This window comes from Azospirillum argentinense, assembly GCF_000632475.1.
GTDB classification, from domain to species: Bacteria; Pseudomonadota; Alphaproteobacteria; order Azospirillales; family Azospirillaceae; genus Azospirillum; species Azospirillum baldaniorum.
Window position 1 is genome coordinate 418,201 of sequence record NZ_CP007794.1, and the last position, 55,407, is coordinate 473,607.

The 55,407-nt window shown below is 65.6% G+C and carries 56 protein-coding genes, 1 tRNA gene and 2 pseudogenes (2 of these 59 cut by a window edge); 46 read left to right on the forward strand and 13 right to left on the reverse strand.

Going from position 1 to position 55,407, the window contains the following annotated elements; genetic code table 11:
• Nucleotides 1-279 carry the 5' portion of a hybrid sensor histidine kinase/response regulator gene (locus ABAZ39_RS16070; protein WP_081863224.1) on the reverse strand. The gene continues 3,177 nt to the left of window position 1, outside the view, so 279 of the gene's 3,456 nt are visible here — the first part of the coding sequence; the start codon lies at nt 277-279; its stop codon lies off the left edge, out of view.
• 415 nt (nt 280-694) lie between these two features.
• On the opposite strand from ABAZ39_RS16070, the gene urtA (ABAZ39_RS16075) reads away from it, so the two are divergent.
• The 23 genes and pseudogenes from urtA (ABAZ39_RS16075) to leuD all read left to right on the forward strand — a co-directional run bounded on the left by urtA (ABAZ39_RS16075) (nt 695) and on the right by leuD (nt 25,872).
• Nucleotides 695-1,969 (forward strand): urea ABC transporter substrate-binding protein, encoded by a 1,275-nt coding sequence (gene urtA / locus ABAZ39_RS16075; RefSeq protein WP_040133974.1) that lies wholly within the window; start codon nt 695-697, stop codon nt 1,967-1,969.
• A gap of 170 nt (nt 1,970-2,139) precedes the next feature.
• Nucleotides 2,140-3,066: an urea ABC transporter permease subunit UrtB gene (gene urtB, locus ABAZ39_RS16080; protein ID WP_040133975.1), complete on the forward strand. Its 927-nt coding sequence runs from the start codon at nt 2,140-2,142 to the stop codon at nt 3,064-3,066.
• 13 nt (nt 3,067-3,079) lie between these two features.
• Nucleotides 3,080-4,234, forward strand: a complete 1,155-nt coding sequence (gene urtC / locus ABAZ39_RS16085) for an urea ABC transporter permease subunit UrtC (RefSeq protein WP_040133976.1) — start codon at nt 3,080-3,082, stop codon at nt 4,232-4,234.
• 15 nt (nt 4,235-4,249) lie between these two features.
• Nucleotides 4,250-4,996, forward strand: a complete 747-nt coding sequence (urtD, locus tag ABAZ39_RS16090; RefSeq protein ID WP_040133977.1) for an urea ABC transporter ATP-binding protein UrtD — start codon at nt 4,250-4,252, stop codon at nt 4,994-4,996.
• Between the two features lie 33 nt (nt 4,997-5,029).
• Nucleotides 5,030-5,719, forward strand: coding sequence for an urea ABC transporter ATP-binding subunit UrtE (urtE, locus tag ABAZ39_RS16095; protein WP_040133978.1), 690 nt, complete (start codon nt 5,030-5,032; stop codon nt 5,717-5,719).
• A gap of 600 nt (nt 5,720-6,319) precedes the next feature.
• Nucleotides 6,320-6,862 (forward strand): annotated as a pseudogene (locus tag ABAZ39_RS36955) (methyl-accepting chemotaxis protein); the annotation flags it as partial.
• A gap of 162 nt (nt 6,863-7,024) precedes the next feature.
• Nucleotides 7,025-8,230, forward strand: a complete 1,206-nt coding sequence (gene urtA, locus ABAZ39_RS36960; protein ID WP_247881724.1) for an urea ABC transporter substrate-binding protein — start codon at nt 7,025-7,027, stop codon at nt 8,228-8,230.
• A gap of 55 nt (nt 8,231-8,285) precedes the next feature.
• A complete protein-coding gene (gene fmdA / locus ABAZ39_RS16105) occupies nt 8,286-9,518 on the forward strand; it encodes a formamidase (protein ID WP_040133979.1) in 1,233 nt (410 codons plus the stop codon).
• Between the two features lie 21 nt (nt 9,519-9,539).
• Nucleotides 9,540-9,890 carry an FmdB family zinc ribbon protein gene (locus ABAZ39_RS16110; RefSeq protein ID WP_040133980.1) on the forward strand — a complete coding sequence of 117 codons (351 nt, stop codon included), beginning with the start codon at nt 9,540-9,542 and terminating at the stop codon, nt 9,888-9,890.
• A 208-nt stretch (nt 9,891-10,098) separates the two neighbouring features.
• Entirely contained in the window at nt 10,099-10,953 is an 855-nt protein-coding gene (locus ABAZ39_RS16115; RefSeq protein WP_040133981.1) for a GntR family transcriptional regulator, read from the forward strand.
• Nucleotides 10,954-10,958: 5 nt separating this feature from the next.
• Nucleotides 10,959-12,197 (forward strand): ABC transporter substrate-binding protein, encoded by a 1,239-nt coding sequence (locus tag ABAZ39_RS16120; protein WP_051658178.1) that lies wholly within the window; start codon nt 10,959-10,961, stop codon nt 12,195-12,197.
• Nucleotides 12,198-12,304: 107 nt separating this feature from the next.
• Entirely contained in the window at nt 12,305-13,177 is an 873-nt protein-coding gene (locus ABAZ39_RS16125; RefSeq protein WP_014197324.1) for a branched-chain amino acid ABC transporter permease, read from the forward strand.
• On the forward strand, nt 13,174-14,172 hold the full coding sequence (locus tag ABAZ39_RS16130; protein ID WP_040133982.1) for a branched-chain amino acid ABC transporter permease: 999 nt from the start codon (nt 13,174-13,176) through the stop codon (nt 14,170-14,172). The genes ABAZ39_RS16125 and ABAZ39_RS16130 overlap by 4 nt, the downstream gene beginning before the upstream one ends.
• Nucleotides 14,159-14,905, forward strand: coding sequence for an ABC transporter ATP-binding protein (locus ABAZ39_RS16135; RefSeq protein ID WP_040133983.1), 747 nt, complete (start codon nt 14,159-14,161; stop codon nt 14,903-14,905). Before ABAZ39_RS16130 ends, ABAZ39_RS16135 begins: the two co-directional genes overlap by 14 nt.
• A complete protein-coding gene (locus tag ABAZ39_RS16140) occupies nt 14,898-15,611 on the forward strand; it encodes an ABC transporter ATP-binding protein (RefSeq protein WP_040133984.1) in 714 nt (237 codons plus the stop codon). The genes ABAZ39_RS16135 and ABAZ39_RS16140 overlap by 8 nt, the downstream gene beginning before the upstream one ends.
• A 25-nt stretch (nt 15,612-15,636) precedes the next feature.
• On the forward strand, nt 15,637-17,064 hold the full coding sequence (locus ABAZ39_RS16145) for an MmgE/PrpD family protein (protein ID WP_040133985.1): 1,428 nt from the start codon (nt 15,637-15,639) through the stop codon (nt 17,062-17,064).
• Between the two features lies 1 nt (nt 17,065).
• Complete coding sequence (locus ABAZ39_RS16150) at nt 17,066-17,968, forward strand: isocitrate lyase/PEP mutase family protein (RefSeq protein WP_040133986.1); 903 nt, start codon at nt 17,066-17,068, stop codon at nt 17,966-17,968.
• On the forward strand, nt 17,965-19,710 hold the full coding sequence (locus ABAZ39_RS16155; protein ID WP_040133987.1) for a hydantoinase B/oxoprolinase family protein: 1,746 nt from the start codon (nt 17,965-17,967) through the stop codon (nt 19,708-19,710). Before ABAZ39_RS16150 ends, ABAZ39_RS16155 begins: the two co-directional genes overlap by 4 nt.
• Before the next feature lie 19 nt (nt 19,711-19,729).
• Nucleotides 19,730-21,808 (forward strand): hydantoinase/oxoprolinase family protein, encoded by a 2,079-nt coding sequence (locus tag ABAZ39_RS16160; RefSeq protein ID WP_040133988.1) that lies wholly within the window; start codon nt 19,730-19,732, stop codon nt 21,806-21,808.
• Nucleotides 21,805-22,431, forward strand: a complete 627-nt coding sequence (locus tag ABAZ39_RS16165; protein WP_040133989.1) for a cysteine hydrolase family protein — start codon at nt 21,805-21,807, stop codon at nt 22,429-22,431. The genes ABAZ39_RS16160 and ABAZ39_RS16165 overlap by 4 nt, the downstream gene beginning before the upstream one ends.
• On the forward strand, nt 22,428-23,855 hold the full coding sequence (locus tag ABAZ39_RS16170) for an FAD-dependent oxidoreductase (protein ID WP_040133990.1): 1,428 nt from the start codon (nt 22,428-22,430) through the stop codon (nt 23,853-23,855). The genes ABAZ39_RS16165 and ABAZ39_RS16170 overlap by 4 nt, the downstream gene beginning before the upstream one ends.
• Nucleotides 23,852-25,273 (forward strand): 3-isopropylmalate dehydratase large subunit, encoded by a 1,422-nt coding sequence (leuC, locus tag ABAZ39_RS16175; RefSeq protein ID WP_040133991.1) that lies wholly within the window; start codon nt 23,852-23,854, stop codon nt 25,271-25,273. The genes ABAZ39_RS16170 and leuC overlap by 4 nt, the downstream gene beginning before the upstream one ends.
• Nucleotides 25,274-25,275: 2 nt before the next feature.
• Nucleotides 25,276-25,872 carry a 3-isopropylmalate dehydratase small subunit gene (gene leuD / locus ABAZ39_RS16180; RefSeq protein WP_040133992.1) on the forward strand — a complete coding sequence of 199 codons (597 nt, stop codon included), beginning with the start codon at nt 25,276-25,278 and terminating at the stop codon, nt 25,870-25,872.
• 15 nt (nt 25,873-25,887) lie between these two features.
• On the opposite strand, the gene ABAZ39_RS16185 is transcribed toward leuD, so the two are convergent.
• Nucleotides 25,888-26,784, reverse strand: a complete 897-nt coding sequence (locus ABAZ39_RS16185) for a diguanylate cyclase (RefSeq protein ID WP_040133993.1) — start codon at nt 26,782-26,784, stop codon at nt 25,888-25,890.
• Nucleotides 26,785-26,894: 110 nt separating this feature from the next.
• Here ABAZ39_RS16185 and ABAZ39_RS16190 point away from each other — a divergent pair.
• From ABAZ39_RS16190 to ABAZ39_RS16220, 9 genes and pseudogenes are all read left to right on the forward strand, one after another.
• A pseudogene (locus ABAZ39_RS16190) lies at nt 26,895-27,053 on the forward strand (IS630 family transposase); the annotation flags it as partial.
• Between the two features lie 153 nt (nt 27,054-27,206).
• The gene (locus tag ABAZ39_RS16195; RefSeq protein ID WP_144243573.1) at nt 27,207-27,602 is read left to right on the forward strand and encodes a hypothetical protein; all 396 of its coding nucleotides are present in this window, start codon (nt 27,207-27,209) and stop codon (nt 27,600-27,602) included.
• A 21-nt stretch (nt 27,603-27,623) separates the two neighbouring features.
• Entirely contained in the window at nt 27,624-28,208 is a 585-nt protein-coding gene (locus ABAZ39_RS16200; protein ID WP_144243574.1) for a hypothetical protein, read from the forward strand.
• A gap of 712 nt (nt 28,209-28,920) precedes the next feature.
• Nucleotides 28,921-29,112, forward strand: coding sequence for a helix-turn-helix domain-containing protein (locus ABAZ39_RS34300; protein WP_081863098.1), 192 nt, complete (start codon nt 28,921-28,923; stop codon nt 29,110-29,112).
• Between the two features lie 13 nt (nt 29,113-29,125).
• Nucleotides 29,126-29,359: a hypothetical protein gene (locus ABAZ39_RS35655; RefSeq protein WP_144243575.1), complete on the forward strand. Its 234-nt coding sequence runs from the start codon at nt 29,126-29,128 to the stop codon at nt 29,357-29,359.
• Nucleotides 29,352-30,797: a DnaB-like helicase C-terminal domain-containing protein gene (locus ABAZ39_RS16205; protein WP_063922691.1), complete on the forward strand. Its 1,446-nt coding sequence runs from the start codon at nt 29,352-29,354 to the stop codon at nt 30,795-30,797. The genes ABAZ39_RS35655 and ABAZ39_RS16205 overlap by 8 nt, the downstream gene beginning before the upstream one ends.
• Nucleotides 30,798-30,809: 12 nt before the next feature.
• Nucleotides 30,810-31,829 (forward strand): hypothetical protein, encoded by a 1,020-nt coding sequence (locus ABAZ39_RS35660; protein WP_144243576.1) that lies wholly within the window; start codon nt 30,810-30,812, stop codon nt 31,827-31,829.
• Nucleotides 31,826-32,986, forward strand: coding sequence for a hypothetical protein (locus ABAZ39_RS16215; RefSeq protein WP_040133997.1), 1,161 nt, complete (start codon nt 31,826-31,828; stop codon nt 32,984-32,986). Before ABAZ39_RS35660 ends, ABAZ39_RS16215 begins: the two co-directional genes overlap by 4 nt.
• Before the next feature lie 149 nt (nt 32,987-33,135).
• Nucleotides 33,136-33,360 carry a hypothetical protein gene (locus ABAZ39_RS16220; RefSeq protein WP_040133998.1) on the forward strand — a complete coding sequence of 75 codons (225 nt, stop codon included), beginning with the start codon at nt 33,136-33,138 and terminating at the stop codon, nt 33,358-33,360.
• A gap of 93 nt (nt 33,361-33,453) precedes the next feature.
• Here ABAZ39_RS16220 and ABAZ39_RS36175 read toward each other — a convergent pair whose 3' ends face one another.
• Nucleotides 33,454-33,609: a hypothetical protein gene (locus ABAZ39_RS36175; RefSeq protein WP_160174834.1), complete on the reverse strand. Its 156-nt coding sequence runs from the start codon at nt 33,607-33,609 to the stop codon at nt 33,454-33,456.
• A 138-nt stretch (nt 33,610-33,747) separates the two neighbouring features.
• Here ABAZ39_RS36175 and ABAZ39_RS16225 point away from each other — a divergent pair, with 138 nt between their 5' ends.
• The 10 genes from ABAZ39_RS16225 (at nt 33,748) to ABAZ39_RS16255 (ending at nt 40,709) form a co-directional block, all read left to right on the forward strand.
• Nucleotides 33,748-34,038, forward strand: a complete 291-nt coding sequence (locus tag ABAZ39_RS16225; RefSeq protein ID WP_144243577.1) for a hypothetical protein — start codon at nt 33,748-33,750, stop codon at nt 34,036-34,038.
• 24 nt (nt 34,039-34,062) lie between these two features.
• Nucleotides 34,063-34,344, forward strand: coding sequence for a hypothetical protein (locus ABAZ39_RS16230; RefSeq protein WP_040134000.1), 282 nt, complete (start codon nt 34,063-34,065; stop codon nt 34,342-34,344).
• Nucleotides 34,345-34,426: 82 nt separating this feature from the next.
• Entirely contained in the window at nt 34,427-36,394 is a 1,968-nt protein-coding gene (locus tag ABAZ39_RS16235) for a hypothetical protein (RefSeq protein WP_040134001.1), read from the forward strand.
• Complete coding sequence (locus ABAZ39_RS16240) at nt 36,384-37,004, forward strand: hypothetical protein (protein ID WP_040134002.1); 621 nt, start codon at nt 36,384-36,386, stop codon at nt 37,002-37,004. Before ABAZ39_RS16235 ends, ABAZ39_RS16240 begins: the two co-directional genes overlap by 11 nt.
• A 98-nt stretch (nt 37,005-37,102) precedes the next feature.
• The gene (locus ABAZ39_RS16245; protein WP_040134003.1) at nt 37,103-37,603 is read left to right on the forward strand and encodes a hypothetical protein; all 501 of its coding nucleotides are present in this window, start codon (nt 37,103-37,105) and stop codon (nt 37,601-37,603) included.
• Complete coding sequence (locus tag ABAZ39_RS36180; RefSeq protein ID WP_160174835.1) at nt 37,587-37,763, forward strand: hypothetical protein; 177 nt, start codon at nt 37,587-37,589, stop codon at nt 37,761-37,763. The genes ABAZ39_RS16245 and ABAZ39_RS36180 overlap by 17 nt, the downstream gene beginning before the upstream one ends.
• Before the next feature lie 73 nt (nt 37,764-37,836).
• On the forward strand, nt 37,837-38,310 hold the full coding sequence (locus tag ABAZ39_RS16250) for a lysozyme (protein WP_051658181.1): 474 nt from the start codon (nt 37,837-37,839) through the stop codon (nt 38,308-38,310).
• 248 nt (nt 38,311-38,558) lie between these two features.
• A complete protein-coding gene (locus ABAZ39_RS35665; protein ID WP_144243578.1) occupies nt 38,559-39,185 on the forward strand; it encodes a hypothetical protein in 627 nt (208 codons plus the stop codon).
• A 501-nt stretch (nt 39,186-39,686) separates the two neighbouring features.
• Nucleotides 39,687-39,821 (forward strand): hypothetical protein, encoded by a 135-nt coding sequence (locus ABAZ39_RS37405; RefSeq protein WP_257722225.1) that lies wholly within the window; start codon nt 39,687-39,689, stop codon nt 39,819-39,821.
• Nucleotides 39,822-40,001: 180 nt separating this feature from the next.
• Nucleotides 40,002-40,709, forward strand: coding sequence for a hypothetical protein (locus ABAZ39_RS16255; RefSeq protein WP_040134004.1), 708 nt, complete (start codon nt 40,002-40,004; stop codon nt 40,707-40,709).
• A 43-nt stretch (nt 40,710-40,752) separates the two neighbouring features.
• Here ABAZ39_RS16255 and ABAZ39_RS34305 read toward each other — a convergent pair whose 3' ends face one another.
• The 3 genes from ABAZ39_RS34305 to ABAZ39_RS16265 all read right to left on the reverse strand — a co-directional run bounded on the left by ABAZ39_RS34305 (nt 40,753) and on the right by ABAZ39_RS16265 (nt 43,520).
• On the reverse strand, nt 40,753-41,289 hold the full coding sequence (locus tag ABAZ39_RS34305; RefSeq protein WP_372684166.1) for a DpnI domain-containing protein: 537 nt from the start codon (nt 41,287-41,289) through the stop codon (nt 40,753-40,755).
• A 153-nt stretch (nt 41,290-41,442) separates the two neighbouring features.
• Nucleotides 41,443-41,946 carry a hypothetical protein gene (locus ABAZ39_RS16260; protein WP_040134005.1) on the reverse strand — a complete coding sequence of 168 codons (504 nt, stop codon included), beginning with the start codon at nt 41,944-41,946 and terminating at the stop codon, nt 41,443-41,445.
• Complete coding sequence (locus ABAZ39_RS16265) at nt 41,946-43,520, reverse strand: hypothetical protein (RefSeq protein ID WP_040134006.1); 1,575 nt, start codon at nt 43,518-43,520, stop codon at nt 41,946-41,948. The genes ABAZ39_RS16260 and ABAZ39_RS16265 overlap by 1 nt, the downstream gene beginning before the upstream one ends.
• A gap of 319 nt (nt 43,521-43,839) precedes the next feature.
• On the opposite strand from ABAZ39_RS16265, the gene ABAZ39_RS16270 reads away from it, so the two are divergent.
• Nucleotides 43,840-44,004 carry an XRE family transcriptional regulator gene (locus tag ABAZ39_RS16270; protein ID WP_372684167.1) on the forward strand — a complete coding sequence of 55 codons (165 nt, stop codon included), beginning with the start codon at nt 43,840-43,842 and terminating at the stop codon, nt 44,002-44,004.
• Nucleotides 44,005-44,342: 338 nt separating this feature from the next.
• On the opposite strand, the gene ABAZ39_RS35670 is transcribed toward ABAZ39_RS16270, so the two are convergent.
• The 7 genes from ABAZ39_RS35670 to erpA all read right to left on the reverse strand — a co-directional run bounded on the left by ABAZ39_RS35670 (nt 44,343) and on the right by erpA (nt 51,882).
• Nucleotides 44,343-45,359, reverse strand: a complete 1,017-nt coding sequence (locus tag ABAZ39_RS35670) for a hypothetical protein (RefSeq protein WP_144243579.1) — start codon at nt 45,357-45,359, stop codon at nt 44,343-44,345.
• The gene (locus ABAZ39_RS34310; protein WP_081863100.1) at nt 45,349-46,836 is read right to left on the reverse strand and encodes an AAA family ATPase; all 1,488 of its coding nucleotides are present in this window, start codon (nt 46,834-46,836) and stop codon (nt 45,349-45,351) included. The genes ABAZ39_RS35670 and ABAZ39_RS34310 overlap by 11 nt, the downstream gene beginning before the upstream one ends.
• Nucleotides 46,837-48,292: 1,456 nt before the next feature.
• Nucleotides 48,293-49,510: a tyrosine-type recombinase/integrase gene (locus ABAZ39_RS16275; RefSeq protein ID WP_051658182.1), complete on the reverse strand. Its 1,218-nt coding sequence runs from the start codon at nt 49,508-49,510 to the stop codon at nt 48,293-48,295.
• A gap of 231 nt (nt 49,511-49,741) precedes the next feature.
• A tRNA-Ser gene (locus ABAZ39_RS16280) sits at nt 49,742-49,831 on the reverse strand.
• A 205-nt stretch (nt 49,832-50,036) separates the two neighbouring features.
• A complete protein-coding gene (locus ABAZ39_RS16285; RefSeq protein ID WP_040134008.1) occupies nt 50,037-50,609 on the reverse strand; it encodes a hypothetical protein in 573 nt (190 codons plus the stop codon).
• A 73-nt stretch (nt 50,610-50,682) separates the two neighbouring features.
• Entirely contained in the window at nt 50,683-51,468 is a 786-nt protein-coding gene (locus ABAZ39_RS16290; protein ID WP_040134009.1) for an exodeoxyribonuclease III, read from the reverse strand.
• Nucleotides 51,469-51,513: 45 nt separating this feature from the next.
• Nucleotides 51,514-51,882: an iron-sulfur cluster insertion protein ErpA gene (erpA, locus tag ABAZ39_RS16295; RefSeq protein ID WP_040134010.1), complete on the reverse strand. Its 369-nt coding sequence runs from the start codon at nt 51,880-51,882 to the stop codon at nt 51,514-51,516.
• Nucleotides 51,883-52,100: 218 nt separating this feature from the next.
• Here erpA and ABAZ39_RS16300 point away from each other — a divergent pair, with 218 nt between their 5' ends.
• The 3 genes from ABAZ39_RS16300 to ABAZ39_RS36965 all read left to right on the forward strand — a co-directional run.
• Nucleotides 52,101-53,300 (forward strand): deoxyguanosinetriphosphate triphosphohydrolase, encoded by a 1,200-nt coding sequence (locus ABAZ39_RS16300; protein WP_040134011.1) that lies wholly within the window; start codon nt 52,101-52,103, stop codon nt 53,298-53,300.
• A gap of 61 nt (nt 53,301-53,361) precedes the next feature.
• Nucleotides 53,362-55,122, forward strand: coding sequence for an arginine--tRNA ligase (gene argS, locus ABAZ39_RS16305; RefSeq protein WP_040134012.1), 1,761 nt, complete (start codon nt 53,362-53,364; stop codon nt 55,120-55,122).
• On the forward strand, nt 55,119-55,407 hold the 5' portion of the coding sequence (locus ABAZ39_RS36965) for a hypothetical protein (RefSeq protein WP_051658183.1). It continues 170 nt past the right edge of the window; only the first 289 of its 459 coding nucleotides appear in the window; its start codon is at nt 55,119-55,121; its stop codon lies beyond the right edge, outside the window. Before argS ends, ABAZ39_RS36965 begins: the two co-directional genes overlap by 4 nt.

Consider the following 55,407-nt stretch of genomic DNA (forward strand, 5'->3'; position numbering starts at 1 on the left):
GTAGTAGCTGATCGGCAGGGCGCTGGCGAAGATCAGGACGGCGGCGGCCAGGATGGCGAGGGCCGCGTTGGTGAAGCCGTAGCTCAGCGTGATCGCTCCGCCGATGGCCTCCAGAGCCAGGAAGGAGATCGAGCCGAGGGCCGTGTTGGCGACCCGCAACGGCGACCACCGCCGCGCCTTCCGCGCGGTGAAGCGCAGCGCGTAATCCTCCAGCGTCTGGTTGGCGACCCACCGGTTGTAGGTCCGCCGGATCGCGACCACCCTCTGGCGCCCCGCCATCGGCCCCATTCACCCTCCTGAGGATATGTTCGTATTACTGATTATTTATCGGCTCTGTTTCTGGGCATTTTCGACAATAAAGCCTGCATCCCCGTCAGTCTGTCAGGAACAGATCGGCCAGACAACAGAGTTGAATCACGTCGTTTCTTGCGAGTAGAGGCAACTGTTCCACTCGCTTTCGGGTGGTTGCGGGTGCTCGGGCGCTTTCAGTCTCCCGCGATTTTATAACGATTTGCCGACCGACGCCCCTATACGCAAATCCACGTATTGCTGCGATGCACTGTTCGGCCAACCATCGGGCTGTCCTAACGCGGAACGTTCCGCCCACCCCCCAAAAAAACTCCGCCTGTTCGACGGCCGCACCCGGTTGCGCGCCGTCGTTGCAAGGCGACAACGGCGAACATCAGGAGGTTTCATGTCCTCGGATAAGATCGATGCGGGCAAGCCCGTTGGCGGGCTGCCGTCGCCGCTCCGCCGCAAGCTCCTCCTCGGCATGGCGGCGCTGCCGGCGGTCGGGCTGCTGCCGCGCGGCGCGCTGGCCCAGGCCCTGCCGACCGACGCCGTCAACACGACGAAGCTGGCGGTCACCGACAGCACGGTGAAGGTCGGCATCCTGCATTCCACCACCGGCACCATGGCGATCTCGGAGACCGGTTCGGTGCAGGCCGAAAAACTGGCCATCGCCCAGATCAACGAGATGGGCGGCGTGCTGGGCCGCAAGATCGAGGTGATCCAGGAGGACGGCGCCAGCGACTGGCCGACCTTCGCCGAGAAGGCGCGCAAGCTGCTGGTCGAGGACAAGGTGGCGGCGGTGTTCGGCTGCTGGACCTCGGCCTCGCGCAAGGCGGTGCTGCCGGTGTTCGAGCAGTACAACGGCATGCTCTACTACCCGACCTTCTACGAAGGGCTGGAGCAGTCGAAGAACGTCATCTACACCGGGCAGGAGGCGACGCAGCAGATCCTCGCCGGGCTGGACTGGGTGACCAAGGAGAAGGGCGCCAAGAGCTTCTTCCTGATCGGCTCCGACTACATCTGGCCGCGCACCTCCAACAAGATCGCCCGCAAGCACATCGAGATGAAGGGCCAGAAGGTGGTGGGCGAGGAGTATTTCCCGCTCGGCCACACCCAGTTCAACTCGGTCATCAACAAGATCAAGCTGACCAAGCCGGACGTCATCTACGCCTCGGTGGTCGGCGGCTCGAACGTCGCCTTCTACAAGCAGATGAAGGCGGCGGGCATCGACCTGAACAAGCAGGTGCTGATGACCATCTCTGTGACCGAGGACGAGATGCTCGGCATCGGCGGCGAGAACATCGCCGGCGCCTACGCCTGCATGAAGTACTTCCAGTCGCTGCAAAATCCAAACAACGAGAAGTTCGTCGCCGCCTTCAAGAAGATGTGGGGCGCCAACAGCGTCATCGGCGACGTGACCCAGGCCGGCTACCTCGGCCCCTGGCTGTGGAAGCTGACGGTGGAGAAGGCCCAGAGCTTCGACATCGACAAGATCGCCGTCGCGTCGGAGGGCATCGAGTTCAGCGGCGCGCCGGAAGGCTATGTCCGCGTCCACGGGAACCATCACCTGTGGAGCAAGACCCGCGTCGGCCGCGCCCGTCCGGACGGCCAGTTCGACGTCGTCTACGAGACGGCGGACCTCATCGAGCCGAACCCGTTCCCGAAGGGCTACCAGTAAGGGGCGGGGCGTCGGCTTCGGTTGCCCCCTCCCTAACCCTCCCCCGCTGCCGCGGGAGAGGGGACGGCTGCCACTTCGCAGTTGGCCCCCTCTCCCTCGAAGAGGGGGAGGGTCGGGGAGGGGGCAACCGCCTCCGCACTCCGCCGCATCACCGCACGGGAGTTCCCATCATGTTCGAGGGCTACAGCCTGGCCGAGCTCGGGTCGATCTTTGCCATGCAGGGATTCGCGGGGCTCATTCTCTTTTCCGTTTTCGTGCTGATGGCGCTGGGCCTCGCCATCATCTTCGGGCAGATGGGCGTCATCAACATGGCGCACGGGGAGTTCATGATCCTCGGCGCCTACATGACCTATCTCTGCTCCAACTTCATCTCCAGCACCGTGCCGGCGCTGTTCCCGGCCTATTTCTTCATCGCCATGATCCTGGCCTTCTTCGCCAGCGGGGCGCTGGGGATGCTGGTGGAGTGGGGGATGATCCGCTTCCTCTACCGCCGACCGCTCGACACGCTGCTGGCGACCTGGGGGCTGAGCCTGATCCTTCAGCAGGTCTTCCGCTCGGTCTTCGGCGCGCGCGAGGTCGGCGTGGTCCTGCCGGACTGGCTGATGGGCTCGGTCGCCGTCACCGACACCATCGAGGTGCCGATCAACGGCCTGTTCGTCATGGCCCTGACCATGGCCATCACCGTCGTCATCTACGCGGTGATGTTCCGCTCGCGCTGGGGCCAGGGCGTGCGGGCGGTGATGCAGAACCGGGTGATGGCCGGCGCCGTCGGCATCAACACCGAGAAGGTCGACCGCTACACCTTCGGGCTCGGCTGCGGCATCGCCGGGGTGGCGGGCAGCGCCTTCACCATGGTCGGCTCGACCGGCCCGACCTCGGGCCAGCTCTACATCGTCGACACCTTCCTGGTGGTGGTGTTCGGCGGCGCCCAGAGCCTGATCGGCACCATCGCGTCGGCCTTCACCATCAGCCAGGCCCAGTCGACGATGGAGTTCTTCCTCAGCGGCTCGACCGCCAAGGTGCTGACGCTGCTGACCGTCGTCGTGATCCTGATGCTGCGCCCGCAGGGCCTGTTCGTCCTCAAAGTCCGCCGCTGAGGAGTCCTTCACCATGACGCGCAACCCTCAAAACGGCCTTCTCGGGCGCATCGACGGCGACGTCGCCGGCATCCTGCTGCTGGCCGCCCTGCTGGTGATCGTCCTGCCGCTGGGGCTCGACATCTTCCGGCTGAACATGGTCGGCAAGTACCTGACCTACGCCTTTGTGGCGCTTGGCCTCGTGCTGTGCTGGGGCAGCGCCGGCATCCTGTCGCTGGGGCAGGGCATCTTCTTCGGCATCGGCGGCTACTGCATGGCGATGTTCCTGAAGCTGGAGGCCTCCAGCCCCGAGGCGACGAAGATCCAGTCCACTCCCGGCATCCCCGATTTCATGGACTGGAACCAGCTGACGGCGCTGCCCTGGTTCTGGGAGCCGTTCCACAGCCTGACCTTCTCCATCGTCGCGGTGGTGGCGGTTCCGGCGTTGCTCGCCTTCATCGTCGGGCTGGCGATGTTCAAGCGGCGGGTCGGCGGCGTCTATTTCGCCATCATCACCCAGGCCTTTGCCGCCATCCTGACCATCCTGATCGTCGGCCAGCAGGGCTACACCGGCGGCATCAACGGCATCACCGACCTGCGCACGCTGAAGGGCTGGGACATCCGCACCGACGAGGCGAAGCTGGTTCTCTACTTCGTCAACGCGGCGCTGCTGATCGGCTGCATCCTGCTCTGCCTCTACGTCCGCCGCTCCAAGCTCGGGCGCATCCTGGTGGCGCTGCGCGACAAGGAGGACCGGGTCCGCTTCTCCGGCTACGACGTCGCCAACTTCAAGATCTTCGTCTTCTGCTTCGCCGCGGCGCTGTCGGCGGTGGGCGGCGCGATGTTCACGCTGCAGGTCGGCTTCATGTCGCCGTCCTTCGTCGGCATCGTGCCGTCGATCGAGATGGTCATCTACTGCGCGGTCGGCGGCCGGCTGTCGCTGCTGGGCGCGGTCTACGGCACGCTGCTGGTCAACTGGGCCAAGACGATGCTGTCGGAGAGCTTCCCGGAGCTGTGGCTGTTCGCCATGGGCGCCCTGTTCATCGGCGTCGTGATGGTGTTCCCCAACGGGCTGGCCGGTCTCTACCAGCAGTACATCGCCCCGCGGCTGCGCCGCCCGACCGTTGGCCGCGCCAAGATCCCAGCCGCCGCGGCGCCGATCATCCCGCCCCACACCGCCGCCGACTGAGGAGGGACGGAGACCATGGCCAACAACACCGATTACCTGCTGGCGGTCGAAGGGCTGACCGTGTCCTTCGATGGGTTCAAGGCGGTCAACGACCTGTCCTTCTACGTCGACAGCAACGAGATCCACGTCATCATCGGCCCCAACGGCGCGGGCAAGACCACGGTGCTCGACCTCATCTGCGGGCGGACCAAGGCGTCCGGCGGCTCCATCAAGTTCCGCAATAAGGAGCTGACGGCGATGAAGGAGCACCAGATCGTCAAGGCCGGCGTCGGGCGCAAGTTCCAGAACCCGTCGATCTACGACGACCTGACGGTGTTCGAGAATCTGGAAATCTCCTACCCCCGCGGGCGCAGCGTGTTCGGCGCGCTCGCCTTCAAACGGGACGCCGCGGTGCGCGAGCGGGTGGCCGAGATCGCCGAGATGATCTTCCTCTCCGACCATCTCGACCAGCGCGCCGAGTATCTCAGCCACGGCCAGAAGCAATGGCTGGAGATCGGCATGCTGCTGATCCAGGACCCCGAGCTGCTGATGCTCGACGAGCCGGTCGCCGGCATGAGCGTGAACGAGCGCAAGAAGACCGCCGAGCTGCTGAACCGCATCATCCAGAACCGCTCGGTGCTGGTGATCGAGCACGACATGAAGTTCGTCGAGGACATCGCCCACCGCGTCACCGTCCTGCACCAGGGCAAGATCCTGTCGGAGGGCAGCATGGAGCGGGTGAAGAACGATCCCAAGGTCGTCGAAGTCTATCTGGGCCATTGAGTCTATCCAGGCCATTCAGCGGGGGATCAAGAGATGCTGTCCGTCAATCAACTCCGCGTGTCCTACGGCGAGAGCGAGGTCCTGCACGGTCTGGACTTCACCGTGGCGCCCAACGAGATCGTCGCCATCATGGGCCGCAACGGCATGGGCAAGACGACGCTGATGAAGTCGCTGATGGGGATCGTGCCGACGCGCTCCGGCGCCATCCGCATCGGCGGCGACGAGATCACCGGGCTGAAGAGCTACGAGCGGGTGGCGAAGGGCGTGGCCTATGTCCCGCAGGGCCGCATGATCTTCCCGACCATGACGGTTCAGGAGAACATCGAGACGGGGCTCAGCGTCCATGGCGGGCGCAGCGTGCCGGGCGACCTCTACGAGCTGTTCCCGGTGCTGTTGGAGATGAAGGGCCGGCGCGGCGGCAACCTGTCGGGCGGGCAGCAGCAGCAGTTGGCCATCGCCCGCGCGCTCGCCACCAAGCCGAAGGTGCTGCTGCTGGACGAGCCGACGGAGGGCATCCAGCCGTCGATCATCCGCGAGATGGCCCGCACCCTGCGCCGCATCCGCGACGAGAAGGGCCTCAGCATCATCGTGTCGGAGCAGGTGCTGAGCTTCGCGCTCGACATCGCCGACCGCGTGCTGGTGATCGAGAACGGCGAGATCGTCCATGAGGACAGCCGCGATCAGGTCGACGAGGCGAAGGTCGCGCGGCTGCTGTCGGTTTAGGGCGCGGCCGGGGATTGCCCCCTCCCTAACCCTCCCCCGCTTCGCAGGGGAGGGGACTTGGTTCTCCCTCCCCTTGCGTGAGCGGGGGAGGGTCGGGGTGGGGGCACCCACTGCCCGCACCCTACCTCCCACCACAGAAGGATGCGCCATGACATCCGCCAAGTCCGCGTCCACTGCCTGCGCCGTGGTCGCCCTGTTGACCGCCGTGGCGACGCCGCTGGCTGGGTCGCCCGCCGTGCCAACCGCCGGCCTCGTCTTCTCCGGCTCGGCGAGCGGGCCGCCGCGCTGGCCGGTGATGCGGCGGGCGCGGGAAACGACCCGCAACGCGACCTCGCCGCCGCCCTCGACCGCATCGCCGCCGCCGCCGAGGCCCGCGCCGCCCACGAGGCGCAGCGCGAGGCCGAGCGCAAGGCGACGGAGGAGCGCGCGGCCCGGCTGGAGGCGCTGACCCGCGACTTCGAAGGCAAGGTCGGCCGGCTGGTGCAAACCGTCTCCTCGGCGGCCGGCGAGATGACCGACACCGCCACCGCGATGAGCGGCACCGCCGAGCGCAGCAACCGGCTGTCCGCGGCGATGTCGGAGTCCTCGGCCCAGGCGTCGATGAACGTGCAGACCGTGGCGACGGCGACCGAGGAGCTGTCGGCCTCGATCCAGGAGATCGGCCGGCAGGTCGCCTCGTCGGCGGCCATCGCCGGCAAGGCGGTGGCCGACACCCGCCGCACCGACGCCGTGGTGCAGAGCCTCGCCGACAGCGCCGCGCGCATCGGGCAGGTGATCGGGCTGATCCAGGGCATCGCCGGGCAGACCAACCTGCTGGCGCTGAACGCGACCATCGAGGCGGCGCGGGCGGGGGAGGCCGGCAAAGGCTTTGCCGTCGTCGCCAGCGAGGTCAAGACGCTGGCCAACCAGACGGCCAAGGCGACCGAGGACATCGCCACCCAGGTCGGCGCCATCCAGTCGGCGACGGCGGAGGCGGTGGAGGCCATCCGCGCCATTGCCGGCACCATCGCCGAGATCAACGAGATCGCCTCGGCCATCGCCGCCGCCGTCGAGCAGCAGGGGGCGGCCACCCGCGAGATCGCCCGCAACGTGCAAGAGGCGGCACGCGGCACCGAGAGCGTGGCCTCCAACATCGTCGGCGTATCGGACGCCGCGTCCGACACTGGCATGGCGGCCGGGCAGGTGCTCGGCGCCGCCTCGCAGGTCGCCGGCCACGCCGACGAGCTGAGCCGCGAGGTCAACAACTTCCTGGCGGAGGTCAGCCTGCAATCGGCGCTGCGCCGCCGCGCCTCGGTCGCTGGGCGCATGATGGCGGCGGGCACGGCGCGGCGCGTCCAGGGCTTGGCGCCGGGCGCCCCGGCGACCGCGGCGGTGAACAAGAGCGGCATCGCCGTCACCGACGAGGCGGTGAAGGTCGGCATCCTCCATTCCGCCACCGGCACCATGGCGCTGAGCGAGGGCGGGTCGATCCAGGCGGAGATGCTGGCGATCCAGCAGATCAACGAGGCCGGCGGCGTGCTGGGCCGCCGCATCGAGATCGTGCAGGAGGACGGCTCCAGCGACTGGCCGACCTTCGCCAACCGCGCCGACAAGCTGCTGGGGCAGGACAAGGTGGCGGCGATCTTCGGCTGCTGGACCTCGGCCTCGCGCAAGGAGGTGCTGCCGGTCCTGGAGAAGCGCGGCGGCCTGCTCTACTACCCGACCTTCTACGAGGGGCTGGAGCAGTCCCGCCACGTCATCTACACCGGGCAGGAGGCGACCCAGCAGATCCTCGCCGGGCTGGACTGGGTGATGCGCGAGAAGGGGGCGAAGAGCTTCTTCCTTGTCGGGTCGGACTACATCTGGCCGCGCGCGTCGAACGCCATCGCGCGGCGCCACATCGAGGCCAAGGGCTGCCGCGTCGTCGGCGAGGACTACGCCGAACTCGGCGACACCCGTTTCGAGAGCATCGTCGCGCGGATCAGGGCGGCCAAGCCCGACGTCGTCTACGCCATCGTCGTCGGCGGCTCGAACGTCGCCTTCTACAAGCAGCTCAAGGCCGCCGGGATCGAGCTGGACCGCCAGATCCTGATGACCAACAGCGTCACCGAGGACGAGATGATGGGCATCGGCGGCGACCACATCGCCGGCGCCTTCACCTGCGCCAAGTATTTCCAGAGCCTGGAACTGCCGGCCAACCGCGCCTTCGTCGCCGCCTTCAAGGCGATGTGGGGGGCGGACAGCGTCATCGGCGACGTCACCCACAACGCCTATCTCGGCCCCTGGCTGTGGAAGCTGGCGGTCGAGAAGGCCGGCAGCTTCGACGTGGCGCGCGTCATCGCCGCCTCGCCCGGCATCGAGTTCGCCGGGGCGCCGGCCGGGCCGCTGCGCATCCACGAGAACCATCACCTGTGGACCCGGACCCGCATCGGCCGCGCCCGGCGCGACGGCCAGTTCGACGTGGTCTTCGAGACCCGGGACCTGATCGAGCCCAACCCCTTCCCGGACGGCTTCCGGGAACTGGCGGCCTGAGGCCCCCTCCACTCCTTCGCCACCCCATCAGTCCACCAATAAGGAAGAGCAAACCATGGCTGACACCCTGATCAAGGCCGACCTGTCGCAGTCTCCCTACGAGAACGACATGATCCACAACCGCTGGCATCCGGACATCCCGATGGCGGTGACGGTGAAGCCGGGCGACGACTTCATCCTGGAATGCTACGACTGGACCGGCGGCCAGATCAAAAACGACGACGATGCCGCCGACGTGCGCGACGTCGACCTCAGCCAGGTGCATTTCCTGTCCGGCCCGGTCGGGGTCGAGGGGGCGGAGCCGGGCGACCTGCTGGTCGTCGACCTGCTGGACATCGGCGCCTTCCCGCAGCAGCAGTGGGGCTTCAACGGCTTCTTCTCCAAGCAGAACGGCGGCGGCTTCCTGACCGAGCATTTCCCGCTGGCCCAGAAGTCGATCTGGGACTTCGAGGGCATGTTCACCAAGTCGCGCCACATCCCCGGCGTGCGCTTCGCCGGGCTGATCCATCCCGGCCTGATCGGCTGCCTGCCGTCGCACGACCTGCTGGCCAAGTGGAACAAGCGCGAGCAGGCGCTGATCGACACCAACCCGACCCGCGTCCCCGGCCTCGCCAACCCGCCCCACGCGCCGACCGCGCACATGGGCCGGCTGAAGGGCGAGGCCCGCGACAAGGCGGCGGCGGAGGGCGCCCGCACCGTGCCGCCGCGCGAGCATGGCGGGAACTGCGACATCAAGGACCTGTCGCGCGGCTCGCGCATCTACTTCCCGGTCTATGTGAAGGGCGCCGGCCTGTCGATGGGCGACCTGCATTTCAGCCAGGGCGACGGCGAGATCACCTTCTGCGGCGCCATCGAGATGGCCGGCTGGGCGCATCTCAAGGTCAACCTGATCAAGGACGGCATGGCGAAGTACGGGATCAAGAACCCGATCTTCAAGCCGAGCCCGATCGTCCCGACCTACAACGACTACCTGATCTTCGAGGGCATCTCGGTCGACGAGGCGGGCGAGCAGCACTACCTGGACGTCCATGTCGCCTACCGGCAGGCGTGCCTCAACGCCATCGAGTATCTGAAGAAGTTCGGCTACTCCGGCGCCCAGGCCTACTCGATCCTCGGCACCGCACCGGTGCAGGGCCACATCAGCGGCGTGGTCGACGTGCCGAACGCCTGCGCCACCCTGTTCCTGCCGACGCAGATCTTCGACTTCGACATCACCCCGAACGCCGACGGGCCGACGAAGTTCATCAAGGGCGACGTCGACATGCCGATCGCTCAAGACCGCGTGTAACGGGAGAGGGGAGGCCGCGCCATGCCGATGTACGATTACGAGTGCCCGAGCTGCGGTGATTTCACGGGAATGCGGCCGATGGCGGAAAGCGGCCTGCCGCAGCCCTGTCCCGATTGCGGAACACCGTCGCAACGGGTGATCCGCATGGCGCCGGCCTTCTCCGGGCTGTCGGCCACCGTCCGGACGGCGCACGCCACCAACGAGCGCAGCGCCGACCGGCCCAAGCTGCTGTCGGAGGTCGGGCCGACGCACAAGCACGGGCCGGGCTGCGGTTGCGGCGGTGGCGGCGGCAAGAAGGGACGCTCAGTGCTCCGCACCCCCGACGGGGCGAAGGGCTTCCCGACGGCAAGACCGTGGATGATCAGTCACTGACGCGTTGAAAACGATCGACACCGAACGGCCCGCCTCCCCCCGAGGCGGGCCGTTTGCTTTTCGTCCCTGCGAAATCCGACAAGGGTCCCGGCGCCGATCGTCCGCTTCCCCAACATCGCTGTTGACCTAAGCTGTATTATCAATCATACAGGTTCCTGTCTTATGGAGAGACAGACGCCGGTTTCCAGTGAGAGGGAGGCGGGGCACAGTGAAGTCGTCGGTCGAACCGCTGAAGGCGCGCAGGATCTATCTGCTGCTGCGCGACCGCATCGTCGCCGGCGACCTGCCGCCGGGCGGGCGCCTGCCGGGCGAACCGGCGTTGGCCGCCGAGCACGCGGTGTCGCGGGTGACCGTGCGCCGGGCGCTCGACCTGCTGGAGAAGGAAGGGCTGGTGCAGCGCAAGCCCGGCTCCGGAACCTTCGTCCATGACAGCCGCGCGGTCCGCCCCATCGTCGCCGACCTGTCCAACGTGCTGTCGCATCTGATCGACATGGGGCGCAGCACCGACGTGAAGCTGCTCTCCTTCGGTTACGTCGCGCCGCCGGAGGCCATCGCCGAAAGCCTGGGCCTGAAGCCGGGCGAGCGGGTCCAGCGGTCGGTGCGCGTGCGCCTGATCGACGGAGAGCCCTTCTCCTACCTGACCACCCATGTGCCGGAATGGCTCGGCCTGACCTATTCGGAGGCGGAGCTGGCGGCGCGTCCGCTGCTGGAGCTGATCGAGCGGTCGGGCGTGAAGACCGAGCGGGCGACCCAGGCGATCAACGCCACGCTCGCCGGGCCGGAGCCGGCGGCGGCGCTCGATCTGGAGATCGGCTCGCCGCTGCTGACGCTGACCCGCATCGTGCACGACCCGTCCGGCCGCGGGGTGGAGCATCTGCACGCGCTGTACCGGCCCGACCGCTACAGCTTCCACATGGATCTGGTGCGCATCGGCGACGACGGGGAGCGGCGTTGGAGCCCAGCCCTGGGCCGGCCGCGCGGATCCGACACGGCCAAGACCGACAAGAACAAAGCGGGCGAAAAGCCCACCCGCGGCTCGCGGGCCATCAAGCAGAGGAGTTGAGCGTTATGGGACGTTCGGTTCAGGACTCCGCACTCTCCGGCATTTCCCGCCGCACGGTGCTCAAGGCGGGCGCCGCGGCGGCCGCCTTCGCGACGGTGGGCGCCCCGTCGATTCTGCGGGCGCAGACCCCGGCCGTGAAGATCGGCATCCTCCAGCCGGTGACCGGCGCGCTCGCCCATGACGGCGACCTCGGCCGGCTCGGCGCCGAGATGGCGATCAACGAGATCAACGCGGCGGGCGGCATCAAAGCGTTGGGCGGGGCCAAGATCGAGATGGTCTTCGGCGACGCCCGCTCCACGCCGGAGGCCGGCACCCAGGAGGTCGAACGCATGCAGGCCGAGGGCGTGTGTGCCATCGTCGGCGGCTTCGCCAGCCCGATCTGCCTCGCCGCCTCGCAGGCGGCGGCGCGCTACGATCTGCCCTATCTCGTCGATGTCGGCGTGTCGGACCAGATCATGGCGCGCGGCCTGACCAACACCTTCCGCTTCAGCCCCGGTTTCGGCAAGGTCACGCAGGTCGCGCTCGACAACCTGACCAAGATCAACGAGTTGGCCGGCAAGCCGGCGAAGACCGTCGTGCTGGTGCATGAGGACGGCCTGTTCGGCTCCGGTCTCGCCAAGCTGCTGCAGGCCGAGTTGCCCAAGCGCGGTTTCGAAATCCTGGAGACCATCGCCCACCCGACCCCGGCGCGAGACATGTCCAACGTGGCGCTGCGCATCCGCTCGCTGAACCCGGACCTCGTCATCCCGTCCAACTATTACGGAGAGTTCGTCCTGCTCGCCCGCACCATGCAGCAGCAGCGCATCAAGCCGAAGGGCGTCTATGCGGTTCTCGGCGGGGCGGCGTCGAATGGGCGCTTCGTCAAGGAATTCCCGCAGGCCGCCCAGAACGTCATCGACTGCAATCACTGGCATGATCCGAAGAATCCGCAGGCCCTGGCGCTGCGCAAGGCGGTGGAGGCGCAGGGCAAGTCCTTCGCCTACAACGTCCCGCTGAACTATTCGAACGTTCTGCTGTTGGCCGACGCCATCGAGCGCGCCGGCTCCGCCGACCGCAAGACGATCATCGAGGCGCTGAACAGTTCGACCTTCGCCGGCCACATCATGCCCTACGGCGCGACGAAGTTCGTGAATGGCCAGAACGAGGGCGCCACCCCGATCAACACGCAGATCCAAGGCGAGGACATCAAGGTAATCTTCCCCGAAACCTTTGCGGAATCGAAGGCCAACTACCCGGCGGCGTAATCCGTCCCGTCGCCTTCGCACCTCCCGCATTTCCCCATCCGTCCCGCGGCGCCGCGCAGCGGCCGCCTGGTCGGGCGGGGGACCATTTCCCTCATGCGCGGGCAGCCATGTATTCACCTCAGATCATCCTGGAAGCGGCGCTGAACGGGCTGATGACCGGCGCGGTCTACGCGCTGATCGCCCTCGGCCTGACGCTGATCTACGGCGTGCTCCACATCATCAACTTCGCCCACGGCGCGCTGCTGACCTGCGCGATGTTTGCGGTCTGGGTCGCCTGGGCCTGGCTCGGCCTCGACCCCTATCTGGTGATCGTGCCGCTGGTGCCGTTGATGTTCGTGCTGGGTTACGGGCTGCAACGCTTCGTCATCGGGCCGGCCAGCCACGGCGACGACGGCAATATCCTGCTGGTCACGCTCGGCCTGTCGATCGTGCTGGAGAATGTGCTGCTGGCCGTCTTCCAGTCGGATACCCGCACCCTCGACACCGATTATTCCTTCCAGGTGGTCGCGCTGGGGCCGCTGCTGCTCTCCTACCCGCGGGTGATCGGGCTGGGGGTCGCGGTGGTGGTGACCGGGCTGCTCTGGCTCGTGCTGAACCGCACCGACACCGGCAAGGCGATCCGCGCCGTTGCCAAGGAGAAGCTGGGCGCCAATCTGGTCGGCATCGACGTGCCGCATGTCTACGCCATCACCTTCGGGCTGGGCTGCGCCTGCCTCGCCGTGGCGGCCGGCCTGCTGATGCCGACCTTCTACGTCAACCCGCGCATCGGCAGCGCCTTCGTGCTGGTCGCCTTCACGGTGGTGGTGCTGGGTGGCATGGGCTCGCTTCCCGGCGCGCTGCTCGGCGGCCTGTTCATCGGTGTGGTGGAGAGCCTGTGCGGCCTCTTCCTGGGCGACAGCCTGGGGCAGATCGGCATCTTCCTGATCTTCATCGCCGTGCTGCTGGTGCGGCCGACCGGCCTGTTCGGAGCCAAGGCATGACCGCGCGCGACCTGATCCCGATCGCCGTCCTGGCAGTCCTCGCCGCGCTGCTGCCGCTGGTGGTGACGTCCAGCCCGGTGATGAACTTCCTCGTCTTCACGCTGATCGTGGCGCTGGGCGCGCAGGGCTGGAACATCCTGGGCGGCTTCGGCGGCCAGTTCAGCTTCGGCCACGCCGCCTTCTTCGGCACCGGCGCCTATGTGACGGCGATCCTGCAACTGCGCTACGGCGTCAACGCCTGGGCCGGGCTGCTGCTGGCGATGGCGGCGGGGGCGGCGGTCGCCTGGGTGATCGGCTTCCTCAGCTTCCGCTCCGGCCTGCGCGGCTCCTACTTCGCGTTGGTGACGCTGGCCTTCGCCGAGGTGTTCCGCATCCTCGCCAACGCGGCCTCCTTCACCGGCGGCGCCGCCGGCCTGCTGATCAAGCTGGACGTCCACCCCGCCAACCTGCAGTTCGCCGACCGCGCCGTCTTCTATTGGCTGGTCCTCGCCTTCGTCACCGGGGTGCTGCTGCTGACGCGCTGGATCCAGCGCTCGCGCTTCGGGGCGCAGCTCGTCGCGGTGCGCGAGAACGAGGACGCCGCCAAGGCGCTGGGCGTCGACTCCCTGAAGGTGAAGCTGCGCGCCATGGCCCTGTCGGGCGCGGTGACGGCGCTGTCCGGCTGCCTCTACGCCCAGTATTTCCTCTACATCGACGCCCACATCGCCTACGGCAGCTGGATCTCGGTGGAGCTTCTGCTCGCCCCGATCATCGGCGGCGTCGGCACGGTCTTCGGGCCGGTGGTGGGGGCCCTGACCCTGCATGGGCTGGGCGAACTCGCCAAGCAATTCGCCGGCCGCATCCCCGGCATCGATCTGATCGTCTTCGGCAGCGTTCTGGTGCTGGCCGTCGCCTTCGCCCGCGGCGGCATCCTGGGCCTGCTGGAGCGTCTGCGCGACCGCGGCCGCGGGTTGGTGACGCGCGGCGCCAAGGAGGTGTCCCATGCTGGCCGTTGAGTCCGTCTCCAAGCGCTTCGGCGGCCTGATGGCGGTGGACAACGCATCGCTCGCGCTGGAGCCCGGCGGCATCATCGGCTTGATCGGGCCGAACGGCGCCGGCAAGACGACGCTGTTCTCGATGATCTCCGGCTTCGTTGCACCCAGCGACGGGCGGATCCTGTTCGAGGGCACCGACATCACCGGCGAGGAGCCGCACCGCCGCGCCGAGCGCGGCATCGGCCGCACCTTCCAGATCGTCCAGCCCTTCGCCGGGTTGACGGTGTGCGAGAACATCGCGGTCGGCGCCTATCTGCGCCACGCCAAACGCGCCGATGCCATTGGCAAGGCGCGCGAGGTGGCCCGCCGCGTCGGGCTGGCGGCCGAGCTGGACCGGCCGGCCGGCGGCCTGACGGTGGCCGGGCGCAAGCGGCTGGAGCTGGCCCGTGCGCTCGCCACCGAGCCGAAGCTGCTGCTGCTGGACGAGGTGCTGGCCGGCCTGAACCCGTCGGAGATCCGCGACATCATCCCGGTGATCCGGGGCATCCGCGACGAAGGGGTGACGATCCTGATGATCGAACACGTCATGCAGGCGGTGATGAACCTGTGCGAGCGCGTCTATGTGCTGGCGCAGGGCCGCATGATCGCCGAGGGCAAGCCCGCCGTCGTCTGCGCCGATCCCCGCGTGATCGAGGCCTATCTCGGCCACGGCGCCGCCGCCCGTCTGGCGGCGGAGGGGGCGGCCCATGGCTGACGCGCTTCTGAGCATCCAGGGGCTGAAGACCGGCTACGGCGCCACCGAGGTGCTGCGCGGCATCGACATGGCCGTGCTGGATCGCGAGATCGTCACGGTCCTCGGCTCCAACGGCGTCGGCAAGACGACGCTGAACAAGGTGCTGTCGGGTGTGCTGCCGCCCTGGGCGGGCGAGATCCGCTTCGCCGGCAACCGCATCGACGGCCGCTCCGCCGCGCGCATCGTGGAGGAGGGGCTGATCCAGGTGCCGGAAGGCCGCAAAATCTTCCCCAACCTGTCGATCCGCGAGAATCTGGAGCTGGGCAGCTATCGGCGCGGCAAGCCGAACCGGGCGCGGAACCTGGAGCGCATCTTCACCACCTTCCCCCGCCTGAAGGAGCGCGAGAGCCAGCTCGCCGGTACGCTGTCGGGCGGCGAACAGCAGATGCTCGCCATCGGGCGCGGCATGATGGCCGAACCGCTGCTGCTGATCCTCGACGAACCGTCGCTCGGCCTATCGCCGCTGGTGGTCGAGGAGATGTTCGGGCTGATCCGCCAACTGAACGCGGGCGGGCTGGCGATCCTGCTGGTCGAGCAGAACGTCGTCCAGTCGCTGGAGGTCGCCCGCCGGGCCTACATCCTCGAAAACGGTGTCTTCGCGCTGTCGGGACCGTCCGACGAGATCGCGCGCGACCCCGAATTGAAACGCACCTATCTCGGCCTCTAGGGGCCGTCCGCTCGGGAGCGGTGACATGACAAGCCTGTCCTTTGACGTGAAGCCGGCGAGCGCGCTGCTCGCCGCCGCCCGGCCGTCCTGGCTCGACCGTTGGGGCACCTTCGCCGCCGGCCTGACCTTTGCCGACCTGCCGGCCCCGGTGGTGGAGCGGGCGAAGCTGGTGCTGCTGGACTGCGTCGGCGTGATCGCCGCCGGCATGCAGGAGCCGGAATGCCAAGCGCTGGCGGGCCGCATGGCTGAGACCGGCGGTTCCGGCGACTGCGCGGCCATCGGCAGCGGCCGGGGCTTCGCCGCCGGGTCCGCCGCCTTGCTCAACGGGCTGGCCGGAACCATGCTGGAGCTGGACGAGGGCAACCAGTACGCCCGCGGCCATCCGGCGATCCACGTCGTGCCGGCCCTCCTCGCCGCCGGGCCGCGCCTGAAATCCTCCGGCGCCGACCTGCTGACCGCGCTGGCGCTCGGCTACGAGATCGGATCGCGCATCGGCATCGCCGCCAAGCTGCTGGTCACCACCCATCCCCATGGCACCTGGGGCACCGCGGGGGCGGCGCTGGCCGTCGCCCATCTGAACCGCGCCGACGCGGCGATGATGATCGAGACGCTCAACATCGCCTCCACCCTCGGCCTCGCCACCAGCCGGCGGACGATGCTGGAGGGCGGCACGGTGCGCAACGCTTACGCCGGGGTGTCGAACCAGCTCGGCCTGACCGCCTGGGATCTGGCGGCGAGCGGCATCATCGGCGAGACCGACGGGATCGGCAGCGTGTTCGGCGGCGTCATCGCCAGCGACTTCCGGCCGGAGCTGATGGTCGAGGAACTGGGCGAACGCTGGGAGATCGCCCGCAACTACTTCAAGCGCCACGCCGCCTGCCGCTACACCCACGGCGCGCTCGACGCGCTGGGCGACATCGTGGCGAAGGCCGGCGGGCGGATCGACCCGGCGGAGGTCGCGGCCATCGAGGTCGATACCTACGTGTGGGCCGCCCAGCTCGACGGGGCGGAACCGAAGAACATGCTGGCCGCGAAGTTCTCGCTGCCCTTCGCCCTGGCGACCTTCCTCGCCAACGGCGCCGCCACCCCCGACGCCTTCCGCGATGGCGCCCGCCGGGACGTGACGACCCGCGAGCTTGCCCGCCGGGTGACCGTGCGCGAGGACCGCGGCCTGACCGCCCGCCTTCCCGGCCTCCGCCCGGCCCGCGTCCGCCTGACCCTGGCCGACGGCCGGCGCTTCGAGGCGGAGGCGCTGACCAACAAGGGCGACACCGAGGACCCTTACAGCCCGGACGAGGTGCGCGCCAAATTCGCCGACCTCGCCGGTCCGGTCTGGGGTGCGTCCCACGCCGCCGCCATTGCCGACTGCGTCGCGTCGATCGACCGCACGGCCGACCTTTCAACCCTGACCCGGCTTCTGTCGGCGCCCGCCGCCGCCGGGGGGAGTGTCTGAGATGACCCGACCCGATCTCACCTTCAAACAGCGGCTCGCCGAGGACCGCGTCGTCCTGGCTCCCGGCGTCTACGACGCCTTCACCGCCTCTCTGGCGGCGGGGGCGGGGTTCGAAGCGCTGTACCTGTCGGGTGCGGCCATCGCCTACACCCGGCTCGGCCGGCCCGACATCGGGCTGGTGTCGGTCAGCGAGGTGGCGGACACCATCGCGCTGGTGCGCGACCGCGTGCCGACGCCGCTGGTGGTGGACGCCGACACCGGCTACGGCAACGCGCTGAACGTGCAGCGCACCGTGCGCATGTTCGAGCGGGCCGGCGCCAGCGCCCTGCAGCTTGAGGACCAAAGCTTTCCCAAGCGCTGCGGCCACCTGACCGACAAGGCGGTGATCCCGGCCGGCGAGATGGCCGGCAAGATCAAGGCGGCGGTCGATGCCCGTACCAGCGAAGGCACGTTGATCATCGCCCGCACCGACGCGGTGGCGGTGGAGGGCGTCCCGGCGGCGCTCGACCGCGCCCGGCTCTACGTCGAGGCCGGCGCCGACGTGCTGTTCGTCGAGGCGCCGAAGAGCCGTGAGCAGCTCTCCGCCATCGCCACCGATTTGGGCGGCATCCGACCGCTGCTCGCCAACATGGTGGAGGGCGGGCAGACGCCGATCAGCTCCGCCGCCGACTTGGGCGAGCTGGGCTACCGGCTGGTGATCTTCCCCGGCGGCATCGTGCGGGCGCTGGCCCGGCAGGCGCAGGACTATTACGGGTCGCTGGCCCGGCACGGCACCACCCAGCCCTTCCGCGACCGCATGTTCGACTTCAACGCGCTGAACGATCTCATCGGCACGCCGGAGATGCTGGCGCTCGGCGAAACCTACAAGGACTTCACCTCCGCCAAGCGGGAGGACGCAGCATGACCACCAAAAGCCACACCATCGACCCCGTCACGCTGGCCGTCCTCAAGGGCCGGCTGGAGCAGATCGCCGACGAGATGGACGCGACGCTCTACCGCTCGGCCTTCAACCCGATCATCGCCGAGGCGCGCGACGCCTGCCACGGCCTCTACCACGCCGAGACCGGCGCCACGCTGGTGCAGGGCACCAACGGCCTGCCGATCTTCGTCGGCGCCATGGCCTTCGCGGTGAAGGCGGTGATCGACAAGGTGGCGCGGGAGGGCGACCTGCACCCCGACGACATCTTCCTGTTCAACGACCCCTATGACGGCGGCACCCATCTGAACGACTTCCGGCTGGTGCGGCCGATCTTCCGCCAGGGCCGGCTGTTCTGTTGGATGGCGTCGGTCGGCCATTGGCTCGACATTGGCGGCAACGTGCCGGGCAACTTCAACGCGCGGGCCACCGACAGCTTCCAGGAGGGCGTGCGCATCCCGCCGGTGAAGCTGGTCAAGGCCGGGGCGATGAACCATGACCTGCTGGCGATCCTCGCCGCCAACTCCCGCGTGCCGGTGTCCAACTACGGCGACCTGAACGGGCAGCTCAACGCGCTCGACCTTGGCGTGCGCCGCCTGAGCGAACTGCTGGACGAGCATGGCGAGGACACCGTCGCCGCCGCCTTCGACGCCTTCACCGCGCGGGCCGAGGCGCTGATGCGCAGCGCCCTGTCCAAGCTGCCCGACGGCACCTACAGCTTCGAGGATTATCTCGACAACGACGGCATCACCGCCGACCGGCTGCGCATCGTGCTCGACCTGACCATCGCGGGCGACCGCATGGTGCTGGATTTCTCCCGCTCCTCGGTCCCCTGCGCCGGGCCGCTCAACATCGCCTATTCCACGGCGGTCGCCTGCTGCTACGTCGCGCTGAAGCACGTCTTCACCGACGTGCCGGCCAACGCCGGCTGCCTCAACCCGATCACCTTCGTCATCCCCGAGACGACGCTGCTGGCGGTGAAGCCGCCCAAGCCGGTCGGCGGCTACACCGAGACCATCCTGCGCGTCATCGGCGTGGTCTTCGGGGCGCTGGCCCTGGCCGACCCGGCCCGCGCCACCGCCGCCCCCTTCGGCACCATCAACGCGCTGTCGCTGGCCGGCCACCGTCCGGACGGTTCGCGCTGGGTGATGTTCTCCTTCTTCGGCGGCGGCCTGGGCGGCAACCCGGAGAGCGACGGGCTGAACCACGCCAACAACCCGATCTCCACCGCCACCATCCCGCCGGTGGAAATCCTCGAGGCGGCCTATCCGGTGATGTTCACCCAATGGGCGCTGCGCCCGGATTCCGCCGGGGCCGGCCTGCACCGCGGCGGGTTGGGCGCCGTCTACGAGATCGAGGCGCTGACCGCCGCCGACGTCTTCCTGCTGGGCGAGCGCGGCGTCTTCGCGCCCTTCGGGGTGGCCGGCGGCACGCCCGCGGCGCTGAACCGCTTCGTCTGGCAGAGCGACGAGGGCGAGAAATCGCCGCCGCTCGCCTCCAAGGTCACCGACGTGAAGATCCGCGATGGCCAGCGCGTCCGGCTGGAGACGCCGGGCGGCGGCGGCTGGGGCGATCCGCGCCGCCGCGACGCCGAGGCTGTGGCCCGTGACGTGCGGCTCGGCTACCTCGGCCGCGACGCGGCGCGCAGCGCCTACGGCGTGGCGCTGACCGACGACGGCGCGCTTGACGTCGCCGCCACCGCGGCGCTCCGCGAAACCCCCGCCGCCTGACGAATCCGGAAGCAAGACCATGAGCGCGAGCAATTCCATCCCCGGTGGTGCCATCGTCGGCGTCGATGTCGGCGGCACCTTCACCGATCTGTTCCATTACGACGAGGCGCGCGGCAGCTTCCGCACCGCCAAGGTCCCCTCCAACCGCGGCGACGAGGCGGTCGGCTTCCTCGCCGGCCTGCAGAGCTTCGGCGCGGTCGCCGAGCTGGGCTCCATCGTCCACGGCACCACGGTCGGCACCAACGCGCTTTTGGAGCGCAAGGGCGCCAAGGTCGGGCTGATCACCACCGCCGGCTTCCGCGACGTGCTGGAGATGCGTCGCCGCGACCGCCGCCAGACCTGGGGCCTGTGGGGCGACTTCGTCCCCGTGGTCGACCGCGATCTGCGGCTGGAGGTCGCGGAGCGCACGCTGTCCGACGGCACCGTCCGCGCCGCCGTCGATCCGGAGGAGGTGCGCGCCTGTGCCCGCCGGCTGGCCGAAATGGGGGCGGAGGCGCTGGCCATCGTCTTCATCAACGCCTACGCCAACCCGGCCAACGAGCTGGCGGCGCTGGAGGCGGCGCGCGAGGTCTGGCCCAACGCCAACCTCGAATGCTCGTCGCGCATCCTGCCGGAGATCCGCGAGTTCGAGCGCACCTCGACCACCGCGCTGAATGCCTATCTCCAGCCGGTGGTCGGCAGCTACCTCGCCAAGCTCGACAACGCACTGGCGGGGGAGGGGTTCGGCGGCCGCTTCCACATCGTGCAGTCGAACGGCGGCGTCATGTCCACCGACACCGCGCGGCGCCTGCCGGTGCGCACCGCCCTGTCCGGGCCGGCGGCCGGCGTCATCGCCGCCGCGGCGATTTCCAAGGCGGCGGGCTTCCCCAACGTCATCACCGGCGACCTCGGCGGCACCAGCTTCGACGTGTCGCTGGTGGTGGAGGGGCAGACCATGCTGGCCGCCCAGACCACCATCGACTTCGGTCTGGTCGTTCGCACGCCGATGATCGAGATCACCACCATCGGCGCCGGCGGCGGCTCCATCGCCGGGGTCGATCCCGGCGGCATGCTCCAGGTCGGGCCGGAGAGCGCCGGTTCGCGGCCGGGGCCGGTCTGCTACGGCCAGGGCAACACCCGCCCGACGCTGACCGACGCCAACGTGCTGCTCGGCCGCATCAACGCGGAGCGGCCGATCGGCGGCAAGCTCGTCCGGCTGGACGTGGACGCCGCCCGCACCGCCATCGCCACCCACGTCGCCGAGCCGCTGGGGCTCGACGTCATGGCGGCGGCGGAGGCGGTGGTGCGCATCGCCAACAGCAAGATGGCCGGCGCTATCCGCCTCGTCTCCATCGAGCGTGGGCACGATCCGGCCAAGTTCGCCGCCGTGCCCTTCGGCGGCGGCGGCGCGCTGCATGTCGGCGCGCTGATCAAGGAGGTCGGGCTGAAGGCGGCGCTGGTGCCGCGCTTCCCCGGCGTGACCTCAGCGCTCGGCTGCGTCATCGCCGACATCCGCCACGATCAGGTGCAGACGGTGAACCTGCCGCTGGCCGGCATCGACGCCGCGTCGCTCGACCGCCGCATGGTCGAGGAGGCGACCGCCGCCCGCGCTATGGTGGAGTCCGCCGGTCTCAGCGTCGAGCGCATCGACCTCGTCTTCGAACTCGACATGCACTACATCGGCCAGACCCACACGGTCGCCGTGCCGCTGCCGGTGTCGGTGGCGAACGGGACCACGGGTGTCGACGAGGCGACCATCCGCGCCGCCTTCGAGCGGGCCTATCAGGCGTCCTTCAGCCGGCTGCTGCCGGGGGTGGGCGCCAAGATCGTCAACCTGCGCACCGCCGCCATCGGCCGCCGTCCGCATTTCGACCTCGCCGCCCTGGCCCCGGCCGCCGGAACGACGGTGGAGAGCGCCTACGCCGGTTCGCGGCCCGTCTGGTTCGACGGGGCGTGGCACGAGACGGCGGTCTACAACCGCTTGGACCTGCCGGTCGGCGCCCACATCCAGGGGCCGGCCATCCTGGAGCAGCCCGACGCCACCACCGTCATCGACCCCGACCTGAGCGCCCGCGTCGATGGCTACGGCAACGTCATCGTGGAAAGGAGCGCCCGATGAGCGCCACCGCCATTCCGGCCCCAAATCTCATTGGGCGCACCGCTCTGCTGGTCTGCGACCTGCAGAACGATTTCCTCCACCCGGAGGGAGCGTATGGCCGCGCCGGCCAGACGGCGCCGGAAATCCTGGCCCTGCCGGAGCGGGTGAAGCCGTTGGCCGACCTGCTGCGGTCGCGCGGCGGCTGGGTGATCTCGACCAACTTCACCCTGGTGCCGGGCCGCGGTGGCGAGCCGATGATCTCCCCCCATCTGAAGGCGTTGCGCCCCTTCCTGGCGAAGGGCGACTTCCAACCGGGCGGCTGGGGGCACCGCACGGTGGACACGCTCCAGCCCGTCGATGTCGAGGTGGAGAAGATCGCCTATTCCGCCTTCTACATGTCGCGGCTGGAGTGGGTGCTGCGCAAATGCGGGGTGGAGCGGCTGCTGGTGTGCGGCATCGTCACCAACGGCGGCGTCGCTTCGACCGTGCGCGACGCCCATGTCCGCGATTTCGACACCATCTTGCTGGAGGACGGCTGCGCCGCCTTCACGCCCCAGGTCCACGACGTCTCGGTCGCTGCACTGCGCCCGGTCTGCCGCGTGGCGACGGTCGCGGCGATGCTGGAGGAGCTGTCCGCGCCATGAGCCGCATTCTGTCCGCCGAGGGCGTGACGTTTGAATTCACGGTGCCCGTCGTCGTGATCGGCGGCGGAGCGGCTGGGATGATCGCCGCGCTCGCCGCCCATGAACGCGGGGCGGAGGTGCTGGTGCTGGAGCGCGACGCGCTGCCCCAGGGCTCCACCGCCCTGTCGGCCGGCCTGATCCCGGCGCCGGGCACGCGCTGGCAGCGCGCCGCCGGGATCGAGGACAGCCCGGAGCGCTTCGCTGCCGACATCATCGCCAAGGCGAAGGGGGAGCCCGACCCGGCAGACGTGTCCCGCGTCGCCCGCGCCGTCGGCCCGGCGCTGGAATGGCTGGCCGACCGCTACGGCCTGCCGTTCTCGGTGGTCGACAACTTCACCTATCCCGGCCACAGCGCCCGGCGCATGCACGGGCTGCCCAGCCGGTCGGGGGCGGAACTGATCGACCGGCTGCGTGGCGCCGTAGAAGCCGCCGGCATTGATGTGCTGTGCGAGGCGCATGTGACCGCGCTCTACGCCGACGACGGCCCGCGCGTCCGCGGCGTCGAGGTCACCCGGCCCGACGGCAGCGTCGAGCGGGTCGGCTGCGCGGCGCTGATCCTCGCCTGCAACGGCTATGGCAGCAACCGGGCGCTGGTCGAGCGCCATGTCCCGGAACTGGCCGACGCGCTCTATTTCGGCCATCCCGGCAACCAGGGCGACGCTCTGCTCTGGGGCGAGGCGCTGGGGGCGGCGACGCGGCACCTGTCGGGGCACCAGGGCCACGGCTCGGTCGCCCATCCCGCCGGTATCCTGGTCACCTGGGCGACGGTCACCGAGGGCGGCGTGCAGGTGAACACCGAGGGCAAGCGCTTTTCCAACGAGGCGCAGGGCTACTCGGAGCAGGCCGCCGTCGTGCTGCGCCAGCCCGACGGCATCGCCTGGACCGTCTTCGACGAGCGCATCGCCGCCGTCGCCCGCCAGTTCGAGGATTTCCGGCAGGCCGAGGCGATGGGCGCGGTGCTCAGCGCTGACAGCCCGGCGGACCTCGCCCGTCTGATGAAGGTCGACGCGGACGCCCTGGCTGCCACCTTGGCCGAGGTCGGCCGGTTGAAGGCAGCGGGGGGAAGCGACGGCTTCGGCCGGAGCTTCGCCGGCTCGGCGCCGCTGGTGGCACCTTATCGCGCCGTCCGCGTCACCGGCGCCCTGTTCCACACCCAGGGTGGGCTGGTGGTCGATGACGGTGCCCGCGTCGTGAGCGGGGAGGGCGGGGCGCTGCCCAACCTCTACGCCGCCGGCGGGGCCGCCTGCGGCGTGTCGGGATCGAAGGCGTCCGGCTACCTGTCCGGCAACGGGCTGCTGACCGCGGTGGCGCTGGGGCGCATCGCCGGGGCGGCGGCAGCAGACGCCGTGGCCGCGGACGCCGTTAAGGAGGAAAGCAACCAATGACGCAGTCCCCCCGCAGCCTGTTCGACAAGGTTTGGGACGCCCATCTGGTGGCGACCCGGCCGGACGGGCAGGCGCTGCTCGCCATCGACCGCCATTTCCTGCACGAGGGGTCGTTCCACGCCTTCGGCATGATCGACCATGCCAAACGCGCGGTGCGGCGGCCGGAGCTGACCTTCGCCGTCGCCGACCATTACGTGCCTTCGCACAGCCGCGCCAAGCCGATCGCCGATCCGGAGATCGCCAACATGGTGACGATGCTGGAGGCGAACGCCGGGCGCCACGGCCTGCGCCATTTCGGCCTGCACGACCCGGCGCAGGGCATCGTCCATGTGCTGGCGCCGGAGCAGGGGCTGACCCTGCCGGGCCTGACCATCGTCTGCGGCGACAGCCACACCTCCACCCACGGCGCCTTCGGCGCGCTCGCCTTCGGCATCGGCGCCACCGAGGTATCGCATGTGCTGGCGACCCAGACGCTGTGGCAGCGCCGGCCCAGGACCATGCGCGTCACCGTCGACGGCGAGTTGGGCGCGCATGTGACGGCAAAGGACCTGATCCTGGCGGTGATCGGCTTCATCGGTGCCGACGGGGCAGCCGGCCACGTCATCGAATACGCAGGAAGCGCCATCCGCGCCCTGTCGATGGAGGGCCGGCTGACCGTCTGCAACATGTCGATCGAGGCGGGGGCGCGGGCCGGCATGATCGCCCCCGACGACACCACCTTCTCCTGGATCGAGGGGCGGAATTACGCTCCGAAGGGTGACCTGTTCGACCGCGCCGTCGCGCATTGGCGGACCCTGCCCAGCGACCCGGAGGCCGCCTTTGACCGCGAGGTGTCGCTCGACGCCGCGGCCATCGCCCCGTCGGTCACCTGGGGCACCAGCCCCGAGACCGCGGTGCCGGTCACCGGTACGGTTCCCGATCCCGGCGCCGAGAGCGACCCGGTGCGCGCCGGCCAGATGCGCAAGATGCTCGATTACATGGGGCTGACCCCCGGCACGCGGCTGGAGGAGGTCGGCATCGACCGCGTCTTCATCGGCTCCTGCACCAACGCCCGGTTGGAGGATCTGCGCGCCGCCGCCGCTGTTCTGCGGGGCCGCCGCGCCGCGGTGCCGGGGCTGGTGGTTCCGGGATCGGTTCCGGTGCGCCGTCAGGCGGAGGCGGAGGGGCTGGACCGCGTCTTCACCGACGCCGGCCTGGAGTGGGGCGAGCCCGGCTGTTCGATGTGCGTCGGCATCAACGGCGACCTCGTCCCGGCGGGGGAGCGCTGCGCCTCGACCACCAACCGCAACTTCCCCGGCCGCCAGGGGCCGAACGCGCGCACGCATCTGATGAGCCCGGCGATGGCCGCCGCCGCCGCCGTGACCGGCAAACTCACCGATGTACGGACGCTCGATGTCCGCAAGCTGGGAGCTTCATAAGGATGGACCCCTTCGTCACGCTGACCGCACCGGCGGTGCCGCTCGACATCGCCAACATCGACACCGACCAACTGCTCCCGGCGCGCTTCCTGAAGAAGCCGCGCAGCGCCGGTTACGGCAACTTCCTGCTCCATGACGAACGCAAGCCGGGCTTTCCGCTGGACGACCCGGCCTATGCGGGCGCCCGCGTGCTGGTGACCGACCGCAATTTCGGCTGCGGGTCGTCGCGGGAGGGGGCGGTCTACGCGCTGGTGGACGGCGGATTCCGCTGCGTCGTCGCCCCCAGCTTCGGCGACATCTTCGCCGCCAACGCCGCCAAGAACGGCCTGCTGACCATCACCCTGCCGGAGGAGACGGTGGCGGACCTGCGCCGCCAGTTGCAGGAGAGGCCAGGCGCCGCCGTCACCGTGGACCTGCCGGCCCAGACCCTGACCGGTCCGGACGGCCAGCCACTGCCCTTCGCCATCGACCCGTTCAAGAAGGAATGTCTGATCGAAGGCCTCGACGACGTGGCCCTGACGCTGCGTCACCAGGACGCCATCGACGCCTTCGACCGCGCCGACGCCGAGGCCCGGCCCTGGCTGGTGCCAGGAACTTGACGGCTTGATGCCGGATTACGGTGCCGCGTCGCACACCACCCGGTTGCGGCCACCATTCTTCGCGCGGTACAGCGCCTCGTCCGCCCGCGCCAGCACCGCGGCGACGCTGGTCTCGCCCGGCCGCAGCGCGCTGACTCCGATGCTGACGGTGAAGGTGAGGACGGACCCGGCGCCGTTGGCGATGCGCACATCGGTTCCGGCCAGCGCCCGGCGCAGCCGCTCCGCCAGCAGCGCCGCTCCCTGCGGCGGTGTCTCGGGCAGCAGGATGGCGAACTCCTCGCCGCCCAGCCGGCCCAGGACGTCCGCGCCGCGCACCATGGACCGGCAGACCCGGACCACCGTACGGATGGCCTCGTCCCCGGTGGCGTGACCGTAGGTGTCGTTGACCTTCTTGAAGTGGTCGATGTCCAGCATGATCGCCGACAGCGGCTGACCGTTGCGTTGGGCCCGCGCCACCTCGTCGGCGGCCCGCGCCATGAATCGCCCGCGGTTCAGCGCCCCGGTCAGCGAATCGGTGGTGGCAAGCCGTTCCAGCTGGCGCTGCATGTCGACCACGCGGGAGGCGGCGAGCAGGCGGGCGCGCAGCCATGTCAGGTCCAGCGGCTTGCGGAGGAACTCGTCGGCGCCGTTCTCCACGACCTCGAAGAACTGGTTGGTGATGCTGCCGGGGATCATCAGCATGAGATAAAGGTGCCGTTCCCGCTGCGCCGCGCGCAGATGCCAGCAGACCTCCACGCCCTCCATCTCGCCGACGCGGAAATCAACGAGCGCGATGTCGATGGGCTCGTCGCGGCAGCGGGCCAAGGCCATCTGGCCGCTTTCGGCAAAAGTCGCCTGATGGCCGAAGCCTTCAAGCTGCTGGCACAGCACCGTGCGCGCCATGCGCGAATCGTCCACCACCAAAATCCGCATGCGGCCTCCACGACCATTGCTTCAGAGAAGCACAAAGCCCTGAAGGAAACATTACAACCGTATGGATTTTCGAATGATGCCAGCGAGCGGAACCGCTGACTCGCTGAGAGGGATTCACGGCACCGATGGTGCTGGATGGGCCGATGACCGGGCGGTGGTTCCTGGCCGATGTCGAGCAGATCCTGTGCCCGACGCTGCAAGCGGGCGATGTCGTGATGATGGACAACCTGCCGGCCCATAAAAGCGCGGCGGTGCGGGGCTCACCAGAAGACTGCACAGTGCCCTGGCCCCGCACGGAACACTACATGCGATGATCGCGGAATGGAGATCATGCCAGGGCGGCCCGGCACACTTCGCGCTTGCATCCTTGACGATGCTTCCGGACATTACCGGAGATTGTCCTGTCGCAGCTTGGTATGCACATGCGCGCGCTGCTTCCCATCCACCGCCCTCTGGCCACCGCCGTGGCCTTCCTCATGCTGGCGGGGTGCAACGTGCCACAAGCCAATGATCCAAACACTGTGGTGGCGCTGCGCTGGGAGCGTCCGAACTCCAGCCAGACCGATTTCCAAGCCGACGTTGCGCGATGTGACTATGAAGTCAGTGCCGTGGTTCCGCCCGCCCAATATCACCCCTTCGCGACCAACGTATGGGTGCTTCTCCAAGATCAGATCAATATCTCCGACGCAGAGTCCCGAATGCGCGCACTGATGGAGAAGTGTCTGCTCGCCCATGACTGGCAGAAGGTTGCCCTGTTTGCCAACGCACGCACAAGCCACCCTCAAGCCCTCGAATTCAAACCACGCCAACTGCAGTAATCATTTATGGAGGAAATCACTGTGAAGCTGGTTCCCCTTGCCCTGACCGCCGCCTTGGTACTGGCGGTATCCGCGTGCCAGCAGACCAAGTTCTATGCCGGCGGCGCCACCTTCGATACGAAGGAGGAGGCATTGACCTTCACGCGCAACGTCACATCAGCCACTGTCCAGCAGATCCAACCATTGCCAAGCCCGATCGCCGATACTCTTACGATTGTGGTGCCCACGCGCGAGCATGCGGCGGCCATTTTGAAGGCAGGCAACCCCAACCCTCCCCCAGACTACCTCGATTATCTCTCCGATGCCGCCGTTATCAACTGGTCGCTTCCTGCACAACAGGTGGAGCGTCGGGGCTCCTTCAAACGCGTAATCGTCCAACAAGCCGAGGCGCCTTCGCTTGCCGACATTAAGCCGGGCGGTTACCTGCTCTGGCTTGAGGCGCCAACGCGCGCCCAGTTCTTCTTCCATGTTGCTGAACGCGGCGCAACGAAGACGAGCCAGCTCGAACTGCGCGACCTCTCAGCCAGTTCTCCACGCGACCAAGTGATGAATTTTCTCGAGTCGTTGGAGCAGTACGTGCGCACCCACCCACCCCAGAAATCTTGATGCCGGTGACGAGCCGTCTTCTTCGGCAGGATGACACGCTCTCGGTCACACCCACTACAGCCGGCCGCTCGCCGCGACTGCGCTACCCGCCTCCCTACCCATGATCAGGGACCGGCTTCCGGCGGTCAAGGCGATGGTTGGCGAAGGACATATCGAGCTAAAAGCCAGAAAACTTGCGGGTTTGGCGGGGTTCGACGAAATTTGGCGAAGAAGAAATTGGCGGATGGGGTGTCCGCTTACACTTGAATAAAATCAAATAGTTAACATAGGGATGCCTCTTTTACCCATCAAAAAACCCATCAACAGGCGCCGATGAAGAGCGAAGTGCCGCGAACCTCAGCGACACTTTTGCAGCAAATGTTTGGCTCCTTCTCCAACTCCTTCTCCAACTCCTTCTCCGGCTTGATCTCCAAGTCGTTCTCCAGCTCGCGCACTATGTTGAGAACGAGCAAAAATACGCAAAACATGAGAATAGCAGATTGATCATTAAGTTGCTGAAGTGAGTGTTTTCTCAATTGGAAAATCTCAATGCCTTGATTTTCTGATATTTTCAAATTTCTCGACAAACAAAATGGAATTTGAGTCGGCTAGAGGCTTGACCTAGAAAATTCGAATCGCATAGTCGAAGCTGTGTGAACGCCAGCGCTTTGTCGCGCTAGCACACAATCCCCCACGAAACACTCATGCGTATGGAATTTAAAAGGAGTTTGCTATGCAGACGAACCAGATCGCTCTTTCTGTTGCTGAAGCCAAGGCAAAAATTGGCGTAGGGACGACTAAGTTCTATGAGCTTCTGAACGAGGGTAAGATTGAAGCTGTGAAAGTTGGGCGGAAAACTCTGGTTTTGACTGACTCATTGGAAAAGTATGTGGCGAACCTCCCTCGCCGGCCGATCAAAAACTGACGAGGAGAGCCGCATGAGCATTCCGTTCGAGCGGCTCGTGAAGTCCCTGGAGCTGACCAAGTCTGTACACGACGGGGAGGCGCTGCCCGCTGTGCGCCATGCCAATTGGATTTCGACCGAACTCGGATTGATGTCGGCAGATCTCGTGCAGAAGCCAGCTACGTCACGCCCCCATCAGCAGCCACGAGGTGATGACCGAGAAGGTTCTGCCGCAGAATCGGACTATGGTGAGGTGCAGGATGCCTGATGGCAGTACATTATGGTCGATTATTGGTGAACTTCCGCACAATGAGGAAGCCGAGCAGGGGTTGCTCGGCGCGCTGCTGATAAATAACAGGCTTTTCCCAAAGGTCGCCGGATTCCTGCGGCCAGAACACTTCTACGACCCGGTGCACCAGTGCATTTACGCGGCCATCGCCACGTTGATCGAGCGTGGCGACCCTGCGACCCCGCCGACGCTGGCCCCGTTCTTCGCCGACGATCCTGATCTGCAGGCCAACGGCGGCGCCGGCTATCTGGCGCAGCTGGTCGGCGGCGAGCCCATAGTGGCGAACGTCGAATACTACGGCCGGACGATCCTCGACCACTACCAGCGCGCCCGGTTGATCGAGGTGGCTGGCCGCGCGCTGGAAGAGGCGCGCCGGTTCCGAATGGATGTCTCCGCCGCCGACATCATCGGCACCATGGAAGCGAACCTGATGGCGCTGGAGGATTCCGCACCGCAGGTGAAGCCGCTGGTGACCGTCCGCGCCGCGGTGGAGGAGGCTATCGCCGCCGCGGACGGCGCGGCCCGAGCTGGCACAGCGATCAGCGGCATCACCACGGGCCTGAAGGACCTCGACTGGCGTACCGGTGGCCTCCAGCGGGGCGAACTGATCATCATCGGCGCCCGTCCTTCGATGGGAAAATCCGACTTGGCGTGGAACATCGCGGTCAACGCCGCGCGGGTGGCTGCGGCCGGCGGCTATGGCGGGGCGAGGGTGCTGGTGTTTTCCCAGGAGATGCCACCCCGACAGCTTGGCGCGCGCCTACTTGCCCGGGAAGCTGGTGTGCCGACCGATCGTCAGCGACGCGGCGAAGTGACCGACGCCGAATTCGTCCGCTTCGCCCAGGCCATCCCCGATCTACCGCTTTGGCTTGATGGGACCTCCCGCGTCACGCCGGCCTATGTGATGCGCCGGGCCCGTCGGCTTCAGCGCCGACACAGGCTCGACCTGATCGTGATCGACCACCTTGCGATCATGGGCGCTCCGGATGGCTTTCGGCACCAGGGCGACACGGCGGTGGTGACGGAGATCACGCGCGAACTGAAGGGTGTGGCGACCTCTCTCGATGTGCCGGTGCTGCTGCTGTCCCAGCTCTCCCGACAGGTGGAGATGCGTGAGGACAAGCGGCCGACGCTCTCCGACCTTCGGCAATCCGGTTCCATCGAGCAGGACGCCGACACGGTCATGTTCCTCTACCGGGATGAATATTACCTCCGCCGGGCCGAACCGGTGCGGCGGCAGGGCGAATCCGACGACACCTTCAACGCGCGCTGCGAAGTATGGCAGCAACAACTCGACGCTGCGCTCAACGTGGCCGAGGTGATCGTCGCTAAGCAGCGGATGGGACCGATCGGCACCGTTAGCCTCCACTACGACGGTGCTTATAGCGCCTTTTCCGACCTCGATCACAGCAACTAGGGCGCCGATATCATGGCCCGCATCCGCACGATCAAGCCCGAGTTCTGCACCTCCGAACAGGTCGCCGAATGCTCGCCGACCGCTCGCCTACTGTTCATCCTCATGTGGCCCTTCTGCGACGACCGGGGGGTCCACCCGGACTCGGCGAAACGGCTAAAGATGCAGTGCTTCCCGGCCGATGACTTTACCGCGGCGGCCATAGAAGGCCTTTTGAATGAACTGGTCGCGCAGGGCCTTCTGCGCCGATTTGAGGTTGATGGGCAACGGTTCTTGCACGTCACGGGCTGGGAAAAACACCAGAAGATTGATAAGCCGAACTACAAGTGGCCGGCTCCGCCAACCAGCAATAGCGCAAATTCGACCTCTGGTGCGCGAGAGGAAGTTGACCATTCGGCGAATGTTCAGGATCAGTCGGCGACTGGTCGCCGAACGGTCGCCGAATCCTCACCCCCGGAAGGGAGAGGAGTGGAGAGGAGTGGAGAGGAAAGGAAACCACCACCCCTTTCCCCCTCCGACCGCGGTAATCTGCCCGCCGAACCGGCCATGGTGGTGGTGAAGGCCTTCATGGCCGCTCGCAACGAACGATGGCCGGAAGCCATGCCGGCGACGATCATCTCCACGCAGGCCGAGCACGCCAAGGTGCTGCTGGCTGAGCCTGGGGCAACGGTCGATCTGGTCTGCGACCTTGTCCGGCATGGCGTAGCAGGCTGGAACGGCCCGGAGCCCCCCGGAGGCGTCGGAGCCCTGCGCCAGTCAGTTCGCAATCGGATTGCCCAGCACAAACGAGCCCAGGAGGGTGGCGGCGCGTCGAAGTCGTCCGGAAGCTCGAGTTCCGGCCCGCGCTCCGTTGATCCGCATGCACAGGAGCGAGGTTGGCTGCGGCGATTCGTCAAAAATGGCCGGTGGGAGCCCGAGTGGGGGCCGAAATTGGGGCACCAGATGAACCGCATCCCGCATCGGATCATCGTTGAGGAACTGGGTGCCGAGCGTGCTGCCGAGTTTGGAATCGTGATTGAAAAGGAAGACGCATGACCGCGATCACCCCCAAGCCTACCGCCGCACCCGAGACCGCCATCAGCGAGCGGCCGCCGGCCGATATTCCGCGGTGGCTGGCCCGCCGCCGGGACATGCCGGAAATCTTGTCCGGCAGGACTGCCGGCGGTGATAGTGAGCTTAACGTTCATTTTCGCGCCGAACCCGTCCCCGGCGGATTGCGTCTGGTGGACGTGTCAGAGGAAATCGCCGCCAAGCTCCAGGCCGCAGCAGCGGAGAAGCTGAAGGCGGAGCAGGCGGCCCAGGTCCAGCAAGTTGCCCGTGTCGGCGCCACCGGCCCGACGCACCACCGCGGCCAGCACGGCGAACTTCGGCAGGAGCATGCAGACCGTGCAGGCGAGAAACGCCACCGTGTCGTCTCGGCACTGGTGAGCCTGTTCGAGGGGCGCCACCTCACGCCGCTACACCTTGACGCGGGCAAAAAGCTGGCGACCGATGCCGAGGCATTGTCGGGAGGCAAGCCGGCCCCTGGCTACGCCGATCCCGCGGTGGATTGCAGCACTGGCGGCGGGAGAGCGTGGGAGGACTTCCTGATCGAGGCCGGAACCCGCTTCCGCAAGGCCCGTGCCGCCGTCACGGCGCTGCCGGCTTTCGAGGAGATCGAGCTGTGGCCCCTTGTCGATGCGGTGGTGGTGCAGGGGCGGTATCTGACCGACGTAGCAGGAAGCAAGGCGAAGTCCGTTCTGAACCGTTACCGCACGGCGCTGCGGATCGGGCTGGAGGAGGTCGGTGCGTGCTACGGTCTGCCGGTTCGCCACGAGTTCATCGTGGAATCTGTAATCGTCTGCGGCGCCACCGCAGAGGTTCAAATCATCCAGGAACCGGATGAAACGTGGCGAGCCCGCGCGTTGAACTGGAGGCCCTGGGTCGCGGTGGCGCGGGATCGTAAGGCCATGTTCGCGAAAGCGCGTGACGAGCTCCTCGATGTGGTCGCGCGCGAAACCGGCTTCACTTCAGGCCGCAAATCTCTTGTCCAGGTGGAGAAGGCTTTGAGGGATGACCGTCTCCGCGGAATTGCCCAAGCTCAGGCTGAGAGGAAGGCCGCCGCGGACAAAATCGAAAGTGATCTGAAAAATATGGAACAGGAGAAAAATAAAGTTTTGCGAAGGAAGGTGGCGACAACCCCCTTGGAATGAAGAACGAAACGTGACCCTATTTCCATGCTGTGCGAAGCGCGTGCACAGGAAGTTACCCCGCGAACCGGTATTCGTTTTGAGGGGGTTTTCTTCGATCAACAGCCCGCCCGGCAGTGCCGCGGCGGGCTTTGCATTTCAAGGAATCGCACATGCTGAAGGATCAATCGACCGCCACCAACGGGAGCGGGATCGGTAGTCTGCCGCCAGCCGACATCAACGCTGCTGTCATCGCAGCCATGGACGGCGAGGCCGCCTCGATCTGCCGTGCCGCCGGCCGTATGGCGCAACTTCACCCGGAACACGCTGAAGCACTCTTCGGAGCCGCCTCGCAAGTCGCCGCTGTGGTGCAGCAGATCGCCGACGGCGGGGGCTGACAGCCTACCGAAGCCCGAGGTAGGCGAAGAGAGGGAACCCCGCCATGGCCGACACCGCGCAGTGGATGGCGGCCAGTGCAGCAGCGGCTTGGGCTATGCCGACGGGCGATGCGCAAGGCCTGCAGCGATATGGTAGATGTCATCTGGAGATTGTTGGACTTCGTGGCCGCTGGGATTGTCGACCACATTCAAGAGTTCGATGTCGTCGATGGTATCGCTTGTAATCGGTTGATTGTTCTGGGTGTTCATGGTCCTCCTAAGGGCGCTCTACACCGAGATATTCGGTTGCGCCCGCACCGACCATAACACCTTTTCATGAATGTTGCGTTGCATCAATTGCCCGCCCGGCCCCCGCCCGGCGGGCTTTCGCCGTTCTGGAGCTTCCTCATGACGCACAAGCGAATGGGCGCGCCGCTGCCGCCCGAGGTGCTGATCGCCCAGGCTGGGGGGACCCTGGCCGAGGTGAACCACGCCGTCAGCCGCGGAATCTGCGAGGCGTTCGGCATGCCCGTCCCCGTGCCCTGGGCTGAACTCGACAAGCCGCAGAAGGACGCCGCGATCAAGGACGCAATCGCCCTGATGCGGGACCCGGACGCGGAGCCGTCCCCGGACCTGTACCTGGAGGATCGCGTCCTGTTCGGCGCGCAGAAGGCGCTCGCCGCCGTGCTGACGAAGTGAGGGCGCCATGGCCTCCCGTCCACCATGGCGCAGGGCGCGCAGGCGTCGGCGCTCCAGCGGACGGGCGTGGCCGCGACCCTGGCATCCCGTGCCATGGCCGGTCTGAACGCCGCGACCGCTTTTGTCGGCGGGCCTGCCAGTGCCGCCCTGATGGCCGGCGCCGGGGCCGTGGCCTACTTCGCCATGCAGTCCACGCAAGCCGAGGAGGCGACCCGGCTGCACGAAACCGCGATGCGCGATTTCGGCACGGCGGTGGACGGCAGCACGGACAAGCTGCGTGACATGACGGAGGAGGTCCCTCTCTGACGGCACCGGTTTCAGCCGCATCAGGTTCCTTGCCGATGGGCGGCTGGCGCTCACCAGGAGCGGCGGCGACGCCTCGCTGTGGGTGGGGCCGCTCCCCTATGCTTCGGCGACCGCGAGCGCATGGCGCACCGAAACCTATAGCGCGGCCACCGTTGTCCACATCGGCGGCTCCGGCGAGTCCACCTCCCTCGCATCTGCCGGCGACACGCTGTGCATCGGTCGCAGTGACCGCCTGACCTTGCTGGCCCGCGACGCCACCAACCCCACGGCAGGGAGCATGGCGGCCTACATCGCGCCGCGGTTTGCAACCGGCTGGATGGTCGGCGACGTGCGGCTGGCCGCGCTGTGCGACGCCATGACCGGTGCGGTGACTGGCACGGAGATGATCATTAACGGCGGATTCGATACCGGCTTCGCCAACTGGCAGGCAGGGACCAATGCGTCCTTGTCGGTGGTCGCCGGGAAAATGCGCGTGGCATCTCCGTCCGACGCCTGGGTGATCGCGGAGCAAAACATCGCGGCCGTGGTCGGGCAGACCTATGCGGTGGCGGCCAACGCCAACAAAGGGACGGCCGGGTCCGGGGTCATCCGGTGCTGGGGCGTCGAAGGGGCGCCCGTCGATCGCACGGCCACGTCCAGCATAGATTTCTCGCAGATATGGCAAGTCACGGCTGCCCTGGCTACTGCCACCGTGCAGCTTCAGGTCCGGCCGGTTGCCGGCAGTTCCGGGCAATACGCGGAATTCGACAACATTTCGATGCGCCCAGGCTCTGCCGACCGCAGCTACAACGGGGTGCCGCTTGCGGTCATGGGGACGACCCCGATTCAGCGCACAGCCGTAGCAACGGGTGGCATGGTCGAGTGGTCGGGCTTTGCCACGACGGCTTGGCTGGAACAGCCGTTCAGCGCCCGCCTGCAATTTGGGTCCGGGCCGCTGTCCATGCCTCTCGTCTTCCGGGCGGGTGAAGGGTCTGGGACCGAAACGTTGGTGTCCCGCGACAGCACGTCCACGGGCGCCCGCTGGCGGCTGCTGCTGACCGGCGGCGGCGCGCTCCAACTGGTGGCGGCGGACGGGACGAACACCGTCTCGGCCACGACGGCGGCGACCTATCGTGACGGCGCCCGCCGCGAGGTGGTGCCGGTGCTCAACCGCTCGCTGACGCGCCTGGAAATCTGGGTGGACGGCGAGCTGGCCGCCACAGCGGCGCTCGGGTCGCTGGGCTCCCTGGACAATGCCGCCGCGACGCTTCGTGTCGGCTTGGATCAGCAGGGCGCCAACCCGGCGACAACCTGTGCCATCGCCATGCTGCGGATCACGGCGTCGGAGATGTCCCCCGCGCAAATTCGGCGTTCCGCCGCCGACATGCGCCCCGTCCTGGCCGGACAACCGATCTTCCTTGCCGGCGGCCCCGGCGTCACCGCGCTCTCTCGCTGCCCCCTCACCGACCGAGTGGCGGCCTTCACGGCGGCGGGGAGCAACCTCATCCGTGGTCTGGTGCGCTTTGCCTTCCACACCAGCACCACCATCGCGTCAGCCACCAGCAACAACCACAAGGCGGGCTCGCTCTGCGGCGGCACGCTGCTGATCGGGACTGCGGCGCAGGCGGCGGCGCTGATTGACGCGTTGCCCGGCAAGGAGGCGATTCTTACCGCCGGCCCGCGCCCGGTCGGGGGCGGATTCGTCGCCCGCGGCGTCACGACCGATGCGACCCCGCTTGATCTGGCGCCGCGCGTCTTCGTCGGCGAGCGGGAGACGGTGCTGGTGGAGGCGCGGATCATCGGGCGCGTCGTCGGCGCCGCGGACACGGAACGGCTCAGCTACGTCCGGCGCGCGACCTACTACCGAGATGCCGGCGGCGCCATCACGCTCCAGGGCAGCGTTCAGGCCAGCGGCACGGACACCGAGGTCACCGGTACCGCCGACGCCACCCTGGCGATTGTCGGCGATTGGGTGGCCGCCCGCGTGACCGGTGTGACCGGCAAGCGCATCAGGTGGGATTCCACCTTCACTGTTACCCGCATCAGCGAGGAGACCAGCTATGCAGCCTGACCAGATGCCCGACAGCTACAAGGGCGGGCGCCTGCTGTACCGCTGGCAGTGGGTGCAGCTTCATCCGGCGGTGCTGGACCCGGAGACCGGCGGCGAGCTAGAGCCCGCTGTCTTCGGCGCGCGCTGCCCGGAACCGCCGCTGGACGTGTTCGACGCCGCGCCGGAGGAGATCGAGACGACGCTGCTGACGAATGCCGAGGTCCGGGCGCTGGTGGCTGCGGCCCTGCCGCCGGGCCTGCCCTCCGCTCCGCCGGCGCCGCTGGGCGAGTTGAAGGCCGCCGCGGTGGACCTCATCAACGCCCGCGTCGGCGAGCTGCGCGCGCAGCATATCACCGTGACGGTGGGGCAGAGCGCGACGTACCTCGAAAAGCAGGAGGAGGCGGAGCAGCACGCGGCCGGCGACAGCGGCCCGTTCCCCTACTTGGCGGCAGAAGCCGCCGCCACGGACACCAGCTTGGACGACATCGCCGCTCTGGTCGGCGCCACGGCAGCCGCCTGGACCGCGGTTAATGCCGACCTGGAGGGCAAACGCCGCGCCGCGGTGGAGGCGGTCAAAGCTGCCGAGACGCACGTCCAGGTCTTCCAGGCCTGCACTCATCTTCGGGCCTGATCACCCACGACAAGACTCCCAACCCGTCCACGATCCCGGCCGCCGCGAGCGGCCTTTTTCATGCCCGCGCCACGGCGCCGGGGCACAACGGAGGCAGCATGCCCACCCTTCGCTTGATCGTTTACGTCCTGGCCGGTGCGCTCACCGCCGGGGCGGCCCTGGCTGCGTCCGATCCACCAGCCCCGGACCAGCTCGTCGTATCGCTCGACCGGCTGGCTGACCTGCTGGAGCAGGGCGGGCCTGCCGTCTATGCCCTGCTGGGCGTCCTAGCCTTGGCCTTCCTGGCGACGCTGGGCGCCTTCGTCATCGTCATCATGGCGGGGTTTCAGAACCTGCCGCGAGTGGCCCGCCCGGTGGCGGATGCCTTCGCGACGATCCGGGGGGGACCGACCCAGAGGGAGGAGGCGCTGCGCCGGGAGAACACGGCCCTGCGTGCCGAGGTCGAGACCCTGACCGGCAAGGTGTCGGTGCTGGAGCATGCCGACGAGGAACACCGCCGCATCGTCGGAGTGCTGCTGGACCGTCTCGAAGCCGCCAACATCGATGTCGCCGCGGTGCGCGCGATCTACCGAGCCAAACCCGATGCAGTCCCGGCCTGACCCCGCGCCGCCCGATGCCCAGCAGGTCGCCGACAAGGCCCTGGCCGATTGCGGCGGGAACGAGGCCGCCGCCCGCCTCTTGCTGGCGCACCAGCTCATCGCCGCTGCCCGGTCAATCAGCAGCGGCTATCTGCGGCTCGGGCCGCCGGGGCGGTCCTGATTTTCGCGTTACCGTAACGCATAAATCCGCACCTCCCGTACCCTCCCACAAATCGAAACGGGAAATGTAAACCATGCCCAACGTGCCTTCCGGCGCGGCGATCCCGCGCGAGATTCACCCCGACGCCTTGGCCCTCGTCCGCCACTTCGAGGGCCTGTACCTCAATGCCTACCTGTGCCCGGCCGGCGTGCCGACTATCGGCTACGGCCACACCGCCGGGGTCCGGATGGGGCAGACCATCGATGGCCTCCAGGCTGAGGTCTTCCTGCGCGCCGACATGGCCGAGGCCGCCGCGCAGGTCGACAAGCTGGTGACGGTCCCGCTGACCGATCGGCAACGCGGCGCCCTGGCGAGCTTCGTGTTCAACCTGGGGGCCGGCGCGCTGCGGGATTCCACGCTGCGGAGCATGCTCAACAAGGGCGACTACAAGGGCGCTGCCGGCCAGTTCGGACGCTGGGTCTATGCCACGGTCAACGGCGAGAAGGTGCAGCTTCCGGGATTGGTGAAGCGCAGGGCCGCGGAGGCGAAGCTGTTCGAGACAACATGACCGCCCCCAACGGACCGCGCTGGCCATGTCAATTTTTCGACCATTCGCATTAAGCGGTTGGGCTCCCGTCAGGCATCACACGCGCAGAATCTCATCATGCGATTGATGAATGTCCAATCGGGTGGTGCGTCGCCCTCATTGGGCCTAAAGCATAAAGGCTCGACAAATCAGGCCACCACTGGCGGGCTATTGGGCAGTGTGCGCCTCCGCGCTTATTGTCGCAAGGTACGCCAGAGGAGGAGGAAACAATGACATTGGCCAAATTCATCGGAGCCCAAGATTACTCGACTTGGCTCCACTTCAACGGCTATCAGCGGCGGCTATACGTGGTCGGCTCTTCCCGCGCCAGCATTCCCATTACGGCTTGGTCTGGCGGCGGGCAGACCAACCGTTTGAACCTTGACCGCCGGACCGACATGCAGGCGAAACACAAAAGTGCGGTGCCGACCGACGAATCTCCGCTCAATCCTTATCAGGGCTCCTCCGACAGCAACAAGGTGTCGGTCGTTGACCACAAAGGAAAATCCAAAGAAGTTGCCAAGATCAGAGGTGGTGTACTCCCGCCAGGAGAATGGGTTGCTGTTGCAAAAAGCGCTCCTGAGTATCGTATGCCAAATACAGGGCTCGGAGATATTCTGTGGTGGCTCTACCCTCATCGCCTCAATGATTTCTACAAGGGGTCAGAGCGCGATCTCAATACATTTTACATCCACATCGCAGGGTATCTGGGCAGCGACGGATGCATCGTTATGGATTACGACAATTTGGTATTGCTTACGGCAAAGTTGAAGGGGCGTTCCTACACGTTCCTGAGAAGTGCGGTCTACGAGGGCGGGGAACTAGGCACGGGACGAAACGTCTCAAACATCGCCTGATCGCCTGCGCCGCGCTGGGTCATGGAAGCTTGGCCCCGCCGGCCGGTGCTTTCACGCAAAGCGAAACAAGAGGGGCGTCGGGCCGCGCTCAGTTCCGACTTCGCGGGGTCGAACAACTCTGGTCGGGCATTCAGAATAGGCCGCGCTTGCTGCCCTAATGGCCCACACAATGCGAATAGCTGATTCTTCCAACCACCCCGTAGGACCGGATCAGGCGGCGCGGGCGCTCACGCAAGTGGGTTCCCGAAAACCGCGTCTCAGGTCAAGCGGAGTGCAGAATCAGGGAACTTGCGCATATCCGCAAGCCGGCCGCCCGACCCGCCACGCATAGTCGCGCGCATATCTCGCGCCCGATTCCGTAAAGCCCAGCGCCGTCGGCGTGGGCGAATCCGCCGAAACGTCAACAGCGCGCCGGTTTGTCAACCACACCTCGAAATGTCAACCAGCCGCCCGGCATCCCGCCCGGCGGCTTTTCTGTGCCCGCAAGGAGGGGCCGCAACCATGAACGTCCTGAAGTCCAAGAAGCTCGCCGCCCTGGCCGTCATCGTCGTCCTGGGCATCGTGGACCAGTTCGCCGGGACCGACTTCCTGTCGGCGGCATGGTCGAGCCTGTGGCCCACCCTGGCCGCGCCGTAACCCTCCGCCGGGATGTTGGTTTTCCCCTGCTTCGGGGAAAACCTGCCCCGCAGTGGGGCGCTTGAAGGTGACCCGATAGAATCGGGTCAGTTACGCTCGCCCGATCCGGCGGACCTTGCAACCCGATGGTTTCGGGTTGCAACCCTTCTCTCCATCACCAAGGACCCTATCGTGAACGCCATGTTCCCGGCGCGCACTGTCGCGCCCGATTTCCGCCTTGTCGAAACCCTGAACCTGGGCGCCGGCCCGCTTGTCCCTGCGCTGGGCGCCGCGCGAGACCGTCTGTGCGGCGAACTGGTCGCCCGCGGCGTGACGCCGATCCTGTGCGAGTCCTGGCCGGACCTGCAGGCGCTGAACACCCGGCACCGTGAGAGCTGGTTCCCGATGCTGCCCAAGCCGGCCAGCGCCCCAGCCTTCTGGCTCGGGCTGGTCGATGGGGAAGGGGAGGTGGTCGCCACCCACGCCGTGGTGCTGCTCGACTGCACGGCCTCCAGCTTCGGCGCCCGGCTGGCGGACCTGTCGGCGTTCCACGACGGCATGCCGCCGGCCGATGAGTGGTGCTTCGCTCCGAGCGAAGTAGCTTACGACACCCGTGGTGCTGTGGCCTGGATCGTGGCTGGCTGGACCCGTCCGGACTGGCGCGGGGCCGGGCTGTTTCACCGGCTGGGCGCGTTGGTGCGGCTGGCTGCCCTGGCCCGATGGAACCCGAAATGGGTGGTCGGCTTGGTCGATCCGGAGACGGTCCCGGTGTGGAGCGGGCGGGGCGGTGGCCGGCGCCGGCTGGAGGAGCGGCCCGGCGTCCTCTATCACCAGAACGGCGTCGGGCGGCTCCCGTTGCACTTCATGCGGTGGTGCCGCCCGGGGGTGCTGCTGGATTTGACCACATAGGTGCACAAGATTGCTGACTGAACCTTGCTTGGGTTGAGCGAGTTCAATAGCTTTGGTCTAATGGAGCAAGGTTTTGACCCGCACTCCAAAACAGGCGCACGAAGCGCCCCCTCACATTATCCAACTGAAGAAGGTAACCCTGCCATCCTGCGCGCTTAGCTGCAGGCGACAGTGGCTTTCTAGGAACAAACATGGCATCTTCCTGTAAGTCTTTCGATAAAAAGTAAATTGAAAAATCCGATCGATCTTTCAGGGAAAGAACTAAATACAGAGAGAAATATATAGCTGCTTCCATTCTCTCACGCTGAGGCTCCCAAGCCGCACCTAGAATTTGCCGAGGGATGGTATTCACATCAGAAACTGTACATGTCTTAACTTGAGACAGATAGCCGCAGAAATCGCAGATCAAATCCGCGCATTTGAAGTTTGGCGGTAGAAGCTTCATCGTCTTTGACCGTTTGCACGACGGACAAAAACATAATTCGCTGACTTTTTTCTCTCCCCAATCCCCTAACGACTGCTTTTCCGTTCTCGCCACAATAGGCACCCTCTGCGAATCAATATTACGGTGAAGATGCACGGGCGACGGACACATTGACAAGCGAATCTTCTCGGCTGCTTCCGGGGATCAACTCACGTTGGGTTCGTCTGAGCATGGATCAAAACCTCTACTGACTGCAGGTCCACCAAAGGGCTTGATGCGCCAGAATGAGGTTTTGATCCGTGCTATTGTTCAATGCAGCGCCTTCACATCGATGCAGGCCAGCACGGCACGCCGCCCGCCGTCCGACCAGCCGAACAGGGCCTGCACATAATCGAAGGGCCGCCCGAGCCCGGCGACGGCGAAGCGATTGAAGAGCGCCTCCCCGCCGACCATGGCCTCGATATACTCCGCCCCGACGCGGCGGGCGAACTCGGTGTGTGGGTCCCGGTCCACCGGCTGGTCGAGAACGGAGCGCGCCCACCCGCGGCCGAGAACCCCGACCGTGGTTGCGCCGATGTAGCAGAACCGGAGCGGGTCCGCCGGTCCTTCGGAGGCGAGGAAGGTGCACCGGTCCAACAGGCCGCTCTCCTTCAGGAACCGAAACACGGCGGGGGTCAGGGTCCGTTGCCGCTGGCACTCCGCCACGATCTGCTGTTGCCAATCCACGGCGTTGCGCATGGTCAGGCGTCGGGCGTCGATGACGACTTCCGCCGCCCGCCGGGTGCCTTGGTCGGGGAAATGGAGGACGGGCATCACGCGGCCTCCCGATGATAGGCGTCAACCATGGCGGCGAACATCGTGCGGACCTGCTCCGGACGGCACCCGCCCGCAGCGGCGCCGGCCTGCACCATGGCTTCGGTGGGGGTGTCGGGGATTGCCAGGGACGTCGGCGCCTCTGTCCGGAACGCCGCGATGGTTTCCGCGAAAGCGTCGGTCTCCGGTGCCGTGGGTGTGACGAATGGTCCAGCGGCGACCGTGGCGCCTTCGAGGTGTGCAATCAGCCGCCACAGCGCCACGAGGTCCCCGGCCGAATTCAGCACCGCCGGCATCGGCCCGCCGAAACAGGACGGAGTGACCGCGGCATCCTCCGCCAGTCCGATCAGGTGCAGTTTCAGCCGTACCGCGACGCCGGCCAGTGTGAGGGGCATGGTCGCTTCGATCTCGTCCCTGAGGGTATCCACCACGAGCCAGGACGGTTCGTAGTCTTCATCGGTCAGTCCGTCGGGAAGCGCCTCGTAGGCACTCACCGCGGCGGTGTAGCGATTCCAGAGGGTAAGGAGATGAGCATCTGGTTGGGTGCGATTCTGCACTGGCCCGGCCGGGATGGCGGAGAGGAACGCAGCGGCCCGAAGCAAGGCGCCGAAAAGCGCCTCAGCGGTCGAGCCTTCCGCGTGCACGTCACAGAACGGCAGAGTGGAAGATGGGTGGCTGGCGATCCGCACCACCACCAAGGCGTCGGTGATGGTTTGCGGCGCCGTGGCGGAGACGGCGAGCGTGATGGTGTTCCATTCATCCACCAACCGGTCGGCGCTTTCCTCGTCTTCATCGGGAAGGGCGAGGTGTTCCGCATGGTTGGCGGCGATCCGGTCGGCGGCCTGGGTGAAGGTCATCCCGAGCGACGGGAGGATGGTGCTGCCAGTCCCAGCCGCCGCGATCCCGGACGGCACCCCAGCCAGCACCGCATGAACGCGCCGGATCGTGGCGGCGTCCGTCTCGTCGGCGCTTTCGCCAACCGCCATGCCAGTATCCGGATCGGCCAGCAATTCGAGCTGTGCCAGAGCGTCGGCGGGAGTCCTGGGTTCGGCCTTCAGCACCGCTTCCGTGATGCGGATCGCGTCGGCAGCGATCTTGTCCGACTCGGTGTCGTCCGCCTCAGCGGCCTCACGCCACCGCCGCCGGATCGAGGCGACGGCATCCGTGAAAGTCATGTCGAGCGCGGGGATGGTGCTGCTCCCCTCCGTGGCCTGGACGGTGGCCCGCAGTTCGGACAGGTAGGCGTGCAGCCCTTCCGCGAGGGCCATATCCACGGCTTCCGGGACCGCGTGCGTGGTGATGTCCTGCCGCGCCAGATTCAGATATTGGCCGGCGGCGGCCAAGGCATCGGCAAGGCTGCGGATGGGGACGGCATGCACGCGCTTGGTGAGGGTGTGATCCTGCTCCATCCAGAGCGCAATGCGCTGGTCGGCGCTGAGCGACGGGTCCGCTTCGGTTGCCCGATAGTCGTTTTCCCATTCGGACAGCGCGTCGGACAGCGGCGCCGCGGTGCCAAGCAGCAGGGCACGCAGCGACGGTAAGGCGGATTGCCCGGGGTCGTCACGTTCAGCCATGGCGCACCTCCGCCGGCACGAACAGGTTGCCCAGCACCGCGTGCGGAAGGCGCCATAAAGGCAAGGGTGTGGTATTCTCGGAATCAGCCATGATCCGTAGCTCCAGTCAGCTCGATTGTGGTCAGGCCGGGCCGGGTGGTTCCAGCACTCGGTTCGGCCGCTTGCCCAGATATCTGAGCCCTGCTACGATATTCCGAACAGGCGATGCCTGCAACGACAATCGTAGCGATGCTCAGAAATGCACCCTATCCAACTCGACATGGCGCTGGCCGCGGTAAAGTGGGGCGTCCGTGATCTTGCGGCAGCGGCGAACGTCTCTATGGACACGATTGCTCGCTTCAAGCGCGGCGAACGGGTGAAGGAAACCACGATCGATTCGATGCGCACCGCCCTTGAGGGGGCCGGCGTCGAGTTCATCCCCGAAGGACCCTACCAGGGCGACGGGGGTCCGGGCGCACGGCTGCGCCCGCACAGTGAGGGATGATGACCGGTCGGTATCGTCGCTGGTCGAGCGGGTATTGAAGGCTTAGAGTGCGGATCAAAACCGGGTAGGGCTGAGGTAAATCAACGGCTTCAGCCCACTTTCCACGGGTTTTGATAGGAGCTCTTAGTTGGTTGAGCGGGGTTATCTGCCGAAGGCTGAATGAGCAGTGCAGCGTCAGGTTACGTCCCAACAGATCAAAAAATGAAGTTGCGATGCGTTAGTGCGTGGCGGCATTTAAACCCACCGCCACTCAGTGTATACACCCTTGATAAATTTCCTTTACGTTGAAGACGCAACCTAAATTGCCTATAAACCTACCAAATATTAGCGCATGCACTTCAGAATATACTTATTCTGTTAGTACATAACCTGTTTAGCTTACCTTCGATTTCTCTGTAGATTTCAGACACAATTTTCATATTACAATCGTGCGACTTATCATCGTCACCATTTGGCCCCACAGTTGCACAGTCCAGCAACTCAACTCCGCTTCCAAGAGTTAATACACAATGATCATCAAAACGTAGGAACCTATCATGCTCTGGATACTTCGTCTTCATGCGAAGCTGAAGAGAACTCAACGCTCCCCCATTTATAGAAACAATCTCTTTCAAGTATCTTTCACATAGCTCTATTTTTGTTTGGCTTAATGATTGGGTATATATGATTAAGTTCTTATCATTTCCATTCGATATGGCTTTATTAAGCAAAAAGCATGTTCCATTTCTATCGATGATTTCTTCAACGCCATCAGATGGCGATTTGTTAATCGCGTCCGCAGCTCTCCAAATCCGTTCCAATGCAAACTTATCTGCAATCATTATTGTCGCTGAATAATGAACAAGCTTATCGATACGCTCTCTCCAAACACTCTCTCGAGTGACGCCGGGCATAATAGGGCTCTCAGACAATTCACGAGTTTTTCTAAATGCATTAGACGACGCAAGTGCTTCTAACCTGCATACCTCCAACTCTTCTTGACTAAAAATTCGAGTAAACTCACGATCATTGAACGACAAAAACCGAGCTGAGGAAGGACTAATACCGACAACAGAAGCATTGAATGCTGTTCTATGCTGTGGATGCCGAACTGGAAGCGACGGAAGCATGGCATAATCTAGATCGGCTCGCCGGAATCGCGCAGATGCCCTTTCGAATAACGTTCTTACGTCTTGCGGAGCCCTTACAAGAGCCTCTGAAAGTAAGTCTATATACTCCTTATTATTTGGACACACCCAGACCCCATAACGCCTCCAGCTCTCCAAAAAACTCTCAAAATTTGAGTAAAAAAGAGCATCATCATACGTTGATGAATGCCCTATTGCCTCTGGATCAATGAAGAATTCAACCAGCATTTTTACTTCCCGTCTTTGCCCAGCCCAGAATATCGCTATAAGAATCCGCAAAGAAACCATCTGGCCAAGAGTCTATAAACCTCCCCTTGCTGTCGATTTCCAAAGGAGTAACTATTGACCATCCATCTTTATCTTTGTCTATGTAATATACCTTGACGTCCTTTGCGTTGATTTTCCCGTTCTTTATATGCTGTTGAATTCGCAGCATTAACGACTCACTGTGCGTCTCGATAATCCACTGAATTCCCCTTCCAAAACTATCTGGCTTAGGCGTCGCTGTCTCAACAAAGAAATCCCCTAAATGAGCTTGCAAACGAGGATGCAAATGCAGCTCAGGCTGCTCAACGCAGATAGTTCTGCTAGTAAAAATAATGCCCTCGGTCAAGATGGGCATTATTTGTCCAATGCCGAAACCTACATCCTTAGGGGATACAGCTATTTCGGATTTTTTATCTGTTAGTTTTAAGACAATCAAGTTTCCCGATATATCACTTGATTGCTTTTCAACGGAGAGAGTATAAGGAATATCAAATCTCGCAAACCACTTGTTTATGTCATCTTGTATTTTTCTTCTACTCTTGAAGATCACATGCGCCATGTTCTCTCCGGAAGCACCGACAGTAGACGCAGCCGCCCCCGAGAATGAATAAAATCTTTGTGGATAGCTACGGAACGGACCTAGATAGCTTACAAGAGACAAAGCTCTAGAAGTATTATAGGTACAACTCGAAATAAAAGAGTCAACTATTGACTCGATATGCATGGTAAGTTTATCTCTCCCCTCCATCCTCCCAGGCGGGCGATAGACTGAGAAATCCATTTGGTACTTATCTAATGCATCGACGATCTGCTGTTCAGGGTATTTTTTGTTGAAGACTGACTTATCAAAATAGTACATTCTAGTGTCATAAATGAACCTCAAAAAGCTTTCCGCCCCCATATCGCGCGAGAAAGGTTTCTGGTATCGTTTTAGGATGCCAAACCTTTTTAAAAGCTTAGGCCTTGCATCCGGAAATAAATCATTTTGATTGTCTTCTCCTCGGCTATCTCTTTCACGAGATAACTTAAGAGTCGCACTCAGATTTCCATGCAAAGATGCCGAAAATGAATAAAGCTGATCTTTCTTGTATGTAAGAGTTAATTCAGTTGCCCCCTCAATCGCGCGCGTCCGATCATTTAAATGGTCGGAAGTTATTGAGACAGATAGACTCTTTGTGTCCTGATGGCCAGAAATGAGAGCCTTGAAGGTACCCAAGTCAACAAATTCCCCTTGGGTCACAAGCTCAGTAGCAATTTGCCGGCGCCTCTGACCTGGAAAATCACTTTGCCCAAAAGATTGCTTCAAAAGAAGTATCGATTGAATTACAGAACTTTTCCCTGCTGAATTGGGTCCATACAAAAGATTTATTTTTCCGAGCTCAAAATTCGTAAGAGACGAGAACGATTTGAAGTTGTGTATTTTCAGGCTTCTTATCATTTTTACTTATTACCTTTCTCAAACCTATCTTGCGGAAGGCGCGTCGTACGATGCATGGCATGCACGTTTGTAGTTCAATGCGAGCGATGAATGCAAGCGAAGAATGGGTCGCACAAGACCATCACGCCCTCTTGCGGGAGTAGGCGTTAACGAATATCCCCCCAATCCACTCTGTGGCACTTATAATCTCCAAAATGACTGTTGCCACAAAAAGATGGCCATTAGCTTTAGAGGCCAAATCAATTCCATTTTTATCCATGATGCCAACAGTAGCTTTCATCCATTGGTTATGATTATAAACGCAAGTCAAGCCCTGGCTCCTGCGTCCACAGCCATCTAGATTGCTTGGCCCATAAGCTGTTGTGATCGTAATTTTACGCTGTCACCGCTCTCGCACTGCCCCACTTCGTTAAGAGGGCAGATCAAAACCTCCGCTGTGCCGAGCAAAATTAACAGCTTGAGTTCATGGAGATGGAGTTTTGATTGGCGCTCTAAAGCTGTGGCCCCCACGGCCAAGGATCAGTTAACAAGCCCCTCCGGCTTCTCGTTGGTGCTGTAGGTGCTCGGGCCGGTGTCGCCGGCCAGGATGCGGCCCACGGCCATAGCTGGCTGTGCGGTGTGCATCCGCCCCACCGCAGATTCGGAGTGTGCTGCGCTTGAATCGTCACATGTGGCGAAATAAGATCATTGGAGAGGAGGACGGGGTGCGATCCCGTCCTCCGAACCTGATCTTAGCTGAGAAGTTCAAGCAACCGCTTGATGATCTCCAGAGCAAGGATCAGGAGGATGAAACACTCTTTCATCCTATCCTCTCCAGTGTGAGCGGCGGGGCGGTGACCAGTTCACCGCCCGTCCGCCCCCCCTAGCCGGTCTCCCCTCAACGAGTTCTGGCTTTATCGGCCAGCAGGCTGTCGCAACAAGGTGTTGGACCAGCACATCGTGACGTTCAGCCTTAGGCGAAGTCAACAATCACACAAATCTATCTGAGATAGGACAAGACAAACCGGAAATGTCTTTCCGAAAGTCGGAACGATCTTTCCGACTGATTTCGTCCTGTTCGGTTCACCCCGGTTCGGGGTGCCGGATAGGCTCGTGAGCCACGGATGTGATACTAGCCTGGGGTGGTCGCGCACTCAACTCTCAGCCGACTCGCAAGGGTGGTCTCGATGCCGATCGCACGTTGCTCCACGGGGCCACCCCGGTAGCCACGCGGTGTTCAGCCAAAACCGCTTCGTGCAGTTCCAGGAACACCGGCTCATCAAGGCTGACGGTGGGCTTCCGGAAGTAACATTCTTGCTCACTCCAGTTAGCGAGCAAGCGGATCAGAACGTCGGCACATGGCGGGATTGCGCCGGCTCCTGACTTTTCAGGAGCCGGCGGTCTGAACCAAGGGGTTCTTGCCACGATGATAAGAACCGACTTCACGGCGGAGAGGGGTTTGCCCCACGGTGGGGCACTACCCATCGACCTGTTCGGTTTCCTCGTCCAACCCGGTTACGAACTGTGCCCACGCCTGCATCAGCATACGCCGCTTTTCGAACAGATCCCCGCGCTGATAGGCGGCCACCACCTTGTTGCCCTGTGTATGGGATAACGCTGCCTCCGCTACGTCGTCCGGGAAATGGGTCTTCTCGGCAACCCAGGTCCGGAACGTGCTGCGGAATCCATGAGGGGTGACGTCCAGCTTCATTCTGCGGAGCGTCATGTTCATCGCCATGTTGGAAAGCGGGCGGTCCTTGGTCTGCCCGGTGAACACCAGCTCTCCCCTCCGGATCGCGCTCATCTTTCGCAGCAGTGCGAGGGTCGGTTCCGTCAGCGGCACCCGATGTTCGACACCAGGCTTCATCCGCTCTGGCGGGATGATCCAAACCCGCCTCTCCGTGTCGATCTCTGACCATTTCGCGCCCAGAACCTCGCTGGTTCGTGTGGCGGTCAAGATGGCCAGCTCCAGCGCCCGCGCCCCCATGCCGTCCTGAACCTGGAGCTTCGGCCAGAACGATGGCATCGAGGCGTAGGGCAGGGCGGTGTGATGCTCGACCTTCACCACATCATTCTTGGCGGGCAAGATGTGGTCGAGGTGGCCGCGCCACCGGGCTGGGTTCTCGCCTGACCGATGCCCGCGGACCTTGGCGTAGTCGAGAATCGATTCGATGCGCCCACGGACCCGGCTGGCCGTCTCCGTCTTGGTGGTCCAGATCGGTTCCAGAACCTTGAGCACGAGGTTGGTGTCGATGACGTTGATGGGTAGGCTCCCGATCAACGGATAGGCATAGGTTTCGAGCGTCGACGTCCATTGCGCTCCATGCTTGGCGCTCTTCCATCCGGCCTGCATCGATTCGATGTAGCTGGCCGCGCACTCCTTGAATGTCACGGCGCGGGCCGCCTGCAACGCCTGAGCGGCCTCCTGAGCCTTCCTGGCTTCGAGCGGGTCAGTTCCTGCCGCTACGGCCTTCTTCGCTTCTGCGGCCTTGTCTCGTGCCTGCGCGAGGCTGACAACGGTGGTTGAACCCAGCCCCATGTCCCTTCGCTTGCCGCCTATGGAGTAGCGGAAAATCCAGGTTTTTGCCCCCGTGGCGGTGACCTGGAGGTAGAGGCCATTGCCATCAGCGAAGAGGCCCGGGGTCCGAATCGTATCGACCTTTCGGGCTGTTAAGCCGGAAGCTTTTTTCGGCATTTTCCGCTCTGGATCAAAAGGTTAGCCCCGTGTTGATGGGTATCCTATGATGGGTAACGGAGCAGCGTCAGGACGGCGGTGATGGGTACGAGGCGCTACCCACTATCCTACCCATCATCAGGGGCCGGCTTCCGGCGGTCAAGGGCGATGGCTGGCGAAGGAGGTATCGGGCTAAAAGCCAGCAAACATGCGGTTTTAGCGGGGTTCAGCGAAGTTCGGCGAAGAAGGAATTGGCGGATGGGGTGGGATTCGAACCCACGGTGGAGTTGCCCCCACGCCAGTTTTCAAGACTGGAGCCTTAAACCGCTCGGCCACCCATCCAATCAACGCCTTCAAGGGCTTAGCCTTGCGCGTCGGGGGACCATCGCCTGCTGATCCCCGCTTTGATCCCCAAAGACGGAGCCTGATTTCGGCTCTCCGCTTGCCGGGGATCGGAAGCGGGGGGAACATGCCGTGTCCCTGGTCCGGGGTCAACTCGCTTTTGAGCCCCGTTGTGCAGCGAACACCGACGTTGAACGTGAGGGCGTCACATCCGGATCGGGCGGCCCAGGTTCGACAGTCGCTTCGTCGGCTTCGGGGGCGTGGGGGAGTCGGAGAAATCGGGCAGGCTGGGGGCGCGGCTGATGACCTTGCGGATCATGACGCCGGTCGCTTCCAGATCCTCGATCACCGTGGCCGAGACGCGGCCCGCGTAATGTGGGCGGTCCAACTTGGTGCGCATCTCCTCGATGATCTTCAATTCCGGCTCGAACAGTTCGCGGGCGCCGATGGGAAGCGCCTGATCGTCCCGCATCCGTTCGAAATAGTTCCGCGTGGCGCGGGCCAGCAGGCCGGTCAGCAACAAGTCGATCCGTTCGAACTCCGTGCGCAGGTCGGCCAGCTTAGCCGTGTTGACGGTCGTCAGGCGCTCTTCCGTCAGCGCGACGAGGGCGCGCACCTCTTCCACCTTCCGGCGGAAGCCGAGGAAGGAGGAGAAGCGATCCTCTTGAATGTCGCGCTGCGCACGCGCGCCCAGAGCGATCGCCTCGCCGGTCTGCTGCTCAATGGCCGTCAGCAGTTCTTCGATCGCTCTACGGCCGCTGTCCTGTCCCCAGACCATCGTCTTGCCGCCTCTCCCCGCGGATGGACGCTCGCTCGGTTTCCGAGTCGGCCTTGAGGATGCGCGAAAAAATTTAAGAAATGTCTGACCCGTCGCGCAGGTCGAGCAGGACGGGCGTATGGTCGGACGCCTTTTCCGCACCGCGCGGGCGGCGGTCGATGCGGCAGCCCTCCAGACGGTCGGCGGCCTGCGGGGACAGCAGGAAGTGGTCGATGCGCAACCCCAGGTCCCGGGGCCAGCAGCCCGCCTGATAGTCCCAGAAGGTGTAGGCGTGGTCGTCGTCGTGCAGCGCGCGGTAGGCTTCGGTCAGACCCAGATTCAGCAGGGCGCGGAACTTCGCCCGCGATTCGGGCTGGAACAGGGCGTCACCGGCGAAGGCCACCGGGTCGAAGACGTCGCGCGGTTCCGGAATGATGTTGTAGTCGCCGCCCAGAACGAAGGGGATTTCCTGGGCCAGCAGGCCGCGGGCATGGGCGTGCAGCCGGTCCATCCAGCGGAGCTTGTAGGCGAACTTCTCCGTCCCGAGCGGATTGCCGTTGGGCAGATAGAGCGAGGCGATGCGCACGCCGCCCACCGTGGCCTCGACATAGCGGGCCTGCTCGTCCTCCGGTTCGCCGGGCAGACGGGTCAGCACGTCCTCGTGCGGCGCCTTGGAGAGGAACGCCACGCCGTTGTAGGACTTCTGCCCCACCGGCGTGACGTGGTAGCCGAGGTCTTCGAAGGCGGCGCGGGGGAAGGCCGCGGTCTCGCACTTGATCTCCTGCAGAAGCGCGACGTCCGGGGACTCCGCGCGCAGCCAGTCGGTGATCAGCGGAAGGCGGGCCTTCGCCGAATTGACGTTCCAGGTGGCGATCTTCACGTCGTGTTCTTCTTGTTCGGCAAAGGCCAGGGGAGAAAGGAACCGTCAGGCGGCGAAGGAGTTGCCGCAGCCGCAGGAGGCCGTGGCGTTCGGGTTCTTGATCTGGAAGGCGGCCCCCATCAGGTCCTCGACATAGTCGAGGGTGGAGCCGGCGAGCAGGTCCAGCGAGACGTCGTCGGTGACGACCTTCACGCCGTTCTTCTCGAACACATGGTCGTCCTCGTTCGCCGTGGCGTCGAAGGCGAAGCCGTACTGGAAGCCGGAGCAGCCGCCGCCCGACACGGTCAGGCGCAGCATCAGGGCCGGGTCGCCCTCATGCTCGATCAGGAAGGCGACGCGCTTGGCGGCGCTGTCGGACACGGTCAGAACGCGCGCACCCTCTTGCGCGGTGGCGGGAAGGGCGGTGTCGGGCATGGGACGGACCTCGGTGTTTCGCGGGCAGGGTTTCGCGGGACAGACGACACGATGACGAATGTAAGGGTGTGTCCGCCTTTCGTCAAAGGCATGTCCGGCGAACTCATGCCTGACCTGCGGTTCGCCTGCGCCCGAATGCCTGTGTGGCTGCCGGATGTCTCGGCGGGTTTCCGCCTTCGCCGTTGCACAGCGCGGTTTGCGTCGGTAGTGTCCGCGCCATGACGGCGGACTTCTTCCAGGATCGCCCGGCGCCCTATGGCTGCGACCCCGCACAGACGCGCGGCCGGCTGTTTCCGGAGCCGGAAAGCCCGACGCGCTCGTGCTACCAGCGCGACCGCGACCGCATCGTGCATTCCGGCGCCTTCCGCAAGCTGAAATACAAGACCCAGGTCTTCGTCTATCACGAGGGCGATTATTTCCGCACGCGCCTGACCCATAGCCTGGAGGTGGCGCAGATCGCCCGCTCGATCAGCCGCGCGCTCGGGCTGAACGAGGATCTGGCGGAAGCGGTGGCGCTCGCCCACGATCTCGGTCACACGCCGTTCGGCCACGCCGGCGAGGACGCGCTGAACGCCTGCATGGCGCCCTACGGCGGCTTCGCCCACAACGACCAGACGCTGCGCATCCTGACGATGCTGGAGCGGCGCTACGCCGATTTCGACGGGCTGAACCTGACCTGGGAAGCGCTGGAGGGCGTGGTCAAGCACAACGGGCCGCTTCTGCCTCTTGGTGATGGTGAAACGCTGCCGACGACGCTGGCCGCCTTCCAGGAGCGCTGGGACCTGGAACTTCACACCAACCCGGGCGCCGAGGCGCAGGTGGCGGCCCTGGCCGACGACATCGCCTACAACAACCACGACATCGACGATGGTCTGCGCGCCGGCCTGTTCACCGTGGACGAGGTGGCGGAGCTGCCGCTGGTCGGCCCGGTGGTGCGGCAGGTCTGCGACCGTTATCCGGGGCTGGAGCGCTCCCGCCTGATCCACGAGACGATCCGGCGGATGATCAACAACATGATCGTCGACCTGCTGGCCGAGACGCGGGAGCGGCTGGACCGCCACCGTCCGGGCAGCGCCGCCGAGCTGCGCGCCCTGCCGGAGGCGGTCGTCAGCTTCTCCCCCGCGATGTTCGAGGCGCAGCGGCCCTTGCGCGCCTTCCTGAAACAGCGCATGTACCGCCACTACCGGGTGAACCGGGAAATGAGCAAATGCAAGCGGGTGGTCACCGCCCTGTTCGACCTGTTCATGGCCGAGCCGAACACCCTGCCGACGCAATGGCAGGAGGATGTCGCGAAGCAGGGAGGGCAGGGGGACCGGACGGTTCTGGCGCGGCTGGTCGCCGACTACATCGCCGGGATGACCGACCGCTACGCGCTCGCCGAATACGCCCGCCTGTTCGACATGGACGCCAAGACCTGAACGGCCCAGACCTAAACGGCTAAGACCTAACCGGCCCAGACCTAAAGCAAGAATTGAACCGATGAACATCTTCAAGGTCTTCGAGAACGACATCCGCAAGCTGCTGGACGAGCTGGCCGCCGAGGGCCAGATCCCGGCGGGGCTCGACACCGCGCGCCTGACGGTGGAGCCGCCGCGCGAGGCGGCGCATGGCGACCTGTCGACCAACGCGGCGATGATCCTGGCCAAGCCGGCGGGCAAGCCGCCCCGCGCGCTGGCCGAGCTGCTGGTGGCGAAGCTGAAGACCCGCCCCGACGTGGCGAGCGCCGAGATCGCCGGTCCGGGCTTCGTGAACCTGCGCCTGACGACCGACGTCTGGCGCGACCGCATCCGCGACGTGCTGACCGCCGGCACCGCCTATGGCGAGAGCACGCTGGGCGGCAAGCGTCCGGTGAACGTCGAATACGTGTCGGCCAACCCCACCGGCCCGCTGCATGCAGCCCACGGCCGCGGCGCCGTGTTCGGCGACGCGCTGGCCGCCCTGTTGGAGAAGGCCGGCTACGCCGTCGCCCGTGAGTATTACATCAACGACGCCGGCGCCCAGGTCGACGTGCTGGGCCGCTCCACCTTCCTGCGCTACCGCGAGGCGCTGGGCGAGGACATCGGCGAGATTCCGGCGGGCCTCTATCCTGGCGAGTATCTGAAGGAGGTCGGGCAGGCCCTGGCCGAGCGCGACGGCAGCAAGTGGGTCGGCGCGGACGAGGCCGACTGGCTGCCGGCGTGCCGGGACTTCGCCATCGCCACGATCATGGAATGGATCAAGGAGGACCTCGGCGTCCTCGGCGTCCGCATGGACGTCTACAGCTCCGAACGCGCGCTGGTGAAGGCCGGGGCGGTGGACACGGCGCTGAAGGCGCTGGAGGACCGCGGCCTGATCTACGTCGGCGTGCTGGAGCCGCCGAAGGGCAAGAAGCCCGATGATTGGGAGCCGCGCCCGCAGACGCTGTTCAAGTCCACCGACTTCGGCGACGACGTCGACCGCCCGCTGAAGAAGTCGGACGGGTCCTTCACCTACTTCTCCAACGACATCGCCTATCACTACGACAAGCACCGCCGCGGCTTCGATCTGCAGATCGACGTGTGGGGCGCCGACCATGGCGGCTACGTCAAGCGCATGCAGGCGGCGACCACGGCGATCACCGAGGGCAAGGCGTCGCTGGACGTGAAGCTGTGCCAGCTCGTCCATCTGATGAAGAATGGCGAGCCGGTGAAGATGTCCAAGCGCGCCGGCACCTTCGTGACGCTGTGCGACGTGATCGAGGAGGTCGGCCGCGACGTCGTCCGCTTCATCATGCTGACCCGCCGCAACGACCAGACGCTGGACTTCGACTTCGCCAAGGTCGTCGAGCAGTCGAAGGACAACCCGGTCTTCTACGTGCAGTACGCCCACGCCCGCTGCCGCTCGGTCCTACGCCACGCCGCGACGGCGCTGCCGGGGGCCGACCTGTCGCTGGCGGCGCTGGCCGCCAGGGCCAATCTCGCCCGTCTCGACAGCGAGGAGGAGATGACGCTGGCCAAGCGTATGGCGACCTGGCCGCGTCTGGTCGAATCCGCCGCCGAGGCGCACGAGCCGCACCGCGTGGCCTTCTACCTCTACGACCTCGCCAGCGACTTCCACGCGCTGTGGAACAAGGGCCGCGACGACACCAGCCTGCGCTTCCTGATCGACGGCGACGAGGAGGTGACGGTGGCCCGTCTGGCGCTGGTCAGCGCGGTCGCCACGGTGATCGCCTCCGGCCTTGCGGTAATGGGTGTGGAGCCGGTGGAGGAAATGCGGTCATGAGGTATGAGGGCGATGCCAACTACGCCAGCGATCCCTACGGCACGCCGCCGCAGCGGGGAGGTCGGCGCGGTCTGCTCGGCCTCGGTCTGGCGGTAGTCGGCATCGTGGCCTTCGCCGGCGCGATCGTCGTGGTCTATGGCGGCAAGGGGCAGAGCACGCCGGACGGCGGCCCGCCGCTGCTGATGGCCGACAGCGCGCCGACCAAGGCCCGCCCGGAACAGCCCGGCGGCATGGAAGTGCCGCACCAGGACAAGCTGGTCTACGAGCGGCTGAACGACCGCGGGT

Bases quoted from the DNA above. Each gene is read 5' to 3' on its own strand.
- ABAZ39_RS16135 (WP_040133983.1), top strand. From the start codon at position 14,159: ATGCTGGCCGTTGAGTCCGTCTCCAAGCGCTTCGGCGGCCTGATGGCG.
- urtD (WP_040133977.1), top strand. From the start codon at position 4,250: ATGGCCAACAACACCGATTACCTGCTGGCGGTCGAAGGGCTGACCGTG.
- ABAZ39_RS16265 (WP_040134006.1), bottom strand. From the start codon at position 43,520: ATGGCTGAACGTGACGACCCCGGGCAATCCGCCTTACCGTCGCTGCGT.
- urtE (WP_040133978.1), top strand. From the start codon at position 5,030: ATGCTGTCCGTCAATCAACTCCGCGTGTCCTACGGCGAGAGCGAGGTC.
- ABAZ39_RS16285 (WP_040134008.1), bottom strand. From the start codon at position 50,609: ATGGTCTGGGGACAGGACAGCGGCCGTAGAGCGATCGAAGAACTGCTG.
- ABAZ39_RS16240 (WP_040134002.1), top strand. From the start codon at position 36,384: ATGCAGCCTGACCAGATGCCCGACAGCTACAAGGGCGGGCGCCTGCTG.
- ABAZ39_RS16155 (WP_040133987.1), top strand. From the start codon at position 17,965: ATGACCACCAAAAGCCACACCATCGACCCCGTCACGCTGGCCGTCCTC.
- ABAZ39_RS16150 (WP_040133986.1), top strand. From the start codon at position 17,066: ATGACCCGACCCGATCTCACCTTCAAACAGCGGCTCGCCGAGGACCGC.
- ABAZ39_RS16230 (WP_040134000.1), top strand. From the start codon at position 34,063: ATGGCGCAGGGCGCGCAGGCGTCGGCGCTCCAGCGGACGGGCGTGGCC.
- leuD (WP_040133992.1), top strand. From the start codon at position 25,276: ATGGACCCCTTCGTCACGCTGACCGCACCGGCGGTGCCGCTCGACATC.
- ABAZ39_RS36175 (WP_160174834.1), bottom strand. From the start codon at position 33,609: ATGAACACCCAGAACAATCAACCGATTACAAGCGATACCATCGACGAC.
- ABAZ39_RS34310 (WP_081863100.1), bottom strand. From the start codon at position 46,836: ATGATAAGAAGCCTGAAAATACACAACTTCAAATCGTTCTCGTCTCTT.
- ABAZ39_RS16205 (WP_063922691.1), top strand. From the start codon at position 29,352: ATGCCTGATGGCAGTACATTATGGTCGATTATTGGTGAACTTCCGCAC.
- ABAZ39_RS35655 (WP_144243575.1), top strand. From the start codon at position 29,126: ATGAGCATTCCGTTCGAGCGGCTCGTGAAGTCCCTGGAGCTGACCAAG.
- urtA (WP_040133974.1), top strand. From the start codon at position 695: ATGTCCTCGGATAAGATCGATGCGGGCAAGCCCGTTGGCGGGCTGCCG.
- ABAZ39_RS16130 (WP_040133982.1), top strand. From the start codon at position 13,174: ATGACCGCGCGCGACCTGATCCCGATCGCCGTCCTGGCAGTCCTCGCC.
- ABAZ39_RS16255 (WP_040134004.1), top strand. From the start codon at position 40,002: ATGTTCCCGGCGCGCACTGTCGCGCCCGATTTCCGCCTTGTCGAAACC.
- ABAZ39_RS16300 (WP_040134011.1), top strand. From the start codon at position 52,101: ATGACGGCGGACTTCTTCCAGGATCGCCCGGCGCCCTATGGCTGCGAC.
- ABAZ39_RS36180 (WP_160174835.1), top strand. From the start codon at position 37,587: ATGCAGTCCCGGCCTGACCCCGCGCCGCCCGATGCCCAGCAGGTCGCC.
- ABAZ39_RS16170 (WP_040133990.1), top strand. From the start codon at position 22,428: ATGAGCCGCATTCTGTCCGCCGAGGGCGTGACGTTTGAATTCACGGTG.
- ABAZ39_RS16260 (WP_040134005.1), bottom strand. From the start codon at position 41,946: ATGCCCGTCCTCCATTTCCCCGACCAAGGCACCCGGCGGGCGGCGGAA.
- ABAZ39_RS35660 (WP_144243576.1), top strand. From the start codon at position 30,810: ATGGCCCGCATCCGCACGATCAAGCCCGAGTTCTGCACCTCCGAACAG.
- fmdA (WP_040133979.1), top strand. From the start codon at position 8,286: ATGGCTGACACCCTGATCAAGGCCGACCTGTCGCAGTCTCCCTACGAG.
- erpA (WP_040134010.1), bottom strand. From the start codon at position 51,882: ATGCCCGACACCGCCCTTCCCGCCACCGCGCAAGAGGGTGCGCGCGTT.
- ABAZ39_RS16220 (WP_040133998.1), top strand. From the start codon at position 33,136: ATGCTGAAGGATCAATCGACCGCCACCAACGGGAGCGGGATCGGTAGT.
- ABAZ39_RS16225 (WP_144243577.1), top strand. From the start codon at position 33,748: ATGACGCACAAGCGAATGGGCGCGCCGCTGCCGCCCGAGGTGCTGATC.
- ABAZ39_RS16245 (WP_040134003.1), top strand. From the start codon at position 37,103: ATGCCCACCCTTCGCTTGATCGTTTACGTCCTGGCCGGTGCGCTCACC.
- ABAZ39_RS16140 (WP_040133984.1), top strand. From the start codon at position 14,898: ATGGCTGACGCGCTTCTGAGCATCCAGGGGCTGAAGACCGGCTACGGC.
- ABAZ39_RS16160 (WP_040133988.1), top strand. From the start codon at position 19,730: ATGAGCGCGAGCAATTCCATCCCCGGTGGTGCCATCGTCGGCGTCGAT.
- ABAZ39_RS16275 (WP_051658182.1), bottom strand. From the start codon at position 49,510: ATGCCGAAAAAAGCTTCCGGCTTAACAGCCCGAAAGGTCGATACGATT.
- ABAZ39_RS16185 (WP_040133993.1), bottom strand. From the start codon at position 26,784: ATGCGGATTTTGGTGGTGGACGATTCGCGCATGGCGCGCACGGTGCTG.
- ABAZ39_RS16165 (WP_040133989.1), top strand. From the start codon at position 21,805: ATGAGCGCCACCGCCATTCCGGCCCCAAATCTCATTGGGCGCACCGCT.
- argS (WP_040134012.1), top strand. From the start codon at position 53,362: ATGAACATCTTCAAGGTCTTCGAGAACGACATCCGCAAGCTGCTGGAC.
- ABAZ39_RS35670 (WP_144243579.1), bottom strand. From the start codon at position 45,359: ATGCTGGTTGAATTCTTCATTGATCCAGAGGCAATAGGGCATTCATCA.
- ABAZ39_RS16250 (WP_051658181.1), top strand. From the start codon at position 37,837: ATGCCCAACGTGCCTTCCGGCGCGGCGATCCCGCGCGAGATTCACCCC.
- ABAZ39_RS16270 (WP_372684167.1), top strand. From the start codon at position 43,840: ATGGACACGATTGCTCGCTTCAAGCGCGGCGAACGGGTGAAGGAAACC.
- ABAZ39_RS16110 (WP_040133980.1), top strand. From the start codon at position 9,540: ATGCCGATGTACGATTACGAGTGCCCGAGCTGCGGTGATTTCACGGGA.
- urtC (WP_040133976.1), top strand. From the start codon at position 3,080: ATGACGCGCAACCCTCAAAACGGCCTTCTCGGGCGCATCGACGGCGAC.
- ABAZ39_RS16120 (WP_051658178.1), top strand. From the start codon at position 10,959: ATGGGACGTTCGGTTCAGGACTCCGCACTCTCCGGCATTTCCCGCCGC.
- ABAZ39_RS16125 (WP_014197324.1), top strand. From the start codon at position 12,305: ATGTATTCACCTCAGATCATCCTGGAAGCGGCGCTGAACGGGCTGATG.
- ABAZ39_RS16195 (WP_144243573.1), top strand. From the start codon at position 27,207: ATGCGCGCGCTGCTTCCCATCCACCGCCCTCTGGCCACCGCCGTGGCC.
- ABAZ39_RS16215 (WP_040133997.1), top strand. From the start codon at position 31,826: ATGACCGCGATCACCCCCAAGCCTACCGCCGCACCCGAGACCGCCATC.
- ABAZ39_RS35665 (WP_144243578.1), top strand. From the start codon at position 38,559: ATGACATTGGCCAAATTCATCGGAGCCCAAGATTACTCGACTTGGCTC.
- ABAZ39_RS37405 (WP_257722225.1), top strand. From the start codon at position 39,687: ATGAACGTCCTGAAGTCCAAGAAGCTCGCCGCCCTGGCCGTCATCGTC.
- urtB (WP_040133975.1), top strand. From the start codon at position 2,140: ATGTTCGAGGGCTACAGCCTGGCCGAGCTCGGGTCGATCTTTGCCATG.
- ABAZ39_RS34300 (WP_081863098.1), top strand. From the start codon at position 28,921: ATGCAGACGAACCAGATCGCTCTTTCTGTTGCTGAAGCCAAGGCAAAA.
- urtA (WP_247881724.1), top strand. From the start codon at position 7,025: ATGATGGCGGCGGGCACGGCGCGGCGCGTCCAGGGCTTGGCGCCGGGC.
- ABAZ39_RS16145 (WP_040133985.1), top strand. From the start codon at position 15,637: ATGACAAGCCTGTCCTTTGACGTGAAGCCGGCGAGCGCGCTGCTCGCC.
- leuC (WP_040133991.1), top strand. From the start codon at position 23,852: ATGACGCAGTCCCCCCGCAGCCTGTTCGACAAGGTTTGGGACGCCCAT.